This window comes from Bathymodiolus japonicus methanotrophic gill symbiont, assembly GCF_019721995.1.
GTDB lineage: Bacteria > Pseudomonadota > Gammaproteobacteria > Methylococcales > Methylomonadaceae > Methyloprofundus.
The window spans coordinates 55,923-97,399 of the sequence record NZ_BLYC01000013.1; the positions used below are offsets into that span (position 1 = coordinate 55,923).

A 41,477-nucleotide genomic window follows, 5' to 3' on the forward strand; every position below is an offset into this window, starting at 1 on the left:
TGCCATTAATATTAGTAATGTCTAATATTCCAGAAAAATAAGCATTAGCTGATATTCTTATGCTTTAAAAACTAGGAAACTTCAGGTTTTAAGTTAGCTACAATTTAAATAGCACAAATAAGGTTACCAAGTTAGACCAGAACAAATAAAAAATGAAGTTAGCAAACGCTGAAAATCAGGGAAACGGAGCCTAAGCGAAGTGATGATTTTTAGTCCGCGATAGCCGTAGGGCCGTTGTTTTGTCGGAGTCTGAGCGTTAGCGAAGGTGGAGACAAAATAAAAGGCCATCCGACACGGCGTCAAGTCATTTGGAGCCTATGTTCCGACCCCTTGTTGGGTCGGGACGAGGTGACGAGGACGAATCGGGGCCGCCGGAGGCATAAGTGGTCGCGTTAAGTTTTTGCTGCTTGCTTGGGCTGGGATGCCCAAAACAAGCTTTCGCAAAAATAGCGACTCCCCGACTGGAGTTAGGCTTCAATAAAATCTGTCACATCTATTGAAATAGATGGAAACTCGCGTAAAATTTTTTTGTTTTGTGTAACAAGTGGAATATTGAGGTGCTGAGCTAAAGCAATAAATTCACAGTTATAAGATGAGTAATTACTTTTAGCAACTAATGCTAGAACTTGAGCCGATGGAAGATCAAATTCATTATTAAGCATAATAGATTCTGCCGCTGAAAATCATGGAAACGTAGCTTAGCGAAGTGGTGATTTTTAGTCCCTGATAGGCGACAGGGCAATTCGCTGATTCGACGTGTGCTAGCAGCACGCGAGAGGAGCAAGAATTGCATTCCGAATAGCCGTCCAGCCAGTGAGGTAGTAATGACGAAGCGGCTTTTGTGCGTAGTCGTTGCGGACGCAGGGCGTTCAGGGCATCTCCCATCCGCTGCGTAGGTGAGCGAATTATGGCGACAGGAGTCCCGGAATTTCGTGAGGTAGCATGGCGCGCCTGTGTCTCTTGTAGCTAAAATGCCTTATTCAAAAGTAATAATTTCTTTTCTGATATAAAGGGCTAAAACATTACGAAATTCACTTTTCCATAATGTTGGAGTAAGCCATTCTGAGTCTAGTTTATAAAGTTTATCAACTAACTCTGAGTATGAAGTTGGTAATAAAAGATAACAGAGGATATTTGTATCAGCAACAATCATGGCCTGCCTTCATTAGTAGTATGTTCAATATCGTGCGTGCTAATATTATTTGCTTTAACTTGAGAGCGAAGAGCTTGAAGGTTTATGTATAATATTGTAATGTTGTATGCATCTTTTTCGGAGGGCTATATGAGAACTACTCTTGATTTACCAGGGAATTTGCTTATTGAGGCTATGAAATTAAGCCATGCAAATACTAAAATCGGGGTTATTGTACGAGCCTTGGATGAATTATTAAGAAAATCAAAAAGTTCTAATTTAAAAAAAGAATAACGGGAAGATTGATATATAGACTTTCAGAAAATTAATTTCCGAACAAACAAAAACGACAGAGGGGAAACTGGCTTATAATTTTCGTCCCAACACTAACGGAAACAGTCAAAAATGGTATCCCTCACTTTTTCAAAGTCAATTGTAGACCGACTAAAAAAAATATGGCGACAGCTCTCAAGCTAAGTAATATTTGTTTATATCGATTAACTCAAGCTTTACTCTGGTTCAGTGAATGCATGGGAATCAAAGAAATAGCACGCCTAATGGGAGTCTGTGAAAAAACCATTATAAATTGGCTGAAAACATTCATGCATAAAGGTGTCGGTTGGTTAATAGGGCAACACTATCAAGGACGTGGTCGGAAGTCAAAGTTAACTAAAGACCAGAAAAATAGATTGGTTGAGTTGATAAAGAAAGGCCCAGAAGACAATGGATTTCATTGTGGAATATGGAATACTGCGATGATTGCCGAGCTTATTTGGTTAAAATTTGAAGTTCGTTATAACTTGAACTATTTATCAAGCCTAATGAAAAAACTGGGCTTCAGTTATCAAAAAGCTCGTTTTGTGACTGATCGCCAAGAAGAAGAAAAGTACGAGCTTGAAAGAAAAACGTGGCTGGAAGAAACATTGCCTGCCATTATGGAAAAGGCGGTAGAAGAAAAGAGTGTCGTTTTATTCGGTGATGAGGTGTCATTTGCTATGTGGGGTTCATTGGCACGAACCTGGGCTCCAATAGGAGAGCAACCCACAGTGAAAACATCAGGGATTCGAAAAGGGTTGAAAATGTTTGGTACGATCGAACTCGAAGGAGGGAGTTTTCAATACCGAGAATCATTCGCTGAAAATCAGGGAAACGTAGCCTAAGCGAAGTGATGATTTTTAGTCCGCGATAGCCGTAGGGCCGTTGTTTTGTCGGAGTCTGAGCGTTAGCGAAGGTGGAGACAAAATAAAAGGCCATCCGACACGGCGTCAAGTCATTTGGAGCCTATGTTCCGACCCCTTGTTGGGTCGGGACGAGGTGACGAGGACGAATCGGGGCCGCCGGAGGCATAAGTGGTCGCGTTAAGTTTTTGCTGCTTGCTTGGGCTGGGATGCCCAAAACAAGCTTTCGCAAAAATAGCGACTCCCCGAGGCTTATGAGATAAAACCAAAGTCACTTAGACTTTTAAAAGAAGCTGGGCTGCCTCAAGAATTTTTAGCTATTCTTAAAAGCTTAAAAAATGAGAAATATCCAACACAGAAGCTTTTTATGGAAGCGATATATTCTATTGCCGACAACGTCTTAATCGAGAGTTATAAGCCAATGATATTACAACACGCTGAAACATCTGGGCGTTTTAATGGTGAAAGCTATGTTGAGTTTTTAACACAATTGCTGGCTTATTATAAAGGCAAGATTATTCTAATTGAAGATGGTGCCCCGTATCATGGAAGCGGTGTTATTAAGGAATTTAAGTTAGCTAATGTAGATCGTTTGACAGTAGAACGTCTCCCTGCGTTCTCGCCGGATTTTAATCCGATTGAGAAATTATGGAAAAATACGAAACGCGATTCGACTCATATGAAGTATTTTAAAACTTTTGAAGATCTTCATGATTCAGTTGTGCAAACTTTTAACACTTATATGCATGATGCCAGTAAAGTGATTTGTGTTATGCAAAAATTGCGGGAAGATTTCGTTGTTACCGCCTAAGTTTAAGCGCTCCAAATTTGGAAATTATTTATCTGAGAAACTATAGACATTAATCTGGATGCAATTAGAGATCGTCATTAGTACAGGTTTTAGTAGATACATCTGTATGGATTGATTGCTTTCGGGGGAGTGGCAATTTTGCTAATCCGGATTTTTTAATCGATGAAAATATTATCGTTACCAACGAGATTGTATTCGCCGAATTAACGCCTTATCTATAACTCGATGTTCAAGTTTTCAGCTATAACTGGGCTAAGAAAAGTAAATTTTTCCGGCTTTGTTTCATAAGTGATTGATTTACAATGATGTTGATGCTTTCTTTGTCAGTAAAATTATCAATAAAATAAATCAGTTAAAAAACTTGAACATCGAGTATAAATAAAGCAGCAAACGAAAGTAATCGAATTGCTAGATGCAGTAAAAAAATGCCGCTAGATATTAACTGGAAAGAAATTATTGAGTTTCAGGTATTGTGTTTTGAGAATGGTGCAAATGGAGTGGGTATTTCTGATTTGATTATTGCCCAAAATGCAAAGCAGAATGCTAACAGGGCCTACTCTTTAGATACTGAAGTTTCCCAATTATTGAGTAGCTGAAATACACAATGCTGGTGTATCGAGGTTTATTTTATTCGATGTTCAAGTTTTTGATATTGAGAAGGTAAAATCAGGTATTCTGAGGTTGTTGTAATTTTATCAGTGTAAGCCCATGTTAATGAATGCCCCAGCCACCTTTATCCAAAGCTATATTGACGATTTAAATGATGCGCTCAATCAGCTAAAACCCGGAGCCGCTTTGACACGGATTCAAGCCGCTTGGTTGGGCACTTGTTTAACGTGCATACTGCTAATGAACTCTGTTTGCTGGGCTAAGTTTGAGCGAGCAAGCCTTGGAGATTGCAAAGTAGCCGCATTATCCTGGGTGTTTCGTAAAGCAAGTATACCCTGGGACTGGTTGCTACGGGTGAGTGTGGTCTTAATTTTAAAACGTTATGGCATTACTGAAGGTGTGTTGGCCTTTGATGAATCAGACCGAGCACGATCTAAGTCTACAAAACGTATTTATAAGGTTTACAAGCAGAAACACAAAGGCTCCGGCGGGTATGTTAATGGACAAACGATAGTATTATTGCTGCTAGTTACCTCATCCATTACAGTGCCTGTCGGTTTTTTCTTTTATATGCCGGGTCCAGCCTTAAAGCAGTGGGATAAAGAAGATAAACGGTTGAAAAAGAGCGGTATAGCAAAAAAAGATCGGCCTATTAAGCCTGAACGTGACAGTGCCTACCCGACCAAAACAGAGATTGCATTAGGCTTATTAAAAGAGTTTAAAGTTGCGCATAGCCTGATTAAAATTAAAGGCGTACTGGCTGATGCGCTGTATGGTGAAAAAGCCTTTATGGACGAAGCCGCTAAAGAATCTGGAGGCTCGCAGGTGATTAGCCAATTACGTAAAAACCAAAATATTGAATATAGAGGTAGAATAAGGTCAGTCGAGAGCTACTTTAATTCGATTAACAAAGGCATTGATCAGATAATACGTGTACGTGGCGGCAAAGAGATTAAAGTGACTGTCAGCAGTGCACGATTAAAGGTGAGTTCTCACAGTAAAAAGCGCTTTGTCATTGCCTTAAAATATGACGGTGAAAACGACTATCGCTATTTAGTGGCGACAGACCTGACTTGGCGCACACAAGATATTATTCAAGCCTATACGTTGAGATGGCTGATTGAGGTTTTCTTTGAGGACTGGAAGCTTTATGAAGGATGGGGGCGTGAGGCCAAACAATTAGATGAAGAGGGATCAAGCCGTGGCCTGATTCTGAGTCTTTTGTTTGACCATTGCCTTCTCCTTTACCATAAATAATTATTGGGAAACTTCAGTTTAGATAAACATTTTTGTTTGTTAAATCAGGTTTTGAGTGTTGATTTGTATGCATAATCTGGCTAATTAGCTCAAAATATACTTTGCCAGTTGAATATATTATTTAACATCAGAATTAAGTATGAACTAACCTGTTACAGATCGATACATACCCCACTTGGAAATAGCACTAACTAACAGTTATAACGAGAAATAAATATGGCAAAACTAACATTTAAACCCGGCAATGATGAAATCATTATCAACACCAGTGGTGAATTACCTGTTGTTGGCTCTAAGGCACCTGACTTTAGTCTGGTTGATGGCAAACTGAATGATGTTTCCCTGGCGAACTATGCGGGCAAGCGCAAAATCCTGAATATAGTTCCTAGCCTGGATACACCGGTTTGTGCTGCATCTGCCAGGGCATTTAATGAAAAAGCGAGCCGCTGTGAAAATACCGTGATACTGATGGTGTCGGCTGACTTGCCTTTTGCTCAGGGGCGTTTCTGTGAGGCTGAGGGCTTAAAGGAAGTGCATCCATTGTCTACCTTTCGCTCCAGTTTTGCTGATGATTATGGCGTGCGTCTACTCGATAGCATGCTGGCAGGATTAACCGCGCGTGCGGTGGTTATTATTGATGAGCATGATCGGGTTATTTATACCGAATTAGTCACAGAAATTACGCATGAGCCAAATTATGATGAAGCTCTGGATGCACTAAAAGATTTATAGTTTTTTAAAAATAAATGAAAATTCTGGCCGTAGATACCGCTACAGAAGCCTGTTCAGTAGCGCTTTTTATAGACGGTGAGATCAGTGAGCGCTTTGAAATAGCACCCAGAGAGCATGCCCGGCTATTATTGCCAATGATCGATAGCTTAATGGCAGAGGCCGGGTTAAAACCACAGCAACTAGATGCCATTGCATTTGGTTGTGGTCCCGGGTCTTTTACTGGGCTTAGAATTGCCACCGGGGTTATGCAGGGCATAGCTTATGGTGCTGATTTGCCCGTGGTCCCCGTGTCGACTTTAGCCGCAATCAGTCAGGCATGTCTGCAGAAAACCGGGTACGATACGATATTTACCGCTGTTGATGCGCGCATGAATGAAATATACTGGGCTGTTTATCAACGCGATGCTGAGGGTGTTGCCCAATTATTAGGCAGAGAAAAAGTTCAGCCTGCATCTGAGGTTGATGCTTTGCAATTGACAGGATTTGGCATAGGTTCCGGTTGGCAGCCCTATCAGCATGAATTAACGACCCGTTTAGGTGAACAGCTAATTGGCTATGATGCTGATTATTTACCTCGCTCAGCAGAGATTGCCTATCTGGGCATGATAGGTGTGCAGCGCCAGCAAACAGTGCCTGTAGAACAAGCCATGCCCGTGTATTTACGTGATAAAGTGGCGCAAACAACAGCAGAAAGAGAAGCAAGCAAGAAGTAATATTTATGGCTGATTATATTGAAATACATCCAGATAACCCACAGGCACGTCTAATCTATCAGGCGGTAGAGAATATACGTAAAGGGGGAGTGATCGTTTATCCAACGGACTCGGGGTATGCCCTGGGGTGTCGTGTTGGTGAAAAACGGCCTCTAGATATCATTAAGCGCATCAGGAAGCTGGATGATAAGCATAACTTTTCCCTAGTGTGTAAAAGCCTGGCGCAAAGTTCCAGCTTTGCCAAGCTGAGTAATGATGCGCATCGCCTGATTAAAAGCCTGACTCCAGGGCCATTTACCTTTATTGCCGATGCGACTAAAGAAGTGCCCCGGCGTATGATGCATGCAAAGCGCAAGACAATTGGTATACGTATCCCAGGCAATAAAATTGCGCTGGCAATCGTTGAAGAACTGGGAGAGCCCTTGCTGAGTGCATCATTGATTATGCCTGATGAAGAATATGCGATGAATGATCCGTACGAGATTAGAGAGCAACTGGAAAATGAGCTGGATTTAATTATTGATGCAGGTATTGTTAATGGCGAAAATAGCACCATTATTTCCTGCATAGATAACCAGGTTGAGATTGTGCGTCAGGGAATTGGTGCTGCACCTATGCTGGAGGATTAAGATGGATGAACTAACTTTAATACAGAAAATTGTCGTCTGGGTTGTGCCGGTTATTTTTGCAATTACCGTACATGAAGTTGCACATGGCAGGGTCGCTAAATATTATGGTGATAATACCGCGTGGATGCTGGGGCGATTAACTCTAAATCCGATTAAACATATAGACCCGGTAGGAACGATTCTAGTGCCCGGCTTAATGCTGGCATTTACTGGCTTCGTGTTCGGCTGGGCAAAGCCTGTGCCGGTTAATGTGCGGAACTTACGTAACCCAAAGCATGATATGGCGATTGTGGCTTTAGCTGGCCCTGTCGCTAATTTATGTATGGCTATAGGCTGGGCTTTGTTTGCCCGGGTAGGTATTTTAATTAATACTGCTGAAGTCACCGTTCCGATGATATATATCGGTATTGCGGGCATTATGATTAATCTGGTTCTGGGCTTGCTGAATTTGTTGCCTATTCCGCCTTTAGATGGCAGTCGTATTCTATCCTGGGCTTTGCCGGGTCGCTGGAGTTATTATTACAATCAGTTTGAGCAATATGGTTTTTATTTATTGGTGATTTTATTAATGACCAATAGCCTGGGCGTCATTTTAGGTTACCCATTAAGCATTGCCAAAGACCTGTTTTTCAGTTTAGCCGGACTGCAATAAGTTGATTTCGGAGGCCGTCTCACAAGATGAAACGGCAATCGCCATCGTTTCAGGTGAGCCGTATCTGCAATTACCCGAAGATTTATATATCCCCCCTGAAGCACTTAAGGTTTTTTTAGAAGCCTTTGAAGGGCCACTGGACTTGCTGCTGTATCTGATCAGAAAGCAAAATCTGGATATTCTGAATATCCCGATAGCCCGGATTAGCAAGCAGTACATGCGCTATATTGAAGTAATGAGTGAATTTCAGCTGGAATTAGCTGCTGAATATTTACTGATGGCGGCTTTGCTTGCAGAGATAAAATCACGTATGCTATTACCCAGACAGGTAACCGTGGAAGAGGAAGAAGAGGATCCGCGAGCAGTTTTAGTGCGCCGACTACAGGAATACGAGCGTATAAAAAAAGCGGCAGAAGATTTAGACGAAATACCGCGCATGGAGCGGGATATTTTTATTGCCACTGTGGATACATCGACTGTGAGCATCCATAAATGTCAGCGCGAAGTTGCTTTACAGGATATCGTCCTGGCCTTGCAAGATGTGTTACTACGCGTTGATCAATTAAGTCATCATATAATTACTAAAGAACCCTTATCCGTCCGTGAAAGAATGGCCCTCATTATGGAAAGACTCGAAGACACGAGTAGCTTCCTTTTTACACGACTCTTTACCCGACAAGAAGGCAAGGCAGGGGTTGTTGTCACGTTTCTTGCCATTCTTGAACTCAGCAAAGGAGAACTTATCGAAATTCTCCAGTCAGAGCCCTTCGGAGAGCTCCGAGTCCGGCTCAAATCAGCAAATATCACCTGATATTATTCAGCATCAAGTTTTAACCGAGCTGGAATTGCCAGTAGACTTTCAGACAGAACCTGAGTCAGTCCCCCAAGCAGTTATTCAGCCAAGTCCTAAAGAGCCCTCGCCTGCAGTTAAAAAAGCCAGGCAGAAGAAAGCCGAACAAAAAGAAAAGATGGCTGAGATTATTGCTCAAGTTGCTTCTTTACAGGCACAGTTAGATGCAGTTGCTGGGCAACCGAATTCGCAAGATAAGGCTGAGGCTATATCTGCACATGCCAATTTGCAGGATAATGCAGAGATTATTCCCGCGCCAGCGAATCTGCAAAATAAACCAGATCATGAGTCAGAACAACAAGATCAGCCGAATATTGCAGTCGAGCAGGCAGATTCAGAAAGCGAGCCCGAAGCTACACCCGAGCAGGCGAGCCGTATACCGGCGGCACCTGTTGCAGCAAATGCCAAAGTTAAGCGCATTATCGAGGCACTTTTATTCGCCGCAGAACAGCCTATGACGGTTAAGCAGTTACATGGCGTATTTCCGGAATTGGAAGCCCCGGACAAAAAACAAATTCAAGTGGCCATAGATGCGCTATGTTATGACTATCGGCAACAGGCCGTTGGCTTGCATCAGGTTGCCAATGGTTACCGCTTTCAAGTCAAAGTCGATATGGCGTCCTGGGTGGCGCGCTTATTTGCTGAAAAACCACCCAGATATTCCCGTGCACTACTGGAAACTATTGCGATTATTGCCTATCAGCAGCCTGTTACCCGTGGCGATATAGAGGAAATACGTGGTGTCAGTGTTAGCTCGCATATGATTCGCACTCTACTGGAAAGGGAGTGGGTAAGGGTGCTTGCGCATAAAGAAGTCCCCGGCAGACCTGCCTTGTACGGTACGACTAAAGAATTTCTGGACTATTTTAATTTACCCTCGCTAGATGCTATGCCGCCATTAGAAGAGTTACAGGCATTGGCGCTAGAGGGTGAACTGGAAATATAACTATGTGGGTCATCAGTGTTCCCATTGAAAGAAGAAGTACCTAAACAAAGCAGCCTATAACCTACCTGAAGGTAGCACCACCGCTGAAAATCATGGAAACGGAGCTTAGCGAAGTGGTGATTTTTAGTCCCTGATAGGCGACAGGGCAATTCGCTGATTCGACGTGTGCTAGCAGCACGCGAGAGGAGCAAGAATTGCATTCCGAATAGCCGTCCAGCCAGTGAGGTAGTAATGACGAAGCGGCTTTTGTGCGTAGTCGTTGCGGACGCAGGGCGTTCAGGGCATCTCCCATCCGCTGCGTAGGTGAACGAATTATGGCGACAGGAGTCCCGGAATTTCGTGAGGTAGCATGGCGCGCCTGTCGAATATTTCCATATTTTTGATTTTAATCACTTATAACAGCAAATAGACACTCTGTAGGCACCGTAAAAAAACAACAAATAATTTCAAATAAAGCTTGCAATTGCCGAAAAAATTTTCTAAAAATTTCCGTTTTAATCACCTCATAAACGGATATCACCCATGCTTAAAGACCTACCACTCTCTGAACATATTCACCAACACTGCAATGAAAGTATGGAACGTGCCCTGTTAGCAGAGCATCATCCTTTGTGGGCTCGTTCATGCCCAGAGTTGAAGGATATCGACTTTATTCGCCTTGGGTTATTACGCTGTATCAGTGTAGTCGATAGTGGTCGCCATTTCCTCCAAACCAGTGAACAGATTTATGGCCAGCTGCTTCCCCACTCAACGTATTTTAAATCACTGAAGTCGCATAGACGAACAAGTATGCTTGAGGCATTTGAACAGCAGAGCTATCATCTTCACGCTGAAACACTGCTATCGCAAGGCATTGATTATCTTAAAGAATTCCCGGAACTTGACGAATACACCATAGAAGCAGCGGATGGACATTTTATTGATCATGCCTGCCATACTGAAAAAAAACAGCAAGGGGAAAGTTTATGCGGCCGGGGGGATTTACGCGTTGAATCTCAGAAGTGGGTTGCTCAGATTTCTTTGTCTGGTGACAAACGGAACTCAGAGACATCAAGAAATACCTGTGTTACGAGATCATATTGAAAAGCAAAACAAGGGAAATAACAGCTCTCAGAAACATCTCTATGTCTACGATAAAGCCGTCACCGACTTTGTCTGGTGGGATCAGCAGAAACGGCATGCTAATTACATGATTTCAATGCTAAAAGAAAATTCAATTGTGACTCTGGTTGAGTCTATCCCTTTTGACTCCCGCCATGAGATCAATACAGGGGTTGAAGCATACAGTGTGTACGAAAACAAGGGCATCAAATTTAACGTGGTGGATTACCGTGATCCAGAAGCCGGAAAACTTCACCGGTTTGCGACAACCTTGCCAATGACTATTAACCCTGGAACCATTGCCATGCTGTCGCTGAAAATCCTGGAAACGGAGCTTTAGCGAAGTGAAGATTTTTAGTCCGCGATAGCCGTAGGGCCGTTGTTTTGTCGGAGTCTGAGCGTTAGCGAAGGTGGAGACAAAATAAAAGGCCATCCGACACGGCGTCAAGTCATTTGGAGCCTATGTTCCGACCCCTTGTTGGGTCGGGACGAGGTGACGAGGACGAATCGGGGCCGCCGGAGGCATAAGTGGTCGCGTTAAGTTTTTGCTGCTTGCTTGGGCTGGGATGCCCAAAACAAGCTTTCGCAAAAATAGCGACTCCCCGAATTTCAAGCGATGGACGATTGAAAAGACATTCAATAACACTAAAAGTAATTTCAAGGAAACTAAAGCTTGGTCTTCCAATACCCGCTCACTTGAAAATCAAATGCGCCTGACTGCAATGAGCTATAATTTAATGCGCGTGTTTGAAGAGATTTCAAAAACACAACAGCCAGAATTGATTCATCCATCGGATAAAAAATGTAGCGAGGCTCTGGAGATAAGGCAGCAACAGGCTCAAAAACGAGATCGTTTTGTGAATCCATTATTTTTCCAGGCAAGAATATCTCGTATTAGCTCGTATACCATTCGGGCAGTTCAAAACGCAATAATAACAGGAATGTCTTTACAGTGCTTTATGAGCTCTTTTGTGGCGAGGTTAGTTTCACGGCCTCAATTGATAGGGGAACACTGATGATGTGGGGCGAGATTTTTATGATCCTGTTATTTACCGCAGGGTTTCTGTACTGGCAAAGTACCCAGAAAGTAAAAGAAGTTGCCCTGGCGGCAACCATACGCCATTGCCATAAGCTGGACTTGCAAATGCTGGATGGTTATATTGCATTTAATGCGATTTCCTTGAGGCGGGATTGCAGAGGGAAAATGCATATTAGGCGCTCTTATAGTTTCGAGTTTTCTTCCACGGGTGCAGAGCGCTATAACGGCATAATTATTATTCTGGGCAGACAGGTCGAGGGTGTGCAATTAGAGCCTTATCGTATTTAACAGATCAAATACCGAATATTTGTAGGGCGTGGCATTAGCCCGCCTTTTATAAAAAAGCGGGCTAATGCCACGCCCTACAGTGCTTATAAACCGTTTTCTATTAAATTAAAGCATGTTACGCCTAAGCAATATCAAAATTCCCCTAGAGCATACTGATGCTGATCTTCGCACAGCTATTACTGCCAGGCTCATCGGTGTTCCCCTATCAATTGAGGCCGTGAAACTAACCTCGCCACAAGAGAGCTCATAAAGCACTGTAAAGACATTCCTGTTATTATTGCGTTTTGAACTGCTCGAATGGTATACGAGCTGATACGAGATATTCTTGCCTGGAAAAATAATGGATTCACAAAACGATCTCGTTTTTGGGCCTGTTGCTGCCTTATCTCCAGAGCCTCGCTATATTTTTTATCCGATGGATGAATCAATTCTGGCTGTTGTGTTTTTGAAATCTCTTCAAACACGCGCATTAAATTATAGCTCATTGCAGTCAGGCGCATTTGATTTTCAAGTGAGCGGGTATTGGAAGACCAAGCTTTAGTTTCCTTGAAATTACTTATACTCGATGTTCAAGTTTTTCCATCCCATTGCCATCAAACTCTTACCTTCACCCAGCAGAACAATACTTTAATGATGCTGTTGACCCTAAGCGCCCTAAATCTCTGCCAATCATATGTTTTCCTGATGGCATCAGTTGAAACACATCCTTTATTAATTCACCTAACTCTTTCAGCTTATCACCAGGATCTGGAAACTCTAGCAATGACGTGATGAACTCAAGCAGTACATCCATTTGAGACTTGCGCTGTAAGCTTCCTACGGTCGCTGTCAGCCCCGGACGGGCTGATAGTCTCCAGAAGGCGCAGGGAAATTTGCCAATCCGAAGTGCGCGATAGCGCGCGAGGGAGGCTAAAATTTTATCCCGAATAGCCGTAGAGCCATTTGTGGTAGCCATGACTGAGCTGCTTTGTGCTCAGTCTGTGGCGGACGCAGGGCGGCTGGAGCATCTCCTATTCGCTGCGTAGGTGAACGAATTACGGCGACAGGAGTCCCGGAATTTCGTGAGGTAGCATGGCGCGCCTGATACGCAGGTAGTTTGCTTTCAATGCGGGCTATTTGCTCTGGGTGAAGGAGAAGGCAATGGTCAAACAAAAGACTCAGAATCAGGCCACGGCTTGACCCCTCCGCTGAAAATCAGGGAAACGGAGCCTAAGCGAAGTGATGATTTTTAGTCCGCGATAGCCGTAGGGCCGTTGTTTTGTCGGAGTCTGAGCGTTAGCGAAGGTGGAGACAAAATAAAAGGCCATCCGACACGGCGTCAAGTCATTTGGAGCCTATGTTCCGACCCCTTGTTGGGTCGGGACGAGGTGACGAGGACGAATCGGGGCCGCCGGAGGCATAAGTGGTCGCGTTAAGTTTTTGCTGCTTGCTTGGGCTGGGATGCCCAAAACAAGCTTTCGCAAAAATAGCGACTCCCCGAGCTTCATCTAATTGTTTGGCCTCACGCCCCCATCCTTCATAAAGGTTCCAGTCCTCAAAGAAAACCTCAATCAGCCATCTCAACGTATAGGCTTGAATAATATCTTGTGTGCGCCAAGTCAGGTCTGTCGCCACTAAATAGCGGTAGTCGTTTTCACAGTCATATTTTAAGGCAATGACAAAGCGTTTTTTACTGTGAGAACTCACCTTTAATCGTGCACTGCTGACAGTCACTTTAAACTCTTTGCCGCCACGTACACGTATTATCTGATCAATGCCTTTGTTAATCGAATTAAAGTAGCTCTCGACTGACCTTATTCTACCTCTATATTCAATATTTTGGTTTTTACGTAATTGGCTAATCACCTGCGAGCCTCCAGATTCTTTAGCGGCTTCGTCCATAAAGGCTTTTTCACCATACAGCGCATCAGCCAGTACGCCTTTAATTTTAATCAGGCTATGCGCAACTTTAAACTCTTTTAATAAGCCTAATGCAATCTCTGTTTTGGTCGGGTAGGCACTGTCACGTTCAGGCTTAATAGGCCGATCTTTTCTTGCTATACCGCTCTTTTTCAACCGTTTATCTTCTTTATCCCACTGCTTTAAGGCTGGATCCGGCATATAAAAGAAAAAACCGACAGGCACTGTAATGGATGAGGTAACTAGCAGCAATAATACTATCGTTTGTCCATTAACATACCCGCCGGAGCCTTTGTGTTTCTGCTTGTAAACCTTATAAATACGTTTTGTAGACTTAGATCGTGCTCGGTCTGATTCATCAAAGGCCAACACACCTTCAGTAATGCCATAACGTTTTAAAATTAAGACCACACTCACCCGTAGCAACCAGTCCCAGGGTATACTTGCTTTACGAAACACCCAGGATAATGCGGCTACTTTGCAATCTCCAAGGCTTGCTCGCTCAAACTTAGCCCAGCAAACAGAGTTCATTAGCAGTATGCCCGTTAAACAAGTGCCCAACCAAGCGGCTTGAATCCGTGTCAAAGCGGCTCCGGGTTTTAGCTGCAGGCGCGCCATGCTACCTCACGAAATTCCGGGACTCCTGTCGCCGTAATTCGTTCACCTACGCAGCGAATAGGAGATGCTCCAGCCGCCCTGCGTCCGCCACAGACTGAGCACAAAGCAGCTCAGTCATGGCTACCACAAATGGCTCTACGGCTATTCGGGATAAAATTTTAGCCTCCCTCGCGCGCTATCGCGCACTTCGGATTGGCAAATTTCCCTGCGCCTTCTGGAGACTATCAGCCCGTCCGGGGCTGACAGCGATTGAGCGCATCATTTAAATCGTCAATATAGCTTTGGATAAAGGTGGCTGGGGCATTCATTAACATGGGCTTACACCGATAAAATTACAACAACCTCAGAATACCTGATTTTACCTTCTCAATATCAAAAACTTGAACATCGAGTTTTAGTGTTATTGAATGTCTTTTCAATCGTCCATCGCTTGAAATACAGCATGGCAATGGTTCCAGGGTTAATAGTCATTGGCAAGGTTGTCACAAACCGGTGAAGTTTTCCGGTTTCTGGATCACGGTAATCCACCACGTTAAATTTGATGCCCTTGTTTTCGTACACACTGTATGCTTCAACCCCTGTATTGGTCTCATGGCGGGAGTCAAAAGGGATAGACTGAACCAGAGTCGCAATTGAATTTTCTTTTAGCATTGAAATCATGTAATTAGCATGTCGTTTCTGCCGATCCCACCAGACAAAGTCGGTGACGGCTTTATCGTAGACATAGAGATGTTTCTGAGAGCTGTTATTTCCCTTGTTTTGCTTTTCAATATGATCTCGTAACACAGGTATTTCTTGATGTCTCTGAGTTCCGTTTGTCACCAGACAAAGAAATCTGAGCAACCCACTTCTGAGATTCAACGCGTAAATCCCCCCGGCCGCATAAACTTTCCCCTTGCTGTTTTTTTTCAGTATGGCAGGCATGATCAATAAAATGTCCATCCGCCGCTTCTATGGTGCATTCGTCAAGTTCCGGGAATGCTTTAAGATAATCAATGCCTTGCGATAGCAGTGTTTCAGCGTGAAGATGATAGCTCTGCTGTTCAAATGCCTCAAGCATACTTGTTCGTCTATGCGACTTCAGTGATTTAAAATACGTTGAGTGGGGAAGCAGCTGGCCATAAATCTGTTCACTGGTTTGGAGGAAATGGCGACCACTATCGACTACACTGATACAGCGTAATAACCCAAGGCGAATAAAGTCGATATCCTTCAACTCTGGGCATGAACGATCCCACAAAGGATGACGCTCTGCTAACAGGGCACGTTCCATACTTTCATTGCAGTGTTGGTGAATATGTTCAGAGAGTGGTAGGTCTTTAAGCATGGGTGATATCCGTTTATGAGGTGATTAAAACGGAAATTTTTAGAAAAATATTTTCGGCAAATACAAGCTTTATTTGAAATTATTTGTTGTTTTTTTACGGTGCCTACAGAGTGTCTATTTGCTGTTATAAGTGATTAAAATCAAAAAGATGGAAATATTCGAGTGGTGCTACCTTCAGGTAGGTTATAGGCTGCTTTGTTTAGGTACTTCTTCTTTCAATGGGAACACTGATGATGTTGAGTGTGATTATCTGTGGAATCAATAGCTGGGATAGAAATCTAGAGCAACTGACTTCAAGCTAAAAAGGGGCAGAGCATTGCTGATCTCAGCATGAAGCTTTCGGGTGTTAACATGCCAGGAAAAAACGGTAAGAATAGATGTAAGCAGTTGTTTGTTATTTTATTTATCTACATACTTGAAAGAAAATAGTAATTTTAGTATCATGAGCGGCTAACTTAAAATCTTACAAAAGATACAAATATGAAAACATTTAGCGCAAAACCAGCGGAAGTGAAGCGCGATTGGTATGTGATCGATGCAGAGGGTAAAACGCTTGGACGTCTGGCTACTGAAGTTGCACGACGCCTTCGCGGTAAGCATAAGCCAGAATATACACCTCATGTAGACACAGGTGATTATATTATCGTCATTAATGCCGAGAAAATCGGCGTGACTGGTAATAAAGAAAAAGATAAAATGTACTACCGCCACACAGGTTACATTGGTAGTTTGAAAAGTGTTAGCTTAGGTAAATTAAGACAAACTTTTCCTGACCGTATTATTAATAAAGCAGTTCAGGGAATGTTGCCAAAGAACCCACTGGGGCGTGCAATGTTCAAAAAGTTAAAAGTGTATGCGGGCCCTGAACATGGTCATCAAGCTCAACAACCCAAAGTTTTAGAACTTTAGGCAACTAACAGGTTAATATCATGGCAGAAGCTCAATATTATGGAACAGGACGACGCAAAAGTGCGATAGCACGTGTCTATGCAAAATCAGGTTCTGGAAAATTTACAATTAACGATAAAGCAATAGACACGTATTTCGGTCGCAAAACTGATGAAATGGTTGCTCGTTCTCCGTTAGAATTATTAGAATTGACTGATAAATTCGATATCAATGTGACAGTTAAAGGCAGCGGTCCCTCTGGACAAGCTGGCGCAATCCGTCACGGCGTAACTCGTGCGTTAATGGAATACGATGAAACATTGCGTCCAGAGTTAAGAAAAGCAGGCTTTGTTACACGTGATTCACGTAAAGTAGAACGTAAGAAGGTCGGTCTACATAAAGCGAGAAAACGTCCTCAGTACTCAAAACGTTAATCGTTTTTCGATATGTTATATTTTATGGGCTAGCGCCTGCTCAATATTATATAAACCGATCAGCAATAAAGGGTTGTAATTATTTGATTACAGCCCTTTTTTTATGGGTTTTTTTTAGGCACAATAGCGTGGTAGGTACAATCATACATATTTTCTTAGACTAATTATGTTCACTTTTTTACAGTATAAAAACAGGAGTACAATATTAGCTATTGCTGGCACAAAAAAAGCTAAGGCTTTTTACTCCTACTGGTTTGCAAATTTATTAGCGATGTAAAAACTTAACGTATTAACAAAATTTGTGCTGTATATGCCCTCCATCGTCTCTATAGCAAATGGCCCATAATTTGGAAGGCTGAATTCTATTCCTTTATATAACATAAGTGTATGGCTGAAAATATATTTAAAACTCGCGATAGAGCGGTAGACTCATTAAAAGTCCCGCCTCATTCCATACAGGCCGAGCAATCAGTGCTGGGTGGTTTGATGCTGGATAATGAGCGCTGGGATACGGTTGCCGATAAAGTCAGCGAGGTGGATTTTTATCGTAAAGACCACCGGTTAATTTTTCATGTTATCCAGGATTTGGCAGAAAAACAGATTCCCTTTGATGTGGTGACGATTTCAGAAGCACTGGGTAAAATGCATGAACTGGAGGATGCTGGCGGTCTGGCATACTTAAGCGTACTGGCGAAAGATACACCTAGCGCGGCGAATATTATCGCTTATGCGAATATCGTGCGCGATCGCTCGGTATTAAGGCAGTTAATCCATGTAGGCACGGATATATCCGAGTCTGCATTTAACCCGGAAGGTCAGACCACTAGCGACTTACTGGAAGGCGCGGAGAAAAGTGTTTTTGAAATCGCGGAGCAACGTCAAAAAGGGCAGGCGGGATTTATCCCGATCAAGGACTTGCTTGGTACTGCGGTAGAAAAGATAGAAGAGATGTTTGAGCAAGAAGGTAATATTACCGGAGCTAGTACCGGCTTTACCGATCTTGACGAAATGACCTCAGGCTTGCAGGATGGTGACTTGATTATTATTGCCGGCCGGCCTTCGATGGGTAAGACCACGATTGCCATGAATATGGCAGAAAATGTTGCGGTTGGCAGTGGTCTGCCTGTGGCCGTATATAGCATGGAGATGCCTGGTGATTCACTAGCGATGCGGATGATGTCATCACTGGGGCGTATTGACCAGCATAAAGTAAGAACGGGTAAACTGGATGATGATGAATGGCCGCGCCTGACCTCGGCGATTAATTTACTTGCGGAAACCAAATTGTTTATCGATGACACTCCGGCTCTTACCCCAAATGAAGTCCGCTCTCGAGCTAGGCGCTTAACCCGTGATCATGGAAAGCTAGGTCTTATTGTGCTGGATTACCTGCAATTAATGCAGTCGCCATCCAGTGGTGATAACCGGGTTGCACAGATCTCGGATATTTCCCGAGGCCTAAAAACGCTGGCGAAAGAGCTTAATGTGCCAGTCGTTGCCTTATCTCAGTTAAACCGAAATCTGGAGCAACGCCCGAATAAACGCCCGGTCATGTCAGACTTGCGGGAGTCAGGAAGTATCGAGCAGGATGCCGATGTCATTATGTTTGTTTATCGGGATGAAGTATATAATGAAGATAGTCCAGATAAAGGCATGGCAGAACTTATTATTGGTAAGCAGCGGAATGGCCCGATTGGTACAGTTCGCCTAACTTTTCTGGGTAAGTACACCCGCTTTGAAAACTACGCACATGACCCTTATGTCGATGGAGATTATGAGTGATCTCAGCCGCTGCACATATTGAACTAGATATAACGGCTTTGCGCCATAATGTTGCTAAAGTGCGCGAACTTGCTCCTGGTGCAAAGCTAATGGCAGTGATTAAGGCCAATGCCTATGGGCATGGTTTAATTACAGTTGCTAATTACTTGGCAGCACAAGTGGATGCATTTGTAGTGGCGCGTATTGATGCGGCGCTCAGCTTGCGTGAAGCTGGAGTTCAAACGAAAATTCTAGTGTTACAGGGGGTTTCCCAAACAGATGAGCTTGAATTACTGCAACGCTATCAATTCGAGGCTGTTATACACTCTGAGTCGCAAGTAAATTTACTGGAAGCTTCAGATATAGAAGCGCCAATTACGGGTTGGCTGAAAATTGATACTGGTATGAATCGTTTAGGCATACACCCTGAACAGTTTGCAGCTGTACTGAAACGTCTGCAACGATGCAAAAGTGTGCAGGCTGAAATCAACTTTATGACGCATTTTGCGAATGCAGATGATAGGCTGGACAATAAAACAAGTCGGCAACTACAGTTGTTTAATGACACGACAAAAAACTATTCTGGCGAAAAAACCAGCGCTAATTCGGCCGCTATTATCGCCTGGCCAGAGGCGCACCAGGAATGGGTCAGACCTGGATTAATGCTGTACGGCGCTTCGCCACTATTAAAGCAGACGGCTGAGCAGTTAGATTTACAGCCTGTTATGAGTTTATATTCGCGGCTAATTGCAATCAAATCAGTTAAAGCGGGGGATACTGTAGGCTATGGCGGAACCTGGCAGGCTGCAAAGGACTCGAGCATTGGCATCATATCCATAGGTTATGGCGATGGCTATCCGCGTTATGCAAAGCAGGGAACACCGGTATTAATCAATAATCGGCGTGTGCCATTAATTGGCCGGGTGTCTATGGATATGATTTCGGTTGATTTAACCGGGCATACTGAAATAAAGTCAGGTGACCAGGTAATGTTATGGGGCGATGGCTTGCCAGTAGAAGAGATAGCCGAGTGTGCGGGCACGATTCCCTATACGTTACTATGTGGTATTACCCGGCGAGTGCAGGTGATAGTTAAGGATAAGTGAAGCCTGGTTTGTTCCAGGTGCTTAAGCCTGCGGGGCTAAAGGCCTCGCTTCCAGAAAAATGTGATAATGGTCGGTATTGGTGTAGTGAAGTAGTCGATTAATAGACAGATAACAGGACATTGAGAGAAATGCAGAAGATAACTCTAACACTCGATGTTCAAGTTTTCAGCTATAACTGGGCTAAGAAAAGTAAATTTTTCCGGTTTTGTTTTATAAGTGATTGATTTACAATGATGTTGATGCTTTCTTTGTCAGTAAAATTATCAATAAAATCAATCAGTTAAAAAACTTGAACATCGAGTAACACTGAAGTTTCTTAAGAAATTCATCAAGCAACCATTCGCAATAAAACGGCTACCACCGAATTTACAGGGGAGCTGCTGTATTTGGGGCAAACCCTTTCAAAATCCGGATCCAAAGCCGCTTCGGCAATGATGCGGCGGATATCTGAAAATGCGAAACTGGCTCGCCCCTTCACTTTGTGCCGACGTTCCGGATCGGTTTTTAAACGATCCGCGTAAATCCACGTCAGCGTTGTTGCCATCATACAGAAGTTCAAATGGTTGGTCACTGCCTGCGCATTTCGACACTGACTTTTCTGACTCCCTATGTCTTGCTTGAGCTCTTTGAACCCGGATTCTATTTTCCATCGCGCACCATAATACTCAATAATCTGTGTGACGGATAAACTTAGATCGGTCGTAAACAAAGCAATCCACTGTGTGCGACGAAACACCCAGACAACCTGAACGGGTCGTTTCAATGTTTTCAGCATGACAACGCGACTATAAGCCCTGACTTCACGCTGTTTTCCATAGAGATTCACGGTATACGATCGGGCCTTTTGTTGTACTTTTTTTGCCATGTCTGTGGCTGCCCCCAGACGCTGCCCGTACTTTTTATTCCGCCCCCTCTGCTTGGGTTTTCTTTTTTCTGGACGATCGTACAGTACATTATTGCACCTTAACCTAGAGAGAATATTAAACTGGCTTCCGATAGCTTTGTAAACAGGCTTCCATAGGCCATTGTTGCCAAACCAGCTATCAGTGACTGTCAATATCGGAGCGGTGGAAAAATGTTCTGCAATTGCAATCAGCATTTGAGCCGCCTGAGTCATCGTGGTCTGGAAAGGAAGGACTTCCCCCGCTGAAAATCATGGAAACGGAGCTTAGCGAAGTGGTGATTTTTAGTCCCTGATAGGCGACAGGGCAATTCGCTGATTCGACGTGTGCTAGCAGCACGCGAGAGGAGCAAGAATTGCATTCCGAATAGCCGTCCAGCCAGTGAGGAAGTAATGACGAAGCGGCTTTTGTGCGTAGTCGTTGCGGACGCAGGGCGCTCAGGGCATCTCCCATCCGCTGCGTAGGTGAACGAATTATGGCGACAGGAGTCCCGGAATTTCGTGAGGTAGCATGGCGCGCCTGTCTAGCCAGTGTCGTGTCTGGTACAGGGTCACTGCTTAACTCTGCAATTCTTGCGCCTTATAACCGAGAGCAGGAAAATGATGCAGATGCGATAGGGCAGTTACTTGCTATTAAAGCCGGCTGGAATCCAGATGGTATTACCCATTTTCTTAGCACGCTCGCTGAAGATCATGGAAACGTAGCTTAGCGAAGTGGTGATTTTTAGTCCCTGATAGGCGACAGGGCAATTCGCTGATTCGACGTGTGCTAGCAGCACGCGAGAGGAGCAAGAATTGCATTCCGAATAGCCGTCCAGCCAGTGAGGTAGTAATGACGAAGCGGCTTTTGTGCGTAGTCGTTGCGGACGCAGGGCGTTCAGGGCATCTCCCATCCGCTGCGTAGGTGAACGAATTATGGCGACAGGAGTCCCGGAATTTCGTGAGGTAGCATGGCGCGCCTGAGATCGCGAAACTGCCCGGAAAGGGGAAGAGGAGGAGTTCGCTTTTCTTGCGACGCACCCGTCTACACCTAAGCGAGTTAAAGCCACTGAAACAAGAGCGGCTGAGCTTAAAGCGGATGGCAGTATCAGTCAGCAAAAAAACTCAGCGGTCAAAAATCATAAGGCTTTTCTGAGCATGCTTAATGGCTTAATTGTCGGTGCAGATGTTAAACAAGGTATTTTTATTACTCGATGTTCAAGTTTTTGATATTGAGAAGGTAAAATCAGGTATTCTGAGGTTGTTGTAATTTTATCGGTGTAAGCCCATGTTAATGAATGCCCCAGCCACCTTTATCCAGAGCTATATTGACGATTTAAATGATGCGCTCAATCAGCTAAAACCCGGAGCCGCTTTGACACGGATTCAAGCCGCTTGGTTGGGCACTTGTTTAACGGGCATACTGCTAATGAACTCTGTTTGCTGGGCTAAGTTTGAGCGAGCAAGCCTTGGAGATTGCAAAGTAGCCGCATTATCCTGGGTGTTTCGTAAAGCAAGTATACCCTGGGACTGGTTGCTACGGGTGAGTGTGGTCTTAATTTTAAAACGTTATGGCATTACTGAAGGTGTGTTGGCCTTTGATGAATCAGACCGAGCACGATCTAAGTCTACAAAACGTATTTATAAGGTTTACAAGCAGAAACACAAAGGCTCCGGCGGGTATGTTAATGGACAAACGATAGTATTATTGCTGCTAGTTACCTCATCCATTACAGTGCCTGTCGGTTTTTTCTTTTATATGCCGGATCCAGCCTTAAAGCAGTGGGATAAAGAAGATAAACGGTTGAAAAAGAGCGGTATAGCAAAAAAAGATCGGCCTATTAAGCCTGAACGTGACAGTGCCTACCCGACCAAAACAGAGATTGCATTAGGCTTATTAAAAGAGTTTAAAGTTGCGCATAGCCTGATTAAAATTAAAGGCGTACTGGCTGATGCGCTGTATGGTGAAAAAGCCTTTATGGACGAAGCCGCTAAAGAATCTGGAGGCTCGCAGGTGATTAGCCAATTACGTAAAAACCAAAATATTGAATATAGAGGTAGAATAAGGTCAGTCGAGAGCTACTTTAATTCGATTAACAAAGGCATTGATCAGATAATACGTGTACGTGGCGGAAAAGAGATTAAAGTGACTGTCAGCAGTGCACGATTAAAGGTGAGTTCACACAGTAAAAAACTCTTTGTCATTGCCTTAAAATATGACGGTGAAAACGACTATCGCTATTTAGTGGCGACAGACCTGACTTGGCGCACACAAGATATTATTCAAGCCTATACGTTGAGATGGCTGATTGAGGTTTTCTTTGAGGACTGGAAGCTTTATGAAGGATGGGGGCGTGAGGCCAAACAATTAGATGAAGAGGGATCAAGCCGTGGCCTGATTCTGAGTCTTTTGTTTGACCATTGCCTTCTCCTTCACCCAGAGCAAATAGCCCGCATTGAAAGCAAACTACCTGCGTATACCGTAGGAAGCTTACAGCGCAAGTCTCAAATGGATGTACTGCTTGAGTTCATCACGTCATTGCTAGAGTTTCCAGATCCTGGTGATAAGCTGAAAGAGTTAGGTGAATTAATAAAGGATGTGTTTCAACTGATGCCATCAGGAAAACATATGATTGGCAGAGATTTAGGGCGCTTAGAGCCAACACCATCATTAAAGTATTGTTCTGCTGGGTGAAGGTAAGAGTTTGATGGCAATGGGATGGAAAAACTTGAACATCGAGTATTAACCAAGTGTTTCTGCATCCAGTAATGAAAATAGGCCTGAATTTTCCTGCTGACTGGGAAACCACCAACCAGTCACAATATGTCGCCGCGGTAACAAAACAGCAAGATGCATTTATAATTCTGCAGTTGCAGGGCGAGGGTGATGATCCTGTTCAGGCTGCATACGAATTTCTTAATGAAGCGAACCTGGCTGGCCAAACGGTTAATAAACTTACTATTGGTGGATTTCCTGCCAGCCAGACACATATTAATAGTCGTAGGCAAAAGTCCTCAGTGACCTAGATTGCCTTTGATAAGCAGATGTTTCGTTTGATTACGGTCAATAAACAAGCTGGCGCAAAAACCAGTTCGGCGATTAACGAGTCAATAGCATCTTTCCATCGCTTAACGGCAAAAGAAAAGGCGGCAATTCATCAGCAAAGATTACGTATTATCCCTGCCAGGTTAGGCGAGACTCTGACCGCATTTTTGGAAAGAGCAGGCAGTGACTGGGATAAAGAGAGCTGTGCAATAGCCAATAACCTGGAAACTGGTGTTAAGCTTAAAAAAGGGCAGTTGATTAAGGTGGTGATTTCTGAACCGTTTTAATACTGGTCGTTCTTTATATGAGGCCTTGTGACGATTTTGTTCTTGAAACATTCAATAGCATTTATAAACAAGCGGGATGGAGGTAAATATAGTATGAAATATGCCGTTGTTATTGAAAAGACCGAATCAAATTTCCGGCTTTTGTTCCAGATCATCCTGGGTGTGTTGCAACAGGCGTAACTATTGAAGAGTAGATCCGCGAGGTAATCAAGTTTCATATTGAAGGTATGCGACAAGCTGGAGAAAGCGACTCTCAATTAAGCAGTTCTGTTGACCATATTAAAGTCATTGCATAACTGGGGCGAGGATCCCTTAGCTTTGATGAGGCTAGACATATTCCCTTACTACCTGACCTGACCTGAGATGAACTAATGATGCTTTGAGTGCGCCTTACTCTCGACAAAAATCAGTTCATTATATTTTCCGCATCCGTGACCGCGTGAAGTATATCTGCAGGCTAGTCATTTGTTACGAAATAATGCAAGCGCCCTTCCATATTCCATTGCTTGTGTTACCCAGTATAATAGCGAGCAAATAAATCCATTATCCAGGCAATATGACAAAAAAAGCGATTATTTTATTATCGGGAGGGCTAGACTCGGTAACTGTGCTAGCGATGGCAAAACAGCAAGCTTATCAAATCTATGCCTTGAGCTTTGACTATGGGCAAAAGCATAATGCAGAACTTGTTTCAGCCAGGAAAATAGCCCAAGATTATCAAGTTATTGAGCACAAGATTATTAAGCTTGGGCTCGGTTCGATTGGTGGCTCTGCTTTAACGGATAATGCGCTGATAGTGCCTGTTACTCCGCAGCAAGGTATTCCTGTGACCTATGTGCCGGCCAGAAATACGGTTTTTTTATCCTTCGCGCTTGGTTGGGCGGAGGTGCTGGATGCACAGGATATTTTTATCGGTGTGAACGCGGTTGATTATTCTGGTTATCCTGATTGCCGACCTCAATTTATTGAGGCGTTTCAGGCGCTGGCAAATGTTGCCACTAAGGCTGGTGTAGAAGGGCATAAAATTGAAATTCATGCGCCACTTATTCATCTAAGTAAAAGTGAAATCATACAGCGAGGCATAGAGTTACAGGTTGATTATGCACACACTGTCTCCTGTTATGCTGCAAGCCCAGAGGGACTAGCTTGTGGTGAGTGTGATGCCTGCCGGCTAAAACAAGCGGGTTTTGCCGAAGCGGGAGTGGCTGATCCTACGCGCTATCAGGCTGGGAATGTAGCTGAATAGACACTGTTTAGAATGACTAAAGTGCTGGGTGCGGATGCTATAATTGCGTACTTAGCTGGTAAAGGAATGGCAATATGATAGAAGAATATGATGTGATCATTGTTGGCGGCGGCATGGTCGGCGCGACGGTTGCTTGCGCACTGGGTGATAGTGACTTAAAGGTGGCATTAATAGAGCAGAATATGCCTGAAGCATTTTCTCCTGAACAGGCGCATGATTTACGTGTCTCAGCTTTAAGCATAGCCTCGCAGCAGATTTTGCAAACTATTGGCGCGTGGGATGCTGTGCTGACTATGCGTGTGTGTCCGTTTAAGCGCATGCGCGTATGGGAAACTGCGGGTGATACCGAATTTAATAGTGATGCCATTGATTATGATGCACTGGGATATATCGTAGAGAACCGGGTTACTCAGTTAGCTTTATTGCAAAGGGTGCAGACGTTTTCCAATATAAAATTTCTCTGTCCCGCTAAGATTAAGCAAATTTATTATGACGGCGCTAAAGGCAGTGTAGAACTCGATGACGGGCAGGTATTATCAGCTAAAGTCATGGTCGGTGCTGATGGCGGACAGTCAAGATTAAGGCAAACAGTTGGGCTGGGTGTGACTAGCTGGGACTATCAGCAGCATGCGATGGTGATTTATGTCGCAACTGACTACGAGCAGCAGGATATTACCTGGCAACGCTTTGTCCCCACTGGCCCGCAAGCTTTTTTACCTTTAACCGGGAATTACGGCTCGATAGTCTGGTATAACACGCCGGGTGAAGTGCGCCGCTTAAAGGCGTTAACGGATGCTGAATTACTGGCCGAATTAACGGCAACTTTTCCAGACTGTTTGGGCAAAATCGATAAGATTCTGGGTGTTGCAAGCTTCCCATTAAAGCGCCAGCATGCGCAGGAATATGTAAAACAAGGTATTGCATTAGTTGGCGATGCCGCGCATATGATTAATCCACTGGCCGGTCAGGGCGTGAACATCGGCTTGCTGGATGCAGCTATGCTGGCAGAGGTGCTGATTGAGGCAAATAATAAAGGCAAGAATATTGCTGATCTGGCGGTGCTTAAGCGCTACGAGCGTTTGCGGCGCAATGAAAACCTGAAGATGATGACGGTGATGGACTTGTTTTACCGTACTTTTAGTAATCAAGTGATGCCGATCAAGTTTCTGAGAAATTTAGGCCTGGGTCTGGCTGAGCGCATTACCCCGCTTAAAAATTTAGTGATGCGTGGTGCAATGGGCCTGGAAGGCCGTTTGCCGAAATTAGCTAAAGGTGAAGCGATTATTCATGAATAATTCGATTGCCTTTAGGGCGCTGTTCTTTAAAGAAATTCGTCGCTTTACCCGTATCTGGCCGCAAACTCTATTACCTCCGGCGATTACCACGTCATTATATTTTTTGATTTTTGGCAAGTTGATTGGCGATCGAATCGGCACAGTCAATGGCGTAAGCTATATGGATTATATCGTGCCTGGAGTGATTTTGATGTCAGTGATCAGCCATTCTTATGCCAATGTCGTATCTTCTTTTTACTCAACGAAATTTCAGCGCCATATTGAAGAGTTGCTGGTCGCACCGGTGCCTAACTGGGTGATATTAGCGGGTTATATAGGTGGGGGTGTAACGCGAGGTATGCTAGTAGGTTGCGTGGTAACTGGTATCTCCATGCTGTTTACAGAAATATCTGTTATTAACTGGTGGATTACCGTGAGTGTCTTTGTTTTGACAGCGATACTGTTTTCATTAGCCGGTTTTGTGAATGCCATTTTCGCTGATAGTTTTGATGATATTTCTATTATTCCCAACTTTGTGCTGACACCTCTTAGTTACCTGGGCGGGGTGTTTTATTCTGTCTCAATGCTGCCAGAAATCTGGCAGAAAATTGCCCTGGGTAATCCTATTCTGTATATGATTAACACGTTTCGTTATGGCCTAATTGGAATTTCAGATATTGATGTCATGACTGCCATGTTCATCATCATTGGTTTTATTTTATTTTTAGTTGTTTTTTGTTTATTTTTATTGGCTAAAGGGGTGGGGATTAAGCAATAGGGGTATAACTCGATGTTCAAGTTTTTCCATCCCATTGCCATCAAACTCTTACCTTCACCCAGCAGAACAATACTTTAATGATGGTGTTGGCTCTAAGCGCCCTAAATCTCTGCCAATCATATGTTTTCCTGATGGCATCAGTTGAAACACATCCTTTATTAATTCACCTAACTCTTTCAGCTTATCACCAGGATCTGGAAACTCTAGCAATGACGTGATGAACTCAAGCAGTACATCCATTTGAGACTTGCGCTGTAAGCTTCCTACGGTATACGCAGGTAGTTTGCTTTCAATGCGGGCTATTTGCTCTGGGTGAAGGAGAAGGCAATGGTCAAACAAAAGACTCAGAATCAGGCCACGGCTTGATCCCTCTTCATCTAATTGTTTGGCCTCACGCCCCCATCCTTCATAAAGCTTCCAGTCCTCAAAGAAAACCTCAATCAGCCATCTCAACGTATAGGCTTGAATAATATCTTGTGTGCGCCAAGTCAGGTCTGTCGCCACTAAATAGCGATAGTCGTTTTCACCCTCATATTTTAAGGCAATGACAAAGCGTTTTTTACTGTGAGAACTCACCTTCAATCGTGCACTGCTGACAGTCACTTTAATCTCTTTGCCGCCACGTACACGTATTATCTGATCAATGCCTTTGTTAATCGAATTAAAGTAGCTCTCGACTGACCTTATTCTACCTCTATATTCAATATTTTGGTTTTTACGTAATTGGCTAATCACCTGCGAGCCTCCAGATTCTTTAGCGGCTTCGTCCATAAAGGCTTTTTCACCATACAGCGCATCAGCCAGTACGCCTTTAATTTTAATCAGGCTATGCGCAACCGCTGTCAGCCCCGGACGGGCTGATAGTCTCCAGAAGGCGCAGGGAAATTTGCCAATCCGAAGTGCGCGATAGCGCGCGAGGGAGGCTAAAATTTTATCCCGAATAGCCGTAGAGCCATTTGAGGTAGCCATGACTGAGCTGCTTTGTGCTCAGTCTGTGGCGGACGCAGGGCGGCTGGAGCATCTCCTATTCGCTGCGTAGGTGAACGAATTACGGCGACAGGAGTCCCGGAATTTCGTGAGGTAGCATGGCGCGCCTGTTTAAACTCTTTTAATAAGCCTAATGCAATCTCTGTTTTGGTCGGGTAGGCACTGTCACGTTCAGGCTTAATAGGCCGATCTTTTTTTGCTATACCGCTCTTTTTCAACCGTTTATCTTCTTTATCCCACTGCTTTAAGGCTGGATCCGGCATATAAAAGAAAAAACCGACAGGCACTGTAATGGATGAGGTAACTAGCAGCAATAATACTATCGTTTGTCCATTAACATACCCGCCGGAGCCTTTGTGTTTCTGCTTGTAAACTTTATAAATACGTTTTGTAGACTTAGATCGTGCTCGGTCTGATTCATCAAAGGCCAACACACCTTCAGTAATGCCATAACGTTTTAAAATTAAGACCACACTCACCCGTAGCAACCAGTCCCAGGGTATACTTGCTTTACGAAACACCCAGGATAATGCGGCTACTTTGCAGTCTCCAAGGCTTGCTCGCTCAAACTTAGCCCAGCAAACAGAGTTCATTAGCAGTATGCCCGTTAAACAAGTGCCCAACCAAGCGGCTTGAATCCGTGTCAAAGCGGCTCCGGGTTTTAGCTGATTGAGCGCATCATTTAAATCGTCAATATAGCTTTGGATAAAGGTGGCTGGGGCATTCATTAACATGGGCTTACACCGATAAAATTACAACAACCTCAGAATACCTGATTTTACCTTCTCAATATCAAAAACTTGAACATCGAGTATAAGTCATGTTTTTACAATTTTCTATGAGCGAGTATGACGTTGTCTTTGCTGATACATCACTATTTACGAAAGCTGGGTAAACACAGCATTTCAGTTAATGCCACAAGCCATAGGCAAATATAGTATTTTGCAATTAGGGTTAACTCATATAAAATTGAATAGCGAAATGTTATCAATAAACTATTTCATAAATCAAAATGGAGAATGAGTTCATGTTCACAAAAAAAAATACTGCATCATTAATTAAAGCGATTGCTTTAGGTGTTGCTGTTTCAGTTTTAACTGGGTGTGGCATCGCGGCACCAAAAGCTGAACTAGCATACGCGGAAGCAACACTACAGTCGGCACGTAATATCGGCGCCAATGAATATGCTGCAGTAGAGCTGGAAAGAGCGAAAAATAAATTAAACCAGGCTAAAGCGGAAATGAAAGAGGGTAATAATGAAAGCGCTTTACGCTTAGCTAAAGAATCGACAGCAGAAGGTGAGCTGGCGCAAGCGAAAACAGAAGCAGGAAAAGCAAGCGCATCTGAAAAGCAAATGCAGCAAAGTTATGAAATGTTGAAATCACAGCTTAAATAATGTTGTAAACTACCAACTAATATTTTTTTGGATATATTTATGAATACATTGACAGTAAGAAAACTGCTTATTCCCGCAGTAATTGCAACACTGGCTGCAGGTTGTGCGGAATTACAACAACCAAAATCTCTATTAGAAGCTCAGCAGGCTTATAAGGCAGCTACTAGCAATCCTGCCATCCAGAGAAGATATGCAGCAGATGAATTAACCAAGGCTAATAAAACTCTATTAGATGCGACTGCAGCTGAATCTATAGAAGACATGACTTCTTTAGCCTATATTGCAAATGCTCAGGTTCAGACTGCAACAAGTATTGCTGCTGCTGGGCAGTCTAGTCAGAATAGTATCGATTTGATGAGTCAAAAAGAGAAGCTGATTTCTGATTCCCTTAATTTGAAAAAAAATATCACGCAGGATAAATTGCTGGGAATGCAATTAGCTGAAGCGGAACGTGAAATTATTATGGCTTTCGGAAATATAGAATTTGTTACAGGTACTGCAGATTTAGTTCCAGGTGCTTCAACAGGTATCGATTTACTGGCGACTTATATGGCTAAGTATCCAGAAAAAGAAGTGACTTTGGAAGGCCATACTGATAGCACTGGTAGCGCAGCACTGAACAAAAAGTTATCACAACAACGTGCTGATTTTATTCGTAGTGTTTTGATTACTAAAGGTATTACTGAAGATCGTATTACTGCGGTAGGCTATGGTCAAAGCCAGCCGATTGCTTCAAATAGTTCTGCATCTGGTCGTCAGAAAAATCGTCGTATAGATATTAGTTTCAAGTAATATCTAATACTTCTCCTACTTATATTTGTATTGAGTATATATGTCACACCGCAACCTTGCGGTGTGACAGTTTTTCAATGAGGCCGACAAGTCTCTTCAACCTAGCGACTGTGAGCAACTGCTTTTTTTAGGTTCAACAGCGCTTCGCTTACGCCCTAACTTTCTTTTTGCTCTTCCTGAGCCTGCTAACCTCTGTATAATCAACCGATTTGCAGAAAGTACAAAGCATAATGAAATACACGATTTTAAAGGTATTGATCGGTTTGCTCTTTTTGATGCCACACGTATCTAGGGCTGAAAGCAAAAGTTGTTCGATAAAATATAATTTAACTGGCTGGTCATTTTTTTATCAAGGTTATAAGGGTTCAGGCCTAGTAAGCTGCACCAATGGGCAGAGTGCAAAAGTTTCTTTGACCTTGCATGGGGGTGGATTAACTTTAGGTGTCATCGATATTGACAATGCTAAAGGTAAATTTACCGGGATCAAAAGTATCAAAGATATTTACGGTACCTATTTTTCTATAGATGTGCATGCAGGTTTTTCACGCTCTGCAGAGGCGCGTACCCTATTTAAAGGCTATATTGCAGGCGGTGGTGCCGGTGTAGGAGGAGGTTATAATTTGGGGCTGACCTTTAGTGGCTTAACTATCAAGCCTTAGGTATAATCAAAATTTATTATTTAATAAGGAAAAATCATGCGCACAAAAATTTTAGGTCTTGCTGTTAGTTCACTTTTCTTTATGTCATTTTCTACTGCACAGGCTGAAGATTGTGATCTGAAATACACCATGAAAGGCTGGGCAGCTTTTTATAAAACATACCAGGGTATAGGGACAGTAACTTGTCCCAGCGGTAAAAGTGCTAAGGTGAAATTAAGCTTGAAAGGTGGTGGGTTTACTTTTGGTGCTTATGAAGTCACTGATGGTAAAGGTAAAATTCGCGGAGTCACAAAAATAGATGATATTTATGGCAGCTCTTTTATGATGGATGGTGATGCGGGATTTATCAAGTCTGTCGAAGGCCGCTGGGCTCCTAGAAGTTCTCGTACCGTAACGTTTTCAGGTAAAGGAAAAGGGTATGATTTGGGGTGGTCACTCGGCGCATTAAATATCCAAAAGCCTTAAAATTATCGAGCATTTCCATTTAGGTACGCGCCCGGAATAAGTTGAGTACACCGCTCGATATGCTGGCACAGGGCTTGTACTCGTACGCTGAAAATCATGGAAACGTAGCTTAGCGAAGTGGTGATTTTTAGTCCCTGATAGGCGACAGGGCAATTCGCTGATTCGACGTGTGCTAGCAGCACGCGAGAGGAGCAAGAATTGCATTCCGAATAGCCGTCCAGCCAGTGAGGTAGTAATGACGAAGCGGCTTTTGTGCGTAGTCGTTGCGGACGCAGGGCGTTCAGGGCATCTCCCATCCGCTGCGTAGGTGAACGAATTATGGCGACAGGAGTCCCGGAATTTCGTGAGGTAGCATGGCGCGCCTGCTCAAGGTGTAGAAACAAGCGCATAGCCAGCTACGTAAAGTTACTACAACGCATAAGATGGATAACAAGACTAGCCAGTTGTTTTAAGTTATTCCGTGCGCGTTCCTTCGTATGTGGCTGCCCTCATTTTTTCAGTGAGGGTTTGCGCCGCGGCCTGTTTTTTAGCTAGCTCAGCAATATTAAAGCTTATGGTATTTGCAATATATGCAGCAAAAGAAAGTTGATATTGTTGTTATTGGTAGTGGTATTGGCGGGTTGACTGTGGCAGCTTTGCTGGCAAAATCAGGCCGGCAAGTTTTGCTGTTAGAACAGCATGACCGTGCTGGTGGTTATGCGCATGGCTTTAAACGCAAAAAATATTCTTTTGATGCAGGGGTTCACCTTAGCAGTGGTTGTGGGCTACAAGGATTTGAGGGTGGGCAGATAATCCGCAAAGTTCTTCAGGCCATAGGCCAGTATGAGAAATTTGAGTTTATCAAAGTTAACCCCTTTGCCTTTGTTTCTATCGGTGATATTGAGGTGGAATTACCTGTTTCAATAGACGCTATGGTGAATCAATTGGCTGATTTATTTCCATCTGAGCGTCAGGGGCTGGTTGACTTATTGACACTTTGTTTACAGCTGGCAGAACAAGTTGCTAAATGTGATGAGGTCTTGGCGACAACAGGTGTTGATACGATGTACTCGGAGCTGGATTTATTATTCAAATATCGGAGCAGTACTCTCGCAAGTGTCTGGGGCGATTATATTTCGGACCCTCAATTACAATGTATTTTTGCGGCTCAGTGGCCGTATCTGGGTTTACCTCCTGAAAGAGTCTCTTTTGTCTACTGGGCAAGTATGCTGATGGGCTATGTTTCCGATGGTGCCTTTTATTGCAAAGGTGGCTTCCAGAACTTCGCCGATACTCTGGTAACTGGATTTAAGAAGGCTGGCGGTGAGATTTATTACAAGTGCAAAGTCGATAGAATTAATGTCAGTGATAACCAGGTTCAAGGCATACGTCTTGCCTCGGGAGAAATTATTCACGCTAAGACGGTTATTGCGAATGCTGATATGTTACAGACAGTCTACCAACTAGTCGGTGAAGAATATTTCCCTAGCCGTTATCTAGCCCGCTTGCAACGCATGCAAGCTTCTTGTTCTTTGTTTGTTGTCTATATTGCGACAGATCTGGATCTAGTGCAGGCAGGAGCCCATCATGAGGCATTTTATTATCATCAGTTTAACCACGAAGATAACTATAATAGAGCCCTGCAGGGAGAGGTTTCCTGGTTAGGCATATCAGTGCCGACACTGGTTGACGATAGTATTGCACCAAAGGGTGAGCATTTAATGGTGTTAACCGTGTTGGCAAATTTTAATCAGGCTGATAACTGGCAGCTAGCTAAAGCTGAGTATACGCATAAAATGCTGGACTTTGCTGAGACTAAATTTCCTGGCTTGAAGTCCCATATTCTGTTTATAGAAGCAGGATCACCCGCAACCATGCAGCGTTATACCCTGAATAATAAAGGCGCTGCTTATGGCTGGGCGGTCACTCCAGAGCAAGTAGGTGCAAACCGTATCGCTAATCAATCTCCGATAGAAGGACTTTATTTTTCCGGGCATTGGACTACACCCGGTGGCGGTGTCTATGGGGTTAGTTATTCCGGGGTACAAACTGCGATGCAGGTGTTAGGTTTGACTAAGCAGAATGAACTTTGGGCTTTATGTGCTGAAGGAAGTCACTGATGCATAAATCCTATGACCTTATTATTATGGGTGGTGGCTTGTCTGGCCTGACCCTGGCTATTCAACTAAAGCGCAGAATAAATAGTCTTAGTATTCTGATTGCAGAAAAAGCATTTTATCCGATGCCAGAAGCAGCACATAAAGTGGGTGAGTCTTCGGTAGAAATTGCCAGTTTTTATTTTGACGAAATGTTGGGCTTAAAGGCCGAACTGGACAAGGAATTACCTAAACTAGGCTTACGCTTCTTTTATAGCAATAAGGATAATAAGGATATTAAACAACGCATTGAACTAGGTCCAAGTCGATACCCCTTCTCAAAAAGCTATCAATTAGATAGAGGACGGTTTGAGAATTCTCTCATTAAGCACGGGCTGAAGCTCGGAATAGATTTCAAGGATAATTGTAAGATCAAGGATATTTCTTTAGGTAAAAATGATCACCAGGTTACCTTGTTACATAAACAGCAAGAACACATCATTCAGTGCTAGTGGCTGCTCGATGCAAGTGGTCGTGTGGGGCTGTTAAAGAGGAAATTAAAACTCGCTAAACCTGCCTATCATGATGTCAATGCTTCATGGTTTAGAATTAATCATCAGATCAGAGTGGATGACTGGGTGGATGACCCGCAATGGCAAGGGCAGGTTGAAGAGCCGAGATGGTTAAGTACCAATCACTTGTTGGGCAAAGGCTATTGGGTATGGATTATTCCTCTGTCATCGGGGGCTACCAGTATTGGGATTGTTGCGGATCCTAACAAACACCCCTATGCAGAGCTCAATACTTTTGCACGAGCAAGAGTATGGCTGAGCAAATACGAGCCGCAATTTGCCGGCATTATTGAGGCGCATGTTGATCAGGTTCAGGATTTTCTCACCCTGAAGCATTATTCATACAATTGCAAAAAAATGTTTTCCGCCGATGGTTGGGCGATTACCGGTGATGCGGGTGTCTTTCTTGACCCGTTTTATTCGCCGGGTAGTGACTTTATTGCCATGAATAATAGTTTTATTACAGAATTAATTGTCAAACATTATGCCGGTGAGGATATTGTTCAGGCTACAGGGGAATATGAAAAACTATTTCGTACCCTGTTTTTAGCCTTTGGCACTGTTTATGAAGAGCAATACCCTATCATGGGGAGTGCTAGAGTGATGACTATAAAAGTCATCTGGGACTTTACGCTATATTGGAGTGGTATTGCGCTGTTATTTTTTAGCAATAAATTAACTGACCTGGTCTTTATGCAAAGGGGAGGAGCCCAGTTACAGCAGATTTATCAGCTAAATTTCGAGATGCAGGGACTATTCAGGCATTGGGCGGAAGCAGAATTACCGAACGGTGACATGCGCGATAAATTTTTGAATTACACTCGATGTTCAAGTTTTTCCATCCCATTGCCATCAAACTCTTACCTTCACCCAGCAGAACAATACTTTAATGATGGTGTTGGCTCTAAGCGCCCTAAATCTCTGCCAATCATATGTTTTCCTGATGGCATCAGTTGAAACACATCCTTCGCTGTCAGCCCCGGACGGGCTGATAGTCTCCAGAAGGCGCAGGGAAATTTGCCAATCCGAAGTGCGCGATAGCGCGCGAGGGAGGCTAAAATTTTATCCCGAATAGCCGTAGAGCCATTTGTGGTAGCCATGACTGAGCTGCTTTGTGCTCAGTCTGTGGCGGACGCAGGGCGGCTGGAGCATCTCCTATTCGCTGCGTAGGTGAACGAATTACGGCGACAGGAGTCCCGGAATTTCGTGAGGTAGCATGGCGCGCCTGTATTAATTCACCTAACTCTTTCAGCTTATCACCAGGATCTGGAAACTCTAGCAATGACGTGATGAACTCAAGCAGTACATCCATTTGAGACTTGCGCTGTAAGCTTCCTATGGTATACGCAGGTAGTTTGCTTTCAATGCGGGCTATTTGCTCTGGGTGAAGGAGAAGGCAATGGTCAAACAAAAGACTCAGAATCAGGCCACGGCTTGATCCCTCTTCATCTAATTGTTTGGCCTCAGGCCCCCATCCTTCATAAAGCTTCCAGTCCTCAAAGAAAACCTCAATCAGCCATCTCAACGTATAGGCTTGAATAATATCTTGTGTGCGCCAAGTCAGGTCTGTCGCCACTAAATAGCGATAGTCGTTTTCACCGTCATATTTTAAGGCAATGACAAAGCGTTTTTTACTGTGTGAACTCACCTTTAATCGTGCACTGCTGACAGTCACTCGCTGAAAATCCTGGAAACGGAGCTTTAGCGAAGTGAAGATTTTTAGTCCGCGATAGCCGTAGGGCCGTTGTTTTGTCGGAGTCTGAGCGTTAGCGAAGGTGGAGACAAAATAAAAGGCCATCCGACACGGCGTCAAGTCATTTGGAGCCTATGTTCCGACCCCTTGTTGGGTCGGGACGAGGTGACGAGGACGAATCGGGGCCGCCGGAGGCATAAGTGGTCGCGTTAAGTTTTTGCTGCTTGCTTGGGCTGGGATGCCCAAAACAAGCTTTCGCAAAAATAGCGACTCCCCGATTAATCTCTTTTCCGCCACGTACACGTATTATCTGATCAATGCCTTTGTTAATCGAATTAAAGTAGCTCTCGACTGACCTTATTCTACCTCTATAGACTTTCAGAAAATTAATTTCCGAACAAACAAAAACGACAGAGGGGAAACTGGCTTATAATTTTCGTCCCAACACTAACGGAAACAGTCAAAAATGGTATCCCTCACTTTTTCAAAGTCAATTGTAGACCGACTAAAAAAAAATATGGCGACAGCTCTCAAGCTAAGTAATATTTGTTTATATCGATTAACTCAAGCTCTACTCTGGTTCAGTGAATGCATGGGAATCAAAGAAATAGCACGCCTAATGGGAGTCTGTGAAAAAACCATTATAAATTGGCTGAAAACATTCATGGATAAAGGTGTCGGTTGGTTAATAGGGCAACACTATCAAGGACGTGGTCGGAAGTCAAAGTTAACTAAAGACCAGAAAAATAAATTGGTTGAGTTGATAAAGAAAGGCCCAGAAGACAATGGATTTCATTGTGGAATATGGAATACTGCGATGATTGCCGAGCTTATTTGGTTAAAACTTGAAGTTCGTTAAAACTCATCAGTGTTCCCCTATCAATTGATGCCGTGAGACTAACCTCGCCACAAGAGAGCTCATAAAGCACTGTAAAGACATTCCTGTTATTATTGCGTTTTGAACTGCCCGAATGGTATACGAGCTGATACGAGATATTCTTGCCTGGAAAAATAATGGATTCACAAAACGATCTCGTTTTTGAGCCTGTTGCTGCCTTATCTCCAGAGCCTCGCTATATTTTTTATCCGATGGATGAATCAATTCTGGCTGTTGTGTTTTTGAACTCTCTTCAAACACGCGCATTAAATTATAGCTCATTGCAGTCAGGCGCATTTGATTTTCAAGTGAGCGGGTATTGGAAGACCAAGCTTTAGTTTCCTTGAAATTACTTTTAGTGTTATTGAATGTCTTTTCAATCGTCCATCGCTTGAAATACAGCATGGCAATGGTTCCAGGGTTAATAGTCATTGGCAAGGTTGTCACAAACCGGTGAAGTTTTCCGGTTTCTGGATCACGGTAATCCACCACGTTAAATTTGATGCCCTTGTTTTCGTACACACTGTATGCTTCAACCCCTGTATTGATCTCATGGCGGGAGTCAAAAGGGATAGACTCAACCAGAGTCGCAATTGAATTTTCTTTTAGCATTGAAATCATGTAATTAGCATGTCGTTTCTGCCGATCCCACCAGACAAAGTCGGTGACGGCTTTATCGTAGACATAGAGATGTTTCTGAGAGCTGTTATTTCCCTTGTTTTGCTTTTCAATATGATCTCGTAACACAGGTATTTCTTGATGCCTCTGAGTTCCGTTTGTCACCAGACAAAGAAATCTGAGCAACCCACTTCTGAGATTCAACGCGTAAATCCCCCCAGCCGCATAAACTTTCCCCTTGCTGTTTTTTTCAGTATGGCAGGCATGATCAATAAAATGTCCATCCGCTGCTTCTATGGTGTATTCGTCAAGTTCCGGGAATGCTTTAAGATAATCAATGCCTTGCGACAGCAGTGTTTCAGCGTGAAGATGATAGCTCTGCTGTTCAAATGCCTCAAGCATACTTGTTCGTCTATGCGACTTCAGTGATTTAAAATACGTTGAGTGGGGAAGCAGCTGGCCATAAATCTGTTCATTGGTTTGGAGGAAATGGCGACCACTATCGACTACACTGATACAGCGTAATAACCCAAGGCGAATAAAGTCGATATCCTTCAACTCTGGGCATGAACGAGCCCACAAAGGATGACGCTCTGCTAACAGGGAACGTTCCATACTTTCATTGCAGTGTTGGTGAATATGTTCAGAGAGTGGTAGGTCTTTAAGCATGGGTGATATCCGTTTATGAGGTGATTAAAACGGAAATTTTTAGAAAAATTTTTTCGGCAATTGCAAGCTTTATTTGAAATTATTTGTTGTTTTTTTACGGTGCCTACAGAGTGTCTATTTTCTGTTATAAGTGATTAAAATCAAAAAGATGGAAATATTCGAGTGGTGCTACCTTCAGGTAGGTTATAGGCTGCTTTGTTTAGGTACTTCTTCTTTCAATGGGAACACTGATGTTAAAACTTGAAGTTCGTTATAACTTGAACTATTTATCAAGCCTAATGAAAAAACTGGGCTTCAGTTATCAAAAAGCCCGTTTTGTGACTGATCGCCAAGAAGAAGAAAAGTACGAGCTTGAAAGAAAAACGTGGCTGGAAGAAACATTGCCTGCCATTATGGAAAAGGCGGTAGAAGAAAAGAGTGTCGTTTTATTCGGTGATGAGGTGTCATTTGCTATGTGGGGTTCATTGGCACGAACCTGGGCTCCAATAGGAGAGCAACCCACAGTGAAAACATCAGGGATTCGAAAAGGGTTGAAAATGTTTGGTACGATCGAACTCGAAGGAGGGAGTTTTCAATACCGAGAATCATTGGCTTATGAGATAAAACCAAAGTCACTTAGACTTTTAAAAGAAGCTGGGCTGCCTCAAGAATTTTTAGCTATTCTTAAAAGCTTAAAAAATGAGAAATATCCAACACAGAAGCTTTTTATGGAAGCGATATATTCTATTGCCGACAACGTCTTAATCGAGAGTTATAAGCCACCTCCTTACACACAAGTCCTAAAATACGCCTTTTAGCTTTCTGGCCATTTGAATACCATATACGCAGTCCTGAATCCTCTGAAAACCGATCCAAATACTTTTCGCACCAGGGTCACCATCTGATTTACGCCCTAAAAAACCACCCAATGTCGCTAAATTTCTTAACACGGCATTCAGTGTAGGCACTTTTTTGGGTATCTTTTTGTCCAATAAACCATAAGATGATTTCCATTCTAAAGGATCAAAGATTAATTCAGCAGGCAAGTCAGGACAGATGCGACCTAAGCGCATAAGATACATCACCCGCCAAGCAATAACCATGGCCATGACTAAGGCTTTTTCAATGCGCTCTTTACTGGATAATTGAAGCTTTTCAACCTTGCAGCCCACTTTCAAAATATCAAAAAACATTTCTATTTCCCAGCGACAGCGATACCAGTCAATCAACTCACAGGCTTGATCTTCACTTTCTACCCTTCGATTGCTTAATAAGCGCCATATGAGCGGTGACTTCCCTTTAGGCGGGTTGATTTCTTTTGCCTGAACCAAAGTTACTTCAATACCTTCTTTCCCTTTTACGGGGAAAGTGCAGCGTAACACTTTAATTTCTTGCTGAACTTGTCGCGATTTTTCGCCTTTTTTTCGTGGCTTAATAAAACTAACGCGACTCATAACCTCTTGCTTATCGACGCTATCCCACAGTGTTTCATCCGCTGATAATTTACGGTTATGCCTGGCTCTTACTAGCCAGTCAGCAGGCGTATTTAACGCCTTACTTCTCTGCATAAGACTTAAAATATCACCTTCTCTATCGGCCACATAAACGAGCCGACTTTTAGGGCAACGTTCGGCCATTTCAGCGACACGTTCATAACCTTCTATCCAGCGATCACTTTCTTTTATCGTGGGATTATTTTGATCTTCTGCTTTGCTTTTTCCTCTTGCCCACATCCACGCATCACTAACCCCTAAAGGGAGCCGGTCTGGTGTAATGCAGAGTGTCGGATGCAAGTACATGCCTCTTTGGGCATCGTAAGATAAGCGACCTAAATCCTCAGTTTCTTGTCCATTAAAATCTAATTCTGTCGTATCTTGTAAGCATAAAATAACGGGCTCTTCACTGACTATAATGCGCTGTTCAACTTGATCTGTATGGGCGACTAACAACTTTTCCCATGTCACATTTTCATTTGCATAAAATCGATAAGTCGCTTGTGTTTCAGCCCAGCCTTGGCAAGCCTGAGGAATGCTTAGTTTAGGCGCTTTTACAAAAGTTTCTATCAATTTAACTGCTCTTTTATTAAGCCGTGAATCACCTAAATCTAAATTACAAAATTCCATTTCTGCCCAAGTCTCAGTCATCGTTACTAAAATAATGAGATTTTACACTCTTATATCAGACTTGTGTGTAAGGAGATGGTTTTAATGGTGAAAGCTATGTTGAGTTTTTAACACAATTGCTGGCTTATTATAAAGGCAAGATTATTCTAATTGAAGATGGTGCCCCGTATCATGGAAGCGGTGTTATTAAGGAATTTAAGTTAGCTAATGTAGATCGTTTGACAGTAGAACGTCTCCCTGCGTTCTCGCCGGATTTTAATCCGATTGAGAAATTATGGAAAAATACGAAACGCGATTCGACTCATATGAAGTATTTTAAAACTTTTGAAGATCTTCATGATTCAGTTGTGCAAACTTTTAACACTTATATGCATGATGCCAGTAAAGTGATTTGTGTTATGCAAAAATTGCGGGAAGATTTCGTTGTTACCGCCTAAGTTTAAGCGCTCCAAATTTGGAAATTATTTATCTGAGAAACTATATATTCAATATTTTGGTTTTTACGTAATTGGCTAATCACCTGCGAGCCTCCAGATTCTTTAGCGGCTTCGTCCATAAAGGCTTTTTCACCATACAGCGCATCAGCCAGTACGCCTTTAATTTTAATCAGGCTATGCGCAACTTTAAACTCTTTTAACCTATCTTCGTGACATATACAGTCAATTTCCCATTATTTCAATGAGTTAAATTTTTCAATCGGCCCCAGTTGGCACTACAGGTTTCATATCAACGATCGTTTTAACTTTTCCAATCGGGTCGGGGTTAATATTCAACGCAGTGTATATTTGTTTTTGTCTGGTTTCTGCTTTGCTTGTGGTTCGCAGGTGAATGATTGTATCGTTATCCGTGGGTAAAGTAATGGTCATGCGTTGCTGGGTCGACATCCTGTTGCGAATGCTTTCCCAGCTTAGATGGATGTCCTGCAATCTAAGTTGATAACGCAGTACATGTACCAGGTGGTAAGCTAATAATGTGATGAATAGGTGTCCGGTAACCCGCTCTTCTTTTTTGTGATAGACAGGGCGCAAGCCTAGCTCGGTTTTCAGGCTTCTAAAGGTCGCTTCAATCTCAGTCAGCATGGTATAGGTTAG

The 41,477-nt window shown here is 43.3% G+C and carries 65 protein-coding genes and 4 pseudogenes; 42 read left to right on the plus strand and 27 right to left on the minus strand.

What is annotated here, in order from left to right:
• Positions 1–123: 123 nt before the first annotated feature.
• Genes K6984_RS16665 through K6984_RS16675 form a run of 4 tightly spaced genes read right to left on the minus strand, consistent with a single transcriptional unit; the run spans position 124 to position 885 of the window.
• Complete coding sequence (locus K6984_RS16665) at positions 124–288, minus strand: hypothetical protein (protein WP_221896544.1); 165 nt, start codon at positions 286–288, stop codon at positions 124–126.
• Positions 289–315: 27 nt separating this feature from the next.
• Entirely contained in the window at positions 316–444 is a 129-nt protein-coding gene (locus K6984_RS33930) for a hypothetical protein (protein ID WP_263458596.1), read from the minus strand.
• A 23-nt stretch (positions 445–467) separates the two neighbouring features.
• The gene (locus K6984_RS16670) at positions 468–662 is read right to left on the minus strand and encodes a PIN domain-containing protein (RefSeq protein WP_221896545.1); all 195 of its coding nucleotides are present in this window, start codon (positions 660–662) and stop codon (positions 468–470) included.
• Positions 655–885 (minus strand): hypothetical protein, encoded by a 231-nt coding sequence (locus K6984_RS16675; protein WP_221896546.1) that lies wholly within the window; start codon positions 883–885, stop codon positions 655–657. The genes K6984_RS16670 and K6984_RS16675 overlap by 8 nt, the downstream gene beginning before the upstream one ends.
• On the opposite strand from K6984_RS16675, the gene K6984_RS33935 reads away from it, so the two are divergent.
• Positions 842–970, plus strand: a complete 129-nt coding sequence (locus K6984_RS33935; RefSeq protein WP_263458782.1) for a hypothetical protein — start codon at positions 842–844, stop codon at positions 968–970. The genes K6984_RS16675 and K6984_RS33935 overlap by 44 nt on opposite strands.
• Positions 971–976: 6 nt before the next feature.
• On the opposite strand, the gene K6984_RS16680 is transcribed toward K6984_RS33935, so the two are convergent.
• Positions 977–1,153, minus strand: coding sequence for a type II toxin-antitoxin system VapC family toxin (locus K6984_RS16680; protein WP_221896547.1), 177 nt, complete (start codon positions 1,151–1,153; stop codon positions 977–979).
• A gap of 84 nt (positions 1,154–1,237) precedes the next feature.
• On the opposite strand from K6984_RS16680, the gene K6984_RS16685 reads away from it, so the two are divergent.
• A complete protein-coding gene (locus tag K6984_RS16685) occupies positions 1,238–1,426 on the plus strand; it encodes a type II toxin-antitoxin system VapB family antitoxin (protein ID WP_338024533.1) in 189 nt (62 codons plus the stop codon).
• Positions 1,427–1,587: 161 nt separating this feature from the next.
• On the plus strand, positions 1,588–2,292 hold the full coding sequence (locus tag K6984_RS16690; RefSeq protein ID WP_221896548.1) for an IS630 family transposase: 705 nt from the start codon (positions 1,588–1,590) through the stop codon (positions 2,290–2,292).
• Between the two features lie 121 nt (positions 2,293–2,413).
• On the opposite strand, the gene K6984_RS33940 is transcribed toward K6984_RS16690, so the two are convergent.
• Complete coding sequence (locus K6984_RS33940; RefSeq protein ID WP_263458596.1) at positions 2,414–2,542, minus strand: hypothetical protein; 129 nt, start codon at positions 2,540–2,542, stop codon at positions 2,414–2,416.
• A gap of 135 nt (positions 2,543–2,677) precedes the next feature.
• Between K6984_RS33940 and K6984_RS16695 the strand changes: the two genes are divergently transcribed.
• The 10 genes and pseudogenes from K6984_RS16695 to scpB all read left to right on the plus strand — a co-directional run bounded on the left by K6984_RS16695 (position 2,678) and on the right by scpB (position 9,509).
• Entirely contained in the window at positions 2,678–3,121 is a 444-nt protein-coding gene (locus K6984_RS16695) for a transposase (protein ID WP_221896026.1), read from the plus strand.
• Positions 3,122–3,219: 98 nt separating this feature from the next.
• Positions 3,220–3,342 (plus strand): annotated as a pseudogene (locus tag K6984_RS36320) (PIN domain-containing protein); the annotation flags it as partial.
• 204 nt (positions 3,343–3,546) lie between these two features.
• The gene (locus K6984_RS16705; protein ID WP_221896549.1) at positions 3,547–3,717 is read left to right on the plus strand and encodes a hypothetical protein; all 171 of its coding nucleotides are present in this window, start codon (positions 3,547–3,549) and stop codon (positions 3,715–3,717) included.
• Positions 3,718–3,829: 112 nt separating this feature from the next.
• Complete coding sequence (locus K6984_RS16710) at positions 3,830–4,987, plus strand: transposase (RefSeq protein WP_221896550.1); 1,158 nt, start codon at positions 3,830–3,832, stop codon at positions 4,985–4,987.
• 216 nt (positions 4,988–5,203) lie between these two features.
• Positions 5,204–5,719: a thiol peroxidase gene (tpx, locus tag K6984_RS16715; RefSeq protein WP_221896551.1), complete on the plus strand. Its 516-nt coding sequence runs from the start codon at positions 5,204–5,206 to the stop codon at positions 5,717–5,719.
• A gap of 14 nt (positions 5,720–5,733) precedes the next feature.
• Complete coding sequence (tsaB, locus tag K6984_RS16720; RefSeq protein ID WP_221896552.1) at positions 5,734–6,432, plus strand: tRNA (adenosine(37)-N6)-threonylcarbamoyltransferase complex dimerization subunit type 1 TsaB; 699 nt, start codon at positions 5,734–5,736, stop codon at positions 6,430–6,432.
• Between the two features lie 5 nt (positions 6,433–6,437).
• Positions 6,438–7,061 (plus strand): L-threonylcarbamoyladenylate synthase, encoded by a 624-nt coding sequence (locus K6984_RS16725; RefSeq protein WP_221896553.1) that lies wholly within the window; start codon positions 6,438–6,440, stop codon positions 7,059–7,061.
• A 1-nt stretch (position 7,062) separates the two neighbouring features.
• Positions 7,063–7,713 (plus strand): site-2 protease family protein, encoded by a 651-nt coding sequence (locus K6984_RS16730; RefSeq protein ID WP_221896554.1) that lies wholly within the window; start codon positions 7,063–7,065, stop codon positions 7,711–7,713.
• Position 7,714: 1 nt separating this feature from the next.
• The gene (locus tag K6984_RS16735) at positions 7,715–8,524 is read left to right on the plus strand and encodes a segregation and condensation protein A (protein WP_230988141.1); all 810 of its coding nucleotides are present in this window, start codon (positions 7,715–7,717) and stop codon (positions 8,522–8,524) included.
• 34 nt (positions 8,525–8,558) lie between these two features.
• A complete protein-coding gene (gene scpB / locus K6984_RS35760) occupies positions 8,559–9,509 on the plus strand; it encodes an SMC-Scp complex subunit ScpB (RefSeq protein ID WP_338024534.1) in 951 nt (316 codons plus the stop codon).
• A 61-nt stretch (positions 9,510–9,570) separates the two neighbouring features.
• Here scpB and K6984_RS16745 read toward each other — a convergent pair whose 3' ends face one another.
• The gene (locus K6984_RS16745; protein WP_221896555.1) at positions 9,571–9,801 is read right to left on the minus strand and encodes a hypothetical protein; all 231 of its coding nucleotides are present in this window, start codon (positions 9,799–9,801) and stop codon (positions 9,571–9,573) included.
• Here K6984_RS16745 and K6984_RS33945 point away from each other — a divergent pair.
• The 3 genes from K6984_RS33945 (at position 9,758) to K6984_RS16755 (ending at position 10,950) form a co-directional block, all read left to right on the plus strand.
• Positions 9,758–9,892, plus strand: coding sequence for a hypothetical protein (locus tag K6984_RS33945; RefSeq protein WP_263458783.1), 135 nt, complete (start codon positions 9,758–9,760; stop codon positions 9,890–9,892). The genes K6984_RS16745 and K6984_RS33945 overlap by 44 nt on opposite strands.
• 139 nt (positions 9,893–10,031) lie before the next feature.
• Complete coding sequence (locus K6984_RS16750; protein WP_221896556.1) at positions 10,032–10,592, plus strand: hypothetical protein; 561 nt, start codon at positions 10,032–10,034, stop codon at positions 10,590–10,592.
• Entirely contained in the window at positions 10,498–10,950 is a 453-nt protein-coding gene (locus K6984_RS16755; protein WP_221896557.1) for a hypothetical protein, read from the plus strand. Before K6984_RS16750 ends, K6984_RS16755 begins: the two co-directional genes overlap by 95 nt.
• Before the next feature lie 120 nt (positions 10,951–11,070).
• Here the strand turns inward: K6984_RS16755 and K6984_RS33950 are convergent, their stop codons facing one another.
• Positions 11,071–11,199, minus strand: coding sequence for a hypothetical protein (locus K6984_RS33950; RefSeq protein WP_263458596.1), 129 nt, complete (start codon positions 11,197–11,199; stop codon positions 11,071–11,073).
• On the opposite strand from K6984_RS33950, the gene K6984_RS16760 reads away from it, so the two are divergent.
• Both K6984_RS16760 and K6984_RS16765 read left to right on the plus strand, forming a co-directional pair.
• Complete coding sequence (locus K6984_RS16760) at positions 11,177–11,626, plus strand: hypothetical protein (RefSeq protein WP_221896558.1); 450 nt, start codon at positions 11,177–11,179, stop codon at positions 11,624–11,626. The two genes, K6984_RS33950 and K6984_RS16760, sit on opposite strands and share 23 nt — an antisense overlap.
• Entirely contained in the window at positions 11,626–11,937 is a 312-nt protein-coding gene (locus K6984_RS16765; protein ID WP_230988142.1) for a DUF3301 domain-containing protein, read from the plus strand. The genes K6984_RS16760 and K6984_RS16765 overlap by 1 nt, the downstream gene beginning before the upstream one ends.
• A 188-nt stretch (positions 11,938–12,125) precedes the next feature.
• On the opposite strand, the gene K6984_RS16770 is transcribed toward K6984_RS16765, so the two are convergent.
• From K6984_RS16770 to K6984_RS33955, 5 genes are all read right to left on the minus strand, one after another.
• Positions 12,126–12,437, minus strand: a complete 312-nt coding sequence (locus tag K6984_RS16770) for a hypothetical protein (protein ID WP_221896559.1) — start codon at positions 12,435–12,437, stop codon at positions 12,126–12,128.
• A gap of 107 nt (positions 12,438–12,544) precedes the next feature.
• Positions 12,545–12,892, minus strand: a complete 348-nt coding sequence (locus K6984_RS16775) for a hypothetical protein (protein WP_221896560.1) — start codon at positions 12,890–12,892, stop codon at positions 12,545–12,547.
• Positions 12,893–13,100: 208 nt separating this feature from the next.
• Positions 13,101–13,244, minus strand: coding sequence for a hypothetical protein (locus K6984_RS16780; RefSeq protein ID WP_221896561.1), 144 nt, complete (start codon positions 13,242–13,244; stop codon positions 13,101–13,103).
• A 16-nt stretch (positions 13,245–13,260) separates the two neighbouring features.
• Positions 13,261–14,454 (minus strand): transposase, encoded by a 1,194-nt coding sequence (locus tag K6984_RS16785; protein ID WP_221896562.1) that lies wholly within the window; start codon positions 14,452–14,454, stop codon positions 13,261–13,263.
• A complete protein-coding gene (locus K6984_RS33955) occupies positions 14,436–14,558 on the minus strand; it encodes a hypothetical protein (RefSeq protein ID WP_263458707.1) in 123 nt (40 codons plus the stop codon). Before K6984_RS33955 ends, K6984_RS16785 begins: the two co-directional genes overlap by 19 nt.
• Positions 14,559–14,570: 12 nt before the next feature.
• Between K6984_RS33955 and K6984_RS16790 the strand changes: the two genes are divergently transcribed.
• Positions 14,571–14,720 carry a hypothetical protein gene (locus K6984_RS16790; protein ID WP_221896563.1) on the plus strand — a complete coding sequence of 50 codons (150 nt, stop codon included), beginning with the start codon at positions 14,571–14,573 and terminating at the stop codon, positions 14,718–14,720.
• Between the two features lie 106 nt (positions 14,721–14,826).
• On the opposite strand, the gene K6984_RS16795 is transcribed toward K6984_RS16790, so the two are convergent.
• Positions 14,827–15,276 carry a transposase gene (locus K6984_RS16795; protein ID WP_338024538.1) on the minus strand — a complete coding sequence of 150 codons (450 nt, stop codon included), beginning with the start codon at positions 15,274–15,276 and terminating at the stop codon, positions 14,827–14,829.
• Positions 15,221–15,781: a hypothetical protein gene (locus tag K6984_RS35765; protein WP_338024535.1), complete on the minus strand. Its 561-nt coding sequence runs from the start codon at positions 15,779–15,781 to the stop codon at positions 15,221–15,223. Before K6984_RS35765 ends, K6984_RS16795 begins: the two co-directional genes overlap by 56 nt.
• Positions 15,782–16,261: 480 nt before the next feature.
• Here K6984_RS35765 and rplM point away from each other — a divergent pair, with 480 nt between their 5' ends.
• From rplM to alr, 4 genes are all read left to right on the plus strand, one after another.
• On the plus strand, positions 16,262–16,690 hold the full coding sequence (rplM, locus tag K6984_RS16800; RefSeq protein ID WP_221896565.1) for a 50S ribosomal protein L13: 429 nt from the start codon (positions 16,262–16,264) through the stop codon (positions 16,688–16,690).
• A 20-nt stretch (positions 16,691–16,710) separates the two neighbouring features.
• Entirely contained in the window at positions 16,711–17,103 is a 393-nt protein-coding gene (rpsI, locus tag K6984_RS16805; protein ID WP_221896566.1) for a 30S ribosomal protein S9, read from the plus strand.
• A gap of 387 nt (positions 17,104–17,490) precedes the next feature.
• The gene (gene dnaB, locus K6984_RS16810) at positions 17,491–18,885 is read left to right on the plus strand and encodes a replicative DNA helicase (RefSeq protein WP_221896567.1); all 1,395 of its coding nucleotides are present in this window, start codon (positions 17,491–17,493) and stop codon (positions 18,883–18,885) included.
• Entirely contained in the window at positions 18,882–19,970 is a 1,089-nt protein-coding gene (gene alr, locus K6984_RS16815; RefSeq protein ID WP_338024536.1) for an alanine racemase, read from the plus strand. The genes dnaB and alr overlap by 4 nt, the downstream gene beginning before the upstream one ends.
• 328 nt (positions 19,971–20,298) lie before the next feature.
• Here the strand turns inward: alr and K6984_RS16820 are convergent, their stop codons facing one another.
• Together K6984_RS16820 and K6984_RS16825 are read right to left on the minus strand one after the other, a co-directional pair.
• On the minus strand, positions 20,299–21,069 hold the full coding sequence (locus tag K6984_RS16820; RefSeq protein WP_221896568.1) for an IS701 family transposase: 771 nt from the start codon (positions 21,067–21,069) through the stop codon (positions 20,299–20,301).
• On the minus strand, positions 21,014–21,325 hold the full coding sequence (locus tag K6984_RS16825) for a hypothetical protein (RefSeq protein ID WP_221896569.1): 312 nt from the start codon (positions 21,323–21,325) through the stop codon (positions 21,014–21,016). Before K6984_RS16825 ends, K6984_RS16820 begins: the two co-directional genes overlap by 56 nt.
• Here K6984_RS16825 and K6984_RS16830 point away from each other — a divergent pair.
• Positions 21,282–21,581: a hypothetical protein gene (locus tag K6984_RS16830; RefSeq protein WP_221895522.1), complete on the plus strand. Its 300-nt coding sequence runs from the start codon at positions 21,282–21,284 to the stop codon at positions 21,579–21,581. The two genes, K6984_RS16825 and K6984_RS16830, sit on opposite strands and share 44 nt — an antisense overlap.
• Here the strand turns inward: K6984_RS16830 and K6984_RS16835 are convergent.
• The gene (locus K6984_RS16835) at positions 21,495–21,764 is read right to left on the minus strand and encodes a hypothetical protein (protein WP_221896570.1); all 270 of its coding nucleotides are present in this window, start codon (positions 21,762–21,764) and stop codon (positions 21,495–21,497) included. The two genes, K6984_RS16830 and K6984_RS16835, sit on opposite strands and share 87 nt — an antisense overlap.
• 374 nt (positions 21,765–22,138) lie before the next feature.
• Between K6984_RS16835 and K6984_RS16840 the strand changes: the two genes are divergently transcribed.
• From K6984_RS16840 to K6984_RS16865, 7 genes and pseudogenes are all read left to right on the plus strand, one after another.
• Positions 22,139–23,545 carry a transposase gene (locus tag K6984_RS16840; RefSeq protein ID WP_221896571.1) on the plus strand — a complete coding sequence of 469 codons (1,407 nt, stop codon included), beginning with the start codon at positions 22,139–22,141 and terminating at the stop codon, positions 23,543–23,545.
• Positions 23,546–23,619: 74 nt separating this feature from the next.
• Positions 23,620–23,877 carry a hypothetical protein gene (locus K6984_RS16845; RefSeq protein WP_221896572.1) on the plus strand — a complete coding sequence of 86 codons (258 nt, stop codon included), beginning with the start codon at positions 23,620–23,622 and terminating at the stop codon, positions 23,875–23,877.
• Positions 23,878–23,904: 27 nt separating this feature from the next.
• Positions 23,905–24,183, plus strand: a complete 279-nt coding sequence (locus K6984_RS16850) for a hypothetical protein (RefSeq protein WP_221896573.1) — start codon at positions 23,905–23,907, stop codon at positions 24,181–24,183.
• 93 nt (positions 24,184–24,276) lie between these two features.
• A pseudogene (locus tag K6984_RS36325) lies at positions 24,277–24,479 on the plus strand (type II toxin-antitoxin system HicB family antitoxin).
• A gap of 260 nt (positions 24,480–24,739) precedes the next feature.
• On the plus strand, positions 24,740–25,429 hold the full coding sequence (queC, locus tag K6984_RS16855) for a 7-cyano-7-deazaguanine synthase QueC (RefSeq protein WP_221896574.1): 690 nt from the start codon (positions 24,740–24,742) through the stop codon (positions 25,427–25,429).
• Positions 25,430–25,503: 74 nt separating this feature from the next.
• Entirely contained in the window at positions 25,504–26,724 is a 1,221-nt protein-coding gene (locus K6984_RS16860; RefSeq protein WP_221896575.1) for a UbiH/UbiF/VisC/COQ6 family ubiquinone biosynthesis hydroxylase, read from the plus strand.
• Positions 26,717–27,481 carry an ABC transporter permease gene (locus tag K6984_RS16865; RefSeq protein ID WP_221896576.1) on the plus strand — a complete coding sequence of 255 codons (765 nt, stop codon included), beginning with the start codon at positions 26,717–26,719 and terminating at the stop codon, positions 27,479–27,481. The genes K6984_RS16860 and K6984_RS16865 overlap by 8 nt, the downstream gene beginning before the upstream one ends.
• Positions 27,482–27,535: 54 nt before the next feature.
• On the opposite strand, the gene K6984_RS16870 is transcribed toward K6984_RS16865, so the two are convergent.
• Positions 27,536–28,450, minus strand: coding sequence for a transposase (locus K6984_RS16870; protein ID WP_230988143.1), 915 nt, complete (start codon positions 28,448–28,450; stop codon positions 27,536–27,538).
• On the minus strand, positions 28,405–29,202 hold the full coding sequence (locus K6984_RS16875; protein ID WP_221896577.1) for a hypothetical protein: 798 nt from the start codon (positions 29,200–29,202) through the stop codon (positions 28,405–28,407). Before K6984_RS16875 ends, K6984_RS16870 begins: the two co-directional genes overlap by 46 nt.
• A gap of 293 nt (positions 29,203–29,495) precedes the next feature.
• Between K6984_RS16875 and K6984_RS16880 the strand changes: the two genes are divergently transcribed.
• The 4 genes from K6984_RS16880 to K6984_RS16895 all read left to right on the plus strand — a co-directional run bounded on the left by K6984_RS16880 (position 29,496) and on the right by K6984_RS16895 (position 31,780).
• Positions 29,496–29,864, plus strand: coding sequence for a DUF4398 domain-containing protein (locus tag K6984_RS16880; RefSeq protein ID WP_221896578.1), 369 nt, complete (start codon positions 29,496–29,498; stop codon positions 29,862–29,864).
• A 39-nt stretch (positions 29,865–29,903) separates the two neighbouring features.
• A complete protein-coding gene (locus K6984_RS16885; RefSeq protein WP_221896579.1) occupies positions 29,904–30,656 on the plus strand; it encodes an OmpA family protein in 753 nt (250 codons plus the stop codon).
• 230 nt (positions 30,657–30,886) lie between these two features.
• Positions 30,887–31,315, plus strand: a complete 429-nt coding sequence (locus tag K6984_RS16890) for a hypothetical protein (RefSeq protein ID WP_221896580.1) — start codon at positions 30,887–30,889, stop codon at positions 31,313–31,315.
• A 36-nt stretch (positions 31,316–31,351) separates the two neighbouring features.
• Positions 31,352–31,780 (plus strand): hypothetical protein, encoded by a 429-nt coding sequence (locus tag K6984_RS16895; protein WP_221896581.1) that lies wholly within the window; start codon positions 31,352–31,354, stop codon positions 31,778–31,780.
• 2 nt (positions 31,781–31,782) lie between these two features.
• On the opposite strand, the gene K6984_RS16900 is transcribed toward K6984_RS16895, so the two are convergent.
• On the minus strand, positions 31,783–32,076 hold the full coding sequence (locus tag K6984_RS16900; RefSeq protein WP_221896582.1) for a hypothetical protein: 294 nt from the start codon (positions 32,074–32,076) through the stop codon (positions 31,783–31,785).
• Between K6984_RS16900 and K6984_RS16905 the strand changes: the two genes are divergently transcribed.
• The 4 genes from K6984_RS16905 to K6984_RS16920 are packed head-to-tail and all read left to right on the plus strand — an operon-like array spanning position 32,033 to position 35,384.
• Complete coding sequence (locus tag K6984_RS16905) at positions 32,033–32,314, plus strand: hypothetical protein (RefSeq protein WP_221896583.1); 282 nt, start codon at positions 32,033–32,035, stop codon at positions 32,312–32,314. The two genes, K6984_RS16900 and K6984_RS16905, sit on opposite strands and share 44 nt — an antisense overlap.
• A gap of 35 nt (positions 32,315–32,349) precedes the next feature.
• Complete coding sequence (locus K6984_RS16910; protein ID WP_230988147.1) at positions 32,350–33,879, plus strand: phytoene desaturase family protein; 1,530 nt, start codon at positions 32,350–32,352, stop codon at positions 33,877–33,879.
• Entirely contained in the window at positions 33,879–34,367 is a 489-nt protein-coding gene (locus K6984_RS16915) for an NAD(P)/FAD-dependent oxidoreductase (protein ID WP_221896585.1), read from the plus strand. The genes K6984_RS16910 and K6984_RS16915 overlap by 1 nt, the downstream gene beginning before the upstream one ends.
• 24 nt (positions 34,368–34,391) lie before the next feature.
• Positions 34,392–35,384, plus strand: coding sequence for an NAD(P)/FAD-dependent oxidoreductase (locus tag K6984_RS16920; protein WP_221896586.1), 993 nt, complete (start codon positions 34,392–34,394; stop codon positions 35,382–35,384).
• On the opposite strand, the gene K6984_RS16925 is transcribed toward K6984_RS16920, so the two are convergent.
• The 3 genes from K6984_RS16925 to K6984_RS33960 are packed head-to-tail and all read right to left on the minus strand — an operon-like array spanning position 35,294 to position 36,381.
• Positions 35,294–35,527, minus strand: coding sequence for a hypothetical protein (locus K6984_RS16925; RefSeq protein ID WP_221896587.1), 234 nt, complete (start codon positions 35,525–35,527; stop codon positions 35,294–35,296). The genes K6984_RS16920 and K6984_RS16925 overlap by 91 nt on opposite strands.
• Complete coding sequence (locus K6984_RS16930; RefSeq protein ID WP_221896588.1) at positions 35,482–36,225, minus strand: hypothetical protein; 744 nt, start codon at positions 36,223–36,225, stop codon at positions 35,482–35,484. The genes K6984_RS16925 and K6984_RS16930 overlap by 46 nt, the downstream gene beginning before the upstream one ends.
• A gap of 27 nt (positions 36,226–36,252) precedes the next feature.
• Complete coding sequence (locus K6984_RS33960; protein WP_263458596.1) at positions 36,253–36,381, minus strand: hypothetical protein; 129 nt, start codon at positions 36,379–36,381, stop codon at positions 36,253–36,255.
• A gap of 205 nt (positions 36,382–36,586) precedes the next feature.
• Between K6984_RS33960 and K6984_RS16935 the strand changes: the two genes are divergently transcribed.
• Entirely contained in the window at positions 36,587–36,979 is a 393-nt protein-coding gene (locus K6984_RS16935; RefSeq protein ID WP_221896589.1) for a helix-turn-helix domain-containing protein, read from the plus strand.
• A gap of 6 nt (positions 36,980–36,985) precedes the next feature.
• Here K6984_RS16935 and K6984_RS16940 read toward each other — a convergent pair whose 3' ends face one another.
• Positions 36,986–38,284: a transposase gene (locus K6984_RS16940; RefSeq protein WP_221893851.1), complete on the minus strand. Its 1,299-nt coding sequence runs from the start codon at positions 38,282–38,284 to the stop codon at positions 36,986–36,988.
• Positions 38,285–38,502: 218 nt separating this feature from the next.
• Between K6984_RS16940 and K6984_RS16945 the strand changes: the two genes are divergently transcribed.
• Positions 38,503–39,081 (plus strand): winged helix-turn-helix domain-containing protein, encoded by a 579-nt coding sequence (locus tag K6984_RS16945; protein ID WP_221896590.1) that lies wholly within the window; start codon positions 38,503–38,505, stop codon positions 39,079–39,081.
• Here K6984_RS16945 and K6984_RS16950 read toward each other — a convergent pair.
• Positions 39,064–40,407, minus strand: a complete 1,344-nt coding sequence (locus tag K6984_RS16950; RefSeq protein WP_420831625.1) for an IS4 family transposase — start codon at positions 40,405–40,407, stop codon at positions 39,064–39,066. The genes K6984_RS16945 and K6984_RS16950 overlap by 18 nt on opposite strands.
• 71 nt (positions 40,408–40,478) lie before the next feature.
• Here K6984_RS16950 and K6984_RS16955 point away from each other — a divergent pair.
• Positions 40,479–40,823 (plus strand): annotated as a pseudogene (locus K6984_RS16955) (transposase); the annotation flags it as partial.
• A gap of 255 nt (positions 40,824–41,078) precedes the next feature.
• Here K6984_RS16955 and K6984_RS16960 read toward each other — a convergent pair.
• A pseudogene (locus tag K6984_RS16960) lies at positions 41,079–41,477 on the minus strand (IS1634 family transposase); the annotation flags it as partial.

Coding starts and splice junctions, on each gene's coding strand:
- K6984_RS16950 (WP_420831625.1), bottom strand. CDS start 40,407: ATGACTGAGACTTGGGCAGAAATGGAATTTTGTAATTTAGATTTAGGT.
- tpx (WP_221896551.1), top strand. CDS start 5,204: ATGGCAAAACTAACATTTAAACCCGGCAATGATGAAATCATTATCAAC.
- K6984_RS16860 (WP_221896575.1), top strand. CDS start 25,504: ATGATAGAAGAATATGATGTGATCATTGTTGGCGGCGGCATGGTCGGC.
- K6984_RS16750 (WP_221896556.1), top strand. CDS start 10,032: ATGCTTAAAGACCTACCACTCTCTGAACATATTCACCAACACTGCAAT.
- K6984_RS16925 (WP_221896587.1), bottom strand. CDS start 35,527: ATGGCTACCACAAATGGCTCTACGGCTATTCGGGATAAAATTTTAGCC.
- K6984_RS16680 (WP_221896547.1), bottom strand. CDS start 1,153: ATGATTGTTGCTGATACAAATATCCTCTGTTATCTTTTATTACCAACT.
- K6984_RS16775 (WP_221896560.1), bottom strand. CDS start 12,892: ATGGCTACCACAAATGGCTCTACGGCTATTCGGGATAAAATTTTAGCC.
- K6984_RS16825 (WP_221896569.1), bottom strand. CDS start 21,325: ATGGGAGATGCCCTGAGCGCCCTGCGTCCGCAACGACTACGCACAAAA.
- K6984_RS16730 (WP_221896554.1), top strand. CDS start 7,063: ATGGATGAACTAACTTTAATACAGAAAATTGTCGTCTGGGTTGTGCCG.
- rpsI (WP_221896566.1), top strand. CDS start 16,711: ATGGCAGAAGCTCAATATTATGGAACAGGACGACGCAAAAGTGCGATA.
- K6984_RS16895 (WP_221896581.1), top strand. CDS start 31,352: ATGCGCACAAAAATTTTAGGTCTTGCTGTTAGTTCACTTTTCTTTATG.
- K6984_RS16885 (WP_221896579.1), top strand. CDS start 29,904: ATGAATACATTGACAGTAAGAAAACTGCTTATTCCCGCAGTAATTGCA.
- K6984_RS16865 (WP_221896576.1), top strand. CDS start 26,717: ATGAATAATTCGATTGCCTTTAGGGCGCTGTTCTTTAAAGAAATTCGT.
- K6984_RS16785 (WP_221896562.1), bottom strand. CDS start 14,454: ATGGCGCGCCTGCAGCTAAAACCCGGAGCCGCTTTGACACGGATTCAA.
- dnaB (WP_221896567.1), top strand. CDS start 17,491: ATGGCTGAAAATATATTTAAAACTCGCGATAGAGCGGTAGACTCATTA.
- K6984_RS16705 (WP_221896549.1), top strand. CDS start 3,547: ATGCCGCTAGATATTAACTGGAAAGAAATTATTGAGTTTCAGGTATTG.
- K6984_RS16840 (WP_221896571.1), top strand. CDS start 22,139: ATGTTAATGAATGCCCCAGCCACCTTTATCCAGAGCTATATTGACGAT.
- K6984_RS16675 (WP_221896546.1), bottom strand. CDS start 885: ATGGGAGATGCCCTGAACGCCCTGCGTCCGCAACGACTACGCACAAAA.
- K6984_RS16940 (WP_221893851.1), bottom strand. CDS start 38,284: ATGCTTAAAGACCTACCACTCTCTGAACATATTCACCAACACTGCAAT.
- K6984_RS16685 (WP_338024533.1), top strand. CDS start 1,238: ATGTATAATATTGTAATGTTGTATGCATCTTTTTCGGAGGGCTATATG.
- K6984_RS16820 (WP_221896568.1), bottom strand. CDS start 21,069: ATGCTGATTGCAATTGCAGAACATTTTTCCACCGCTCCGATATTGACA.
- tsaB (WP_221896552.1), top strand. CDS start 5,734: ATGAAAATTCTGGCCGTAGATACCGCTACAGAAGCCTGTTCAGTAGCG.
- K6984_RS16900 (WP_221896582.1), bottom strand. CDS start 32,076: ATGGGAGATGCCCTGAACGCCCTGCGTCCGCAACGACTACGCACAAAA.
- rplM (WP_221896565.1), top strand. CDS start 16,262: ATGAAAACATTTAGCGCAAAACCAGCGGAAGTGAAGCGCGATTGGTAT.
- K6984_RS16915 (WP_221896585.1), top strand. CDS start 33,879: ATGCATAAATCCTATGACCTTATTATTATGGGTGGTGGCTTGTCTGGC.
- K6984_RS16875 (WP_221896577.1), bottom strand. CDS start 29,202: ATGTTAATGAATGCCCCAGCCACCTTTATCCAAAGCTATATTGACGAT.
- K6984_RS16835 (WP_221896570.1), bottom strand. CDS start 21,764: ATGGGAGATGCCCTGAACGCCCTGCGTCCGCAACGACTACGCACAAAA.
- K6984_RS16725 (WP_221896553.1), top strand. CDS start 6,438: ATGGCTGATTATATTGAAATACATCCAGATAACCCACAGGCACGTCTA.
- K6984_RS16670 (WP_221896545.1), bottom strand. CDS start 662: ATGCTTAATAATGAATTTGATCTTCCATCGGCTCAAGTTCTAGCATTA.
- K6984_RS16890 (WP_221896580.1), top strand. CDS start 30,887: ATGAAATACACGATTTTAAAGGTATTGATCGGTTTGCTCTTTTTGATG.
- K6984_RS16690 (WP_221896548.1), top strand. CDS start 1,588: ATGGCGACAGCTCTCAAGCTAAGTAATATTTGTTTATATCGATTAACT.
- K6984_RS16745 (WP_221896555.1), bottom strand. CDS start 9,801: ATGGGAGATGCCCTGAACGCCCTGCGTCCGCAACGACTACGCACAAAA.
- K6984_RS16770 (WP_221896559.1), bottom strand. CDS start 12,437: ATGCGCCTGACTGCAATGAGCTATAATTTAATGCGCGTGTTTGAAGAG.
- K6984_RS16930 (WP_221896588.1), bottom strand. CDS start 36,225: ATGGCCTTTTATTTTGTCTCCACCTTCGCTAACGCTCAGACTCCGACA.
- K6984_RS16765 (WP_230988142.1), top strand. CDS start 11,626: ATGATGTGGGGCGAGATTTTTATGATCCTGTTATTTACCGCAGGGTTT.
- K6984_RS16790 (WP_221896563.1), top strand. CDS start 14,571: ATGGCTACCACAAATGGCTCTACGGCTATTCGGGATAAAATTTTAGCC.
- K6984_RS16945 (WP_221896590.1), top strand. CDS start 38,503: ATGGGAACACTGATGTTAAAACTTGAAGTTCGTTATAACTTGAACTAT.
- K6984_RS16880 (WP_221896578.1), top strand. CDS start 29,496: ATGTTCACAAAAAAAAATACTGCATCATTAATTAAAGCGATTGCTTTA.
- K6984_RS16870 (WP_230988143.1), bottom strand. CDS start 28,450: ATGGCTACCTCAAATGGCTCTACGGCTATTCGGGATAAAATTTTAGCC.
- K6984_RS16665 (WP_221896544.1), bottom strand. CDS start 288: ATGGCCTTTTATTTTGTCTCCACCTTCGCTAACGCTCAGACTCCGACA.
- queC (WP_221896574.1), top strand. CDS start 24,740: ATGACAAAAAAAGCGATTATTTTATTATCGGGAGGGCTAGACTCGGTA.
- K6984_RS16710 (WP_221896550.1), top strand. CDS start 3,830: ATGTTAATGAATGCCCCAGCCACCTTTATCCAAAGCTATATTGACGAT.
- K6984_RS35765 (WP_338024535.1), bottom strand. CDS start 15,781: ATGCTTAAAGACCTACCACTCTCTGAACATATTCACCAACACTGCAAT.
- K6984_RS16910 (WP_230988147.1), top strand. CDS start 32,350: ATGCAGCAAAAGAAAGTTGATATTGTTGTTATTGGTAGTGGTATTGGC.
- K6984_RS16935 (WP_221896589.1), top strand. CDS start 36,587: ATGGTATCCCTCACTTTTTCAAAGTCAATTGTAGACCGACTAAAAAAA.
- K6984_RS16845 (WP_221896572.1), top strand. CDS start 23,620: ATGAAAATAGGCCTGAATTTTCCTGCTGACTGGGAAACCACCAACCAG.
- K6984_RS16695 (WP_221896026.1), top strand. CDS start 2,678: ATGGAAGCGATATATTCTATTGCCGACAACGTCTTAATCGAGAGTTAT.
- K6984_RS16760 (WP_221896558.1), top strand. CDS start 11,177: ATGCCCAAAACAAGCTTTCGCAAAAATAGCGACTCCCCGAATTTCAAG.
- K6984_RS16780 (WP_221896561.1), bottom strand. CDS start 13,244: ATGGCCTTTTATTTTGTCTCCACCTTCGCTAACGCTCAGACTCCGACA.